Below are 57,671 nucleotides of genomic sequence, written 5' to 3'. Positions count from 1 at the left end.
CGGGCCGAAATGCGCCACCAGCGCGCTGAATGTCTGAACCACACCGGATGAAAGATTAATGTCATCCGCTGCAATGGTTGCCGCAACCGACAAACCACCGATGGAACTCAGAATGATCGCAGCCGCCATCAAAAGGAACATGGCCATCGGATAATCACGGCCCGGATTCTTCATTTCGTTGACGTGGGTCGCAGACGCTTCAACACCCATGTAGCTCAAAATAAATGCTACGAAGACAACAAGCGTGCCGATCTGGGTGAAGTCAGGGAAGAAAGTCTGCGCGGACATTTCAATCTGCAAAGGCGCGCCGCTCGAAAGATAAGCGATAGCCAATGCCGCAAGAATGATTGCTGGCAGCAAAATTCCGGCGAAGAAGCCAACTTTGGCGATAATTGCAGTATATTTGGTTCCGCCCAACTGTGTAAAAGCCAGCGCCCAAAGAATTATCAGTGCGGCTATGGTTTTGATAATCGGGTCGGAATTCAATGCGGGCCAACTCAGAATATAGGAGAGTGCGCCGAGTACAAAGTAAAGCATCGGGAGAAAACCGATAGCGATTTCGAGATAGCAGAACGAAATTGCAGCAAAGCCCCATCGTTCGCCGAGCGTATTGGAAACCCAGGCAAAAACACCCCCCTCTTCCCATCCTTCGACGGTGGCCATTTCTGCCGCACAAAGACCGACTGGAATGAACCACAAAATCCCACCGAGCAGCAGGAAGAACACCAGACTAAAACCTGACGTCGCAAATGTTGGATATTCGTAAACTGCCATCACCATTGAAGCGGTAATGGCAAAAAAGCCGATCATCGATAGTTGTTTAGCCGGACTTGCCGCCTTGGTATTCGCCATAGCAATTCTCCCGAGTATAGAGACGCTCACGAGACTGATTGAACATCAATCTCTTGAGTAAGTTGCGAATATTCAAATGAACGTAGGCCGTGTGAACGATTATTTTTCGGGCGTGGCGTGAGACGGATTTTGTTTCTGAACAGGAGAACAGACCGCCATGGAGTGGTTCTCCACAAGGGTTGTTCGACGCATTCAGAGAGAAAACCCGCCACGTCCCGGAGGGATATGGTGAAAATAACCCAGCTTTGCGTCGCAAAACCTTGATGGAGAACTACTCCACCTTCGGCTTTGCTCCTAAACCTGTGCTATTTTCATCCATACCACGCTCCAAAACATAATCGTCCACACGGCCTAGAGTAACTTAAGTATGGCTGAAGCCACCAGCCTCGTCTTCCGACAGTGGCTTGCTGACCGGATGCTTTTCGAAATAATCAAGGCTGCGCTTGAGATCGTCGATCAGAAGGCTACCCAGATCACGGCTCACGCCGTGGCGCACCAGAATACGCTGCACTACAAGATCTTCACGATCTGCCGGCATTGAATAGGCCGGCACCTGCCAACCCCGGCTACGCAAACGATCAGCCACATCATAAAGTGTGTAACCACCGATTGTCTGACCTTCTTTCAGCTTCCATGCCAGCGCGGGAATGCCCTTCTGGCTGTCGCCATCGAAGATCATCTCAAATGGTCCAAGCTTTGCGATCTCGGCTGACAGATACTGCGCCGTTTCATAGCAGGCATTGTGAATCTTCGCGTAGCCTTCATGTCCCAGACGCAAGAAGTTGTAATACTGCGCGATGATCTGACCGCCAGGACGTGAGAAATTCAATGCAAATGTCGGCATGTTGCCGCCAAGATAATTCACATTGAATATCAGTTCTTCCGGTAGATCAGAGGCCTCTCGCCAGACAATCCAGCCAGCGCCCAAAGGGGCAAGACCAAATTTATGGCCCGATGCATTAATAGATTTCACGCGCGGCAATCGGAAATCCCACTCAATGTCAGGCGCACAGAAAGGTGCCAGGAATCCACCGCTCGCACCGTCGACGTGAATAGGAACGTCCAGCCCGGTTTCTTTCTGAAGCTTATCCAATGCATCATGGACAGCCTTCACCGGCTCATACTGGCAGGTAAACGTAACCCCCATCGTCGGAATGACGCCGATTGTATTCTCATCGACGCGCTTGAGCACTTCTTCAGGGCTCATGATCAGACGATCACCTTCAAGCGGAATTTCGCGCAACTCAACATCGAAATAGCGGGCAAATTTATGCCAGCAAATCTGCACAGGACCGCAGATCATGTTCGGCTTGTCGGTTGACAGACCTGCGGCAGCGCGCTTCTTTCGCCATTGCCATTTGAGCGCAAGCCCGCCCAACATTGCAGCTTCCGATGAACCGGTCGTCGAACAGCCAAGCGTATTTTCTGCGTCTGGCGAATTCCACAAATCAGCGATCATATGCACACAACGCGCTTCAATCTCTGCTGTCTGCGGATATTCATCCTTGTCGATCATGTTCTTATCGATCGACAAATCCATTAGCTGGCGAATTTCATCATCGACCCATGTCTGACAAAATGTTGCAAGATTCTGACGCGAATTGCCATCCAGCATCAGTTCATCGCGAACGGCAGCAAACACATTACGCGGATCGCGCTCTTCTTTGGGAAATTTTGTCTTAGGCAAAGAAGCAGATAATTCTAATGACGCATATACATCGTCCAAGCTGTTGTATTTTGCGGAAATAGATTTCTTAGTCATGCCTCGCCCTCAATTTACGGATGATACCAAGATATATTACCATTCAATTCGTTGCTTATAGACAAGCATCCTGTCAACCATAATTATAGGATAATATTAAATTAGTTAATTGAATTAGAAAATAATTACATTAGCTATTGCCACAGCAAATTCATTATGCGTAATTTACTATCTGCATCTGAAAATATTGGTTTTTAGGGGGTGTAAGTTGTCATTAAATCTTCAAGATCAAGTTATCTCTGCTTATGAAATCGCGAAGCAGTCATCTGGTGGAAAAAATGCAGATTACATTCCTTTCCTGGCTAAGGTTCCCAGTGAACTGATTGGCGTCGCGATCGTGACGGCCGATGGTCAAGTCTTTAAACACGGCGATACCGACTATAAATTCGCACTGGAATCCATTTCTAAAGTTTTTACGCTGGCTCTGGTGATGGAAAAGATCGGTGCAAAAGCCGTCAAGGAAAAGCTGGGCGACAGCCCAACCGGCATGCCATTCAATTCCGTGCAGGCGCTGGAATTGCATGAAGGAAAGCCACTGTCACCGCTGGTAAATGCAGGCGCGATAGCTGCTGCAAGTCTGGTTCCGGGTGACGATGCGGAGCAATGCTGGTCGAATATTCTCGACATGCAAAGCCAGTTTGCAGGGCGTAAAATCCAGCTCAGCGATGAAGTCAATCAATCGGAACAAGACACGAATTTTCACAACCGGGCGATTGGCTGGCTGCTTTACAGCGCAGGCACTTGTTATAGTGACCCAATGCGGGCGGTCGACGTCTATACACGTCAATGCTCGACACTTGTCGATTGTGTTGATCTCGCAACCATGGGAGCAACGCTTGCTGGCGGTGGCGTCAATCCAATCACCAAGAAGCGCGTTGTGAAGCAAGAGCATGTCGCCCCGTTACTCGCAGAAATGATGATGGAAGGCCTATACACCTCCTCTGGCGATTGGGCCTATTCCGTTGGCTTGCCTGCAAAAAGTGGCGTCGGCGGTGGTCTTGTCGCGGTTATTCCGGGCAAACTAGCGATTGCTGCATTTTCGCCCCCGCTTGATGAAGCCGGCAATTCCGTCCGTGCGCAAGTAGCTGTTAGCGAAATTGAGCGGCAACTCGGTGGCAATATATTCAAAGCGCCGATCTGATTGTATCAAACCGGCGCCGAATTGGCTTAAACTGTGAATTCGAGAATTGTTCCATTCGCATCATCGGGCGAAACAATAATGCGGCCTGATGATTCAGTATAAGCAACATTGTTGGCTTTCAGAACTGCGCAGACCTTGTCGAGCGAAGCAACCCGGATGCGCAAGCCAGAAAACGCTTGAATCGAAGTTTTATTTAAAACAGCAGCTCCATAGAGTTGTTCTGCATGGCTGCGATCGTAAACAAGAATATCAGCAGAATCCGGCCCTGTATAAACACGCCATACGCCATCTGCGCCCGTCGCTTTTGCATCAGCAAAAAGCTTCGCAAAACGCTTTGCCGATACTTCCGCATCAACAGAAACTGCGACTATTGCCGAAAGTCCGATTGCACCGTTTTCGTGTTCGATCAGTTCCGGGAGCCAGACAGTCTCGCGGGTCTTATGCTGACACATAAAAACCATGCCTTGCGGCACTTCGCGCTCGGAGAATGAAGCCGTCTCAAAAGCAGCAACACCTTCCCCGCCATTCGGCAACTGAACCGGGCGCGAAAAGGAACCCACCTCACCCGTCTCAAGGCCCAGGGTAGCCAGTTCCGCTTTGGCCTGTGATGCGCTATCGATGCGGCAGGCGATGGCATGCAACCCCTCACCTTGTGCGGCAAGCTTCTCACGCTGATGCAGATTACCAGCTGTTTCCGCAACAATCCCCAGAAGCTCAAAATAATCCTTCGGGAACATAATCGTATAATTGCCGGTGCCTTTTTCCTTGCTGTGAAGGCCACGTGGGCTGAGCGTAAAGCCAAGGCGGCGATAGTGCTCCGCACTTTCTTCGAGATTGTTAACAAGCAAGAAGGTGTGATCAACACCTCTGACAGGATGGGACATGCAGGCTTTCCTTTTCTTTACGGACATCTTTCAGCAACAGCTATTCCATATTTTCAAAACGTACTCCTGATCTCTGTCAAGAATGAACGGGCACGAAATTTAAGTCGAACCTAACCCTTGCCAGAGAAAATTGAGACTTATTAACGCAGAAATTGCGATATAATTTTCCATTTTCAAAACAAATGTTAGTTTATATTGACATTATTTCTATAGATTCTAGCATAACAGTGCTTGCATAGAAGATTCAGGATGGATTCACTCATTTTCGAGTGTTTTCAGGGACTTGAACAATAATGGAACCTGCGGGAAAAGAGGCTGGAAAGCCCTCCCTCAACGTTCTTTAGGGGAACATAAAATGCATATCAGGAAAGCTGGCCTTGGCCTGTTTCTCGCTGCTTTTTCACTCGCAACGGCACCCTCCCATGCCGAAGAAGTAAAACGCGGCGGCACAGTCATCGTCCATATGAATACCGAGCAGGGTATCCTTAATCCGGCCTTGCGTGCCTCCACAGGCATTTATCAGATCACTGGCCGCATCATGGAACCATTGATCGACCGCACATATGAAGGCTATGTGCCTGTGCTGGCGACGAGCTGGACTTCATCGGAAGATGGCAAGGAAATCACCTTCAAGCTGCGCGAAAATGTACGCTGGCATGATGGAGAGCCATTCACTTGCGAAGACGTTTCGTTCAGCGCAATGAACCTGTGGAAGAAGCTGCTGAACTATTCGACAACGTTACAGGCCAACCTGGAGGCGGTCGATTGCACAGACCCACACACCGCTGTTTTCCGCTATTCAAAGCCGATGCCGCTCGATCTTCTGGTCGCTGCCATGCCTGATCTTGGCCATCCGGTAGCCAAGCATCTTTATGAAGGCACCGACATCCTCAAGAACAAGTATAACTCTGCACCTGTCGGCACTGGTCCGTTCAAATTCGTTGAATATGAGCGCGGACAGCACATCATTGCGCAGCGCAATGACGATTACTGGCGCGGCAAGGAATATCCATATCTTGATCGCGTAATCTGGCGTTTCATGCCTGATAAGGCAGCAGCAGCGGCAGCACTTGAATCCGGCGAAGTCATGGAAACCGCTTTCAACGGCATTTCCATGTCGGATACCGAGCGCCTTGCAAAAGACGGCCGTTTCGACACCGGAACCAAGGGCTTTGAAAACAACGTCGCTCACTCGACCGTTGAGTTCAATCTACGCAATCCGATCCTTGCAAATCTGAAAGTTCGTCAGGCGATCTACCATGCCCTCGACATCGATTTTGCGATCCAGTCGATCATGCGCGGCTATGCCAAGCCGGGCCGTGGCCCGATCCCAAGTTCGGGCGGCGCAAATTACACCGATCAGGTTCAGACCTATCCGTATGACGTCGAAAAGGCGAAGCAGCTTCTTGATGAAGCTGGCTATCCAGCAGGACCCGACGGCGTCCGTTTCAAGCTGCGCCATCGTCCAGCACCGTGGGGCGAATATACCCAGCTCTGGTCTGAATATTATGCGCAGGCCATGAAGGAAGTGGGCATTGATGTTCAGCTCATCACCAATGATGCGCCGGGCTTCCTCAATGGCGTCTATCGCGATCATGATTTCGATACCGCCAGCGGCTGGCACCAGTTCCGTTCAGATCCGGCTGTCTCGACCACTGTCTGGTTGCGCTCCGGCGCTCCTGTCGGAACTGCATGGTCGAACCAGTTCGATTACAAATCTGACGAAATGGATAGTCTGATCGATCAGGCTGCAACCGAGCTAGACCCTGCCAAGCGCGCTGAGCTTTACCATCAGATTCAGCAGCTTGAAATGAAGGACCTTCCGGTTATTTTCGCCATCGAGCATCCGTTCATCGGCGTAACCAACAAGGCTCTGAAGAACCACCACAACACACCGCGTTGGGATTCTTCAAGCTGGTACGATCTGTGGATTGATCAATAAACTGAGAAAACAATACCGTCGATGGGATTCCATCGGCGGTATTGCCTATAATATTCCATCGGATGCTCCGCCATGCCCTTGCCTCCCCTTTTGAGTTTTGCGCTGCGGCGCATTTTGCAGGCGATCCCCGTCATACTTCTGATCATGATCGGGTCGTTTCTGATTATAAAGCTCGCCCCTGGCGATACTGTTGACGCTCTTGTGGGCGATATGGGCGGTGCCGATCCACAGTTCGTTGCCAATCTGCGTGCTGAATACGGTCTGGATCAGCCGGTCTGGATGCAGTTACTTCTCTATATGAGCAAAATTTTACAACTCGATTTCGGCTGGTCCTATGTTTATGAGCTACCCGTATGGGATGTGCTGATGAACCGTCTGGTGCCAACGCTGCTGCTGATGGTTTCCTCTCTCTCGGTGGCATTTATTTTCGGCGTTGCATTGGGTGCGATTGCCGCTCGTCGCGCCTATACATTGACCGATAATGCAATCTCGACACTGGGCCTTATTTTCTATGCGATGCCGAGTTTTTTCTTCAGCCTGCTTCTGATGTTGGTGTTCTCCGTCAAGCTCGGATGGCTTCCTGTTGGCGGGTTGAAAACGCTGGGTGCTTTTTACTCCGGCTGGGATAATGTGGTCGATATTGCGATACACCTCATCATGCCAACTACGGCACTCGCACTGATTTATCTGGCATTTTATATGCGCCTGATGCGCACCAGCGTTCTGGAAGTCGAAGACCTTGATTATATACGGACCGCGCGCGCAAAGGGTGCCAGCGGCGCTCGCCTTATGTTCCACCATATCATACGCAATGCGCTGTTGCCGGTTGTTACACTGCTGGGACTTCAATTCTCGACAGTGCTCGGCGGTTCCGTAGTCATCGAGACAATCTTCTCCCTGCCGGGGCTTGGCCAGCTTGCCTATATGTCGGTGATAAAGCGCGACATCAATACATTGATGGGCATTATCTTTCTTTGCTCCGTCCTTGTGATAATCGTCAATTTCATCACCGATCTTATCTATGCGCGGCTTGATTCCAGGATCGAATTGTCATGACATCACAGGATTTGTCTCTCCCGCGCCCGCAAGCCTCTCGCGCAAGAGTTCTCTGGCGAAGATTTAAACGCAACCGCGCCGCTGTGCTTGGTCTTGCGCTTTTCATTCTCATTGTGCTGATTGCAGTTTTTGCTGACGTGATCACGCCCGGCGATCCGCTGCGCCGTGCCGGGGATCCGCTTGTCTGGCCGTTCGTGAATATGACAACGCCGCTTGGCACTGATCAGCTTGGTCGTGACATCATGTCCGGTATTTTTCACGGTGCGCGTATTTCATTGCTGATCGGTGTGGTGGCGACACTCATATCGATCTTCATCGGCGTGCTGATTGGCGCATTTGCCGGCTATTATGGCGGGTGGGTTGATGATGTGTTGATGCGCGTCACCGAAGCCTTCCAGACAGTTCCAAGCTTCGTGCTGTTGCTGGCGCTGGTCGCCATCTTCGGCTCATCCATCGAAAATATCATCATCTGCATCGGTATTGTTTCGTGGACTGCGCCTGCACGTATGGTGCGCGCCGAATTTCTGGCCCTTCGCAAACGTGAATTCGTCGATGCCGCACGTAATCTGGGCATCGGCAATGTGTCGATCATTTTCCGCGAAATTCTACCCAATGCATTGCCTCCAGTGATCGTATTTGCATCCGTTGTGATGGCAACCGCCATTCTGATGGAAAGCGCACTGGCATTTCTTGGTCTTGGTGATCCCAATTATGCAAGCTGGGGAAACATGATCGGCCAGGGCCGTGCCGTGCTGCGCACCGACTGGTTCTGCTCGGTCATTCCCGGCATTGCCATTCTGCTCACCGTTCTCTCTTTCAGCTTGCTTGGCGAGGGACTGAACGATGCGCTTAATCCGAGGCAGAAAAAATGACAGCCAGCCCGGTTCTTGAAATCAAAAATCTGCAAATAGCGCTTCCAGACGGTGCTGATCGTCCATTTGCCTTGCAGGATCTGACATTAACCGTCAATCCGGGTGAGATTGTCTGCCTCGTGGGCGAGAGCGGTTCTGGCAAGTCGCTGTCGGCAGGTGCGATCATGCGCCTTCTGCCCGAACCACATGTGCGCGTTACCAATGGCACTGTCCTGCTTGAAGGCACCGATCTTTATTCGCTTAGCGAAAAGGAAATGAAGGCCTTGCGCGGCAACCGCATCGGTATGATCTTTCAGGAGCCGATGACCGCACTTAATCCGCAGAAGACAGTCGGCTGGCAGATTGATGAAGTGCTGCGGCTACATACAAAGCTTGGCCGTAAAGAGCGCCGCGCATCGGTTATGGAAATTTTGCGCGAAGTAAAAATTCCTGATCCGCAATCGGCCTATAATGCCTATCCGCACCAGATTTCCGGCGGGCAGCGCCAGCGCGTGATGATCGCCATGGCGCTGATCCTCAAGCCGCGCCTTCTGATTGCAGACGAGCCGACAACTGCGCTTGATGTGACCACGCAGGCACAGATTCTCAAGCTTATCCGCGATCTGCAACGCGAACACAGCACCGGCATCTTGTTCATCACCCATGATTTTGGTGTAGTGGCAGAGATTGCCGATCGTGTTGCTGTGCTCAGGCTTGGCGAACTTGTTGAAGAAGGTCCGGCTAAGGACGTACTCAACAATCCGCAGCATCCCTATACAAAAGCGCTTATCGCAGCGGTTCCCGCACTCACCCCACCTGCAACCAGAATATCCGACAACATTCAGCCCATCGTGCTTAAAGCGGATGCCTTGTCAAAGACATTTAGGGCACGCGGAGGCATTCTTGGCGGTAAGCGCAGTGCAGTGCCTGCCGTGAAAGACCTGTCCTTTGAACTTCGACAAGGCGAAACGCTTGGTGTCGTTGGGGAAAGCGGTTCTGGCAAGACCACCGTCTCACGCATCGTCACACGGCTCCTCGAAGCGGACAGTGGGAAAGTCGATCTGAATGGCCGAGATTTCCTCAGTGCAAGCCCGCGCGAAGTCCGTGCCATGCGCAAGAATATTCAGATGGTGTTTCAGGATCCAATGGCATCACTCAATCCGCGCCGCCGCGTCATCGATCTGATTGCACAGGGACCAATCGTCCATGGCATGCCAAAGAAACAGGCGCATGCGAAAGCACGCGAACTGCTTGAATTGGTCGAGCTTTCGCCAGCGGCAGCTGATCGTTTCCCACATGAGTTCTCCGGCGGACAACGTCAGCGCATCGGCATCGCACGCGCATTGGCGCTGGAGCCACGCATTATCGTGGCTGACGAGCCGGTTTCCGCACTGGACGTCTCGGTTCAGGCTCAGGTCTTGCGGCTTCTCGCCGATCTGCGCGAACGGCTTAATCTGTCGCTGCTTTTCGTAACTCATGATCTGCGCGTTGCATCCCAATTATGCGACCGCATCATCGTGATGTCGAAAGGTGAAATCGCTGAAACCGGTCCGACAGCGGAAGTTTTCGCCAACCCGCAACATGAATATACACAGCGCCTTCTTGCCTCTATCCCCGGCAAAAGCTGGACGCCGCCGCGCTTTGACAGCGCAGAATGAAGGTGCAGGATACAATGGAAAATATCAGCTTCCCTCCCTCCATCTGGGCTGCAACCGCGCCTGAGCGCAAACCTTCTGCGCCACTCACTGCCGATACTGAGACGGATTTTGTCATTGTAGGTGGTGGCTTCACGGGATTATCGGCAGCACTCCAACTTGCCAAACGCGGCAAGCGCGTGATCCTTCTGGAAGCCAAAGCTGTTGGCTGGGGCGCATCGGGGCGCAACAATGGACAGGTCATCCCGACAATGACTGCGGCAGAACCGGACGCCATTGCAGCCCGTTATGGCGATGCGGGCACACGTTTTGCAAAGCTCATCGGTAACAGCGCCGACATTCTTTTTTCTATCGTTCGCGACGAGAAAATAGATGCGGAAGCCGAGCAGACCGGATGGTTCCAGCCTGCGCATTCACCGGGCCGTATAAAACTGTCGCAATCGCGCGTCGATGCGTGGAAGCGTTTTGGCTTTCCGGCGGAATATTTCGATAGCGCCTCGACATCAAAGCTTTTGGGCAGCGATTTCTGGTATGGTGGCATGTTCAACCCGACGGGGGGGCATATCAATCCGCTTGCTCTCGCACGCGGTCTTGCCAAAGCCGCGGAAACACATGGCGCAATCATCCATGAACAAAGCCCGGTCACATCTTTTGAACGAAAAGGCGATCATTGGGAAGTACGCGCTGGCAATGCAACAGTTCGCGCCAAAGGCTTTCTTCTCGCCACCAATGCCTATACGGGCGAGTTGCGTGAAAGCCTCGCGCCGCGTCTTGCACGCTCCATCGTGCCGGTTCTGGCATGGCAGATGTCGACAGCTCCCCTGAGCGATAATCTGCGTGCAACGATCCTACCGGGACGTCAGGCTGTGTCCGACACGCGCGGCGATCTTCGCTTTTTCCGCTATGATGCGCGAAACCGGCTCATCACCGGCGGCGTTGTCATGGGCGACTATAATGTTGCTGAACGCGTTAAGCAAAAGGCCGCCCGCAACATGGCCGAAGCTTTTCCTGCCATGGGTGAGCCCGAAATCACCCATGTCTGGAGCGGCTATATCGGCATGACTTGGGATCGCTTCCCGCGCATGCATCAGCTTGGCAACAATGGCTGGGCATGGATCGGATGTAATGGGCGCGGCGTGGCACTTGGAACGGCACTGGGACGTGAATTTGCACGTGCGCTGGAGGGAGAGCCATTGCAGGAACTCGCACTGCCGATTTCCGAGCCTGCCCCTTTGCCCTTCCACAAAATAGCGCGGAAGATTGCGCCATTTTATCTTGCCTGGTTGCGGCGTAAGGATATGGCAGAGCCAAATTTATAAGCGAAACTATATAACATTCATGCGAAAGGTAGATCCATGAATCAGATGCCAATTCTCGAACGTCGCCGCATTGAGGCGCTTGTTCTCAAAAATGTCTATGAGGTTCTTCGCGAGCGGTCAGGCGAGGAAGAAGCTCAGGCAGCCATCGGCGAAGCGGTAACGCGCTCTGCGATTGAACAGGGGCGCAATTTTGCGGAAGAACTGGGCCGCACACCGGACCTTCAAGACTTTGCCGATATTCTGCCGCTCTGGACCAAAGACAATGCGCTGGAAATCGAAGTTCTGTCGCAAGGCAGTGATCATTTCGATTTCAATGTAAAGCGCTGCCGCTATTCGGAAATGTATCGCGACATGGGATTGGGACATATCGGCCATTTGCTTTCTTGCAATCGAGATGGCGATTTCTGCATTGGCTACAACCCGGAAATGAAACTCGAACGCACACAAACCATCATGAAGGGCGCAAGCCATTGCGACTTCCGGTACAAACTCGAAGCTCAAGAAAAAGGAGCCTGATATGCCGGTTGAAAACTGGACCTCAAACCAGCTCGACGAACTGATTGCCTTCCGCCGTGATCTGCATGAAAACCCGGAACTGCTCTATGAGGTGCATCGTACAGCGGAAAAGGTCGCTGAAGCTCTGCGCGCCGCAGGTCTTGATGACGTCGTAACGGGCATTGGCCGCACAGGTGTTGTCGGCGTCATTCGTGGACAAACCAACAAATCCGGTCGCGCTATTGCTCTTCGCTCGGACATGGACGCGTTGCCGATCCTTGAGGAAACTGGCGCTCAATGGGCTTCAAGAATTCCAGGCAAGATGCATGCCTGCGGCCATGACGGCCATACCACGATGCTTTTAGGTGCGGCACGTGAACTCGCACAAAGCCGGGCTTTTGACGGCACCGTCATCGTGATCTTCCAGCCGGCAGAAGAAGGCGGTGCGGGTGCCAAGGCGATGATTGATGACGGTCTGTTCAAGCGCTGGCCGGTCAACGAAGTTTACGGCATGCATAACCGTCCGAACCTGCCGGTGGGTGAATTCATCATCAATTCCGGCCCGATTATGGGCTCGGTTGATGTGCTTGATATTACTATCGAAGGCGTTGGCGGTCATGCCGCCACCCCGCATCACACCATCGACCCTATTCCTGTAACGGCAGCGCTGATTCAGGCAATTCAGACTTTGAGCGCACGCACCATCGATCCGCTCGATTCCGCTGTCATCTCAATCACCACCATTCATGGTGGTGACGCGTTTAATGTCATTCCGCAAAAGATTAAGCTGACGGGCACGGTACGCACGTTGCGCGAAGAAGTACGCAATCACATCGAAGAACGACTGGCCCGCGCGGTCGCGGGTATTGCAGATGCTTTTGGTGCCAAGGCAACGCTCGATTATCAGCGCAATTATCCTGTGACCGTCAATCACGAACGCGAAACGGAACTGGCAGCGCTTGCGGCTGAAGCTGTTTCGGGTTCAGATCGCGTTGCCCGCGATATGCCCGCCACACTTGGCGGCGAAGATTTTGCCTTCATGCTCAATGAAGTGCCGGGCGCAATGATCAATATCGGCAACGGCCCAAGTGCCAATCTGCATCACCCGAAATATGACTTCAACGATGATGTGATTGCATGGGGTTCTTCTTACTGGACGACATTGGTCAGGCAGAGATTACCTGTTTGATGACGCAATAAACAAAGCCGGGGTAATTTCCCGGCTTTGTGTTTGGTTTCTCTATACACCCAATCTGAAATGATTGTTTGCTGCACCAATTCTCGAAAGCAAACTCTCATCATGGCTGATGGCAACAATTCCAAGACTATACTTCTCGGTAAGCTTTATCAAAAGTTGCCATATTTGAGCTTGCGCCACCGGATCGAGTGCAGAAGTAATTTCATCTGCAATTAAGAATCGAGGTTTTGCGCCGAGCGCCCGCAAAATGGAAACGCGCTGTAGCTGCCCGCCAGAGAGTTCGTGCGGATAGCGGGTTTCCCACTCTGTTTCAATGCCAAGTGTGCGTGATATTTCTGTATCCACTGGACCCGATTCAGCAATGATTTTTCTGATCTGCCAGCGTGGGTTCATGGCCATTAGCGGTGACTGGTAGAGGTACTGAACAGGCCATGTTTCGGTTGAAGTTATATTGCGCTTGTTGAAGGTAACTTCACCGGCTTTCGGACGATTCAGCCCAGCGAGAATACGGCCCAATGTGGTTTTACCGCAGCCAGATGGGCCGGAAATACAATAGACCGAAGCTGTGTTCAGGCTCAGCGAAACGTCTGAAAAGACAATACGCTTGCCAAAGGCAGCACTGACATTCTTGGCTTCAAGCATAGGCATGGAAGTCATTTTGCGGCAGCGCACGCCATAGAGACTTTGCATAGTGAGAAGCAAGCGCATCCCCTGCCCCGCTAAAGGCAGATGTCGGCGCTAAACAACACATTTTTCCGTCTTTCAAAATCGCAATGTGATCCGCATAGGAAAGCACGGGGATCAGATCATGCGTGATCAGCAAAACAGCACCGCCTTCGTCAGCGTGTTTACGCAATTTTTCCAGAATAATGTCGCGATTGGTGGGGTCAAGCCCTGCTGTCGGCTCATCAGCGATCAGCAGTTTTGCTCCGCCTGAAATTGCCTGCGCCATCAGAACGCGCCGCGCCATGCCGCCGGAAAGCTGATGCGGATAAAGGCGGGCCACGTCAGCGCTCAATCCCACTTCAGTCAGGCGGCTTTCGATTGCTGGCGGCTTTCCAGCCCGGTTTGCGGCCCAGCCAATAAGCGCGCCGACGTTGGCAGTTGGATCGAGATACGTTGTTTGTTGCGGCAAAAGCGCTATGTCGCGGCCCCGTTTTTCGCTCAGGCTCTTTTTGCAAAGGGGGTTGCCTTGAAAAGAAATATCCCCTTTAGCGATGGCATTATTGGGAAGAAGCCCCAGAATGGCATGGGCGAGCAAGCTTTTGCCTGCGCCCGAATGACCGACCAGCGCGACAATCTCGCCCGGTGCAATATTGAGTTCAATATCCGACAGGCGGGTTATCGTATCCTGACTGAAAAAGCCGTTATACCGACGAAACGAAACGCTAAGATTATTGATTTCAAGCATCAGGTCTGAGCCTCTCTCGGACTGGTCAGGCGGCGTAATCCATTAGCGAGCACGTCAAAGCACAGCACCATGATCAACAACGCGAGACCTGGAAAAACGGCGAGCCACCACCGGCCACCGCTGATATGACGCATCGCTTCTGAAAGCATAATGCCGATGGCTGGTCGCGATGGTTCAAGGCCAAATCCTAAAAAGGTAAGACCTGCTTCATGCAAAATTGCATGCGGAAACATCAGCAGAAAGCCAACAAGCATCTGGGGCAGAAGATGCGGAAGAATGTGGTTCAACAAGATAAAGCTGCGCGATTTTCCAAAACTGCGCGACGCTTCGACAAAAGGTGCTGCGCGCACCTGTATGAGTTCAGCGCGCAAAATACGCGCAAAACGTGGCCAGTGCGAAATCGCAACGGCAATAATAACCGCACCTGTTCCACCGCCCAGCGCAAAGCTGATAAGAATAAGCAGAACAAAATGCGGCATTGCCAGCATACCATCGGTGACAAAACTGCCAATCGCATCGGCAGTTTTGCCAAGCCCCGACAGAAGAACGATCACAAGGGCGATGACCACCGAAAAGCCAGCAGCAAAAATTCCGACACGCAGGCTGAGCGTGAGACCGTGCAATGTCCGGGCAAACATATCACGCCCCATCTGATCGGTTCCGAACCAGTGCGAAAAAGACGGCTCCATATTGCGTATCGAAAAATTGGAGCGGATGCCGGTTTCGCCATAACCCCATGCGGCAACAGAAATCGCAACGATGATTGCCAGTGAAAACAAAGCACTGAAGAAGGCGCGTATGCGTCCGTTGAGAGGGATGATCGTCATGCTCCCTCTCTCAATCTTGGGTCAACGACGCGGTAAAGAAGATCGGCGATCATGTTTCCGGTCGAAACGATCACCGTCATAAGCATTGCAATGGCCAGCAGCAGAGCCACATCGCCGCGAATACCTGCCTCAACCGTTGCACGGCCCAATCCCGGCCATGCAAAGACCTGTTCGGCAAGAATTGCCCCGCCAAATATCTCGCCAATTGAAGCAAACAAGACCGTCAGGGCGGGCAAAGCTGCATTACGAACGCCGTGACGAAGGATAATGTCGCCCTGACGCGCGCCTTGTGCACGCGCAAAGGTAATGTAATCCGATTGTAGAACTTCAATAAGCTTGGCGCGTGAGTGCAGAGCGATCTGCGCGACACCAAAAAGTGTCAATGCAGATAATGGCAAGATCAGATGTTGAATGCGTTCAAGTAAACTCACCTGATCGGAAGGAACACCAATCGGACCCGCACAGCAGTTTGGCGTCCAGCCAAGTTTAACCGAGAACAGCGCCAGCATCAGCATGGCCAGCCAGAAGGTCGGCATTGCCGCAAGAAGATAGCAATAGAGACGAATAACGCGATCGATCCAGCGCCCTTCATAGGCGGCTGAAACCAATCCAAGCGCAAAGCCAAGAAGACCGGATAGCAGCCAAGCAAGACCCGTCAATGTCAGTGACGCGCCAATGCGACCGCTCATCACTTCACTGACCGGCGCGTTGTAAGTGATACTGAAACCGAGATCACCCGTCAAAATGTTGCCGGCCCAACGCAGGAACTGCTCATAAACAGGACGGTCCAGCCCCCAGATTGCAGCAATCTGCATTTTCTGTTCAGGGCCGACATAGGCCATAGCCGGTCCAAGATAAGCATCAACCGGATCAATCGGCGAGGCTTTCATCAGTAAAAACACCGCGAAAGCGACGCACAAAACCAATGCGCAAAGACGCAGAAAGCGAATTGCAATCAGATTGATGATTTCAACATTCACTCGCAGGTCCACCGCCAGTTTGCAATTGTTGCTGTTACCGGCCATCCATGGCCATGCGGCTCAATCTGGGTTTTGCCAATATCAAGGCATTTGTTTGTGAGATAAACATGATCGAGATTGACCAGCCATGCCCATGAGTTATCACCCTTCAGACCGTAATACTCGGCGGCTTCAGCCCAATAAGGCAGCGAGGCTTCAAGGCTTTCAGCGCCCTGTGCTTTTTCAAACAATGCTTCAACATGGGCGTTGGCATAGTAACTGGGATTCATATATTCGACGCCGCCAAGCTTTTGTGCAAAGAGGCTATAAAGCTGATATGGCGAGTGACTGCCAAAGCCAAAAACCACCGGCTCGGAATGCATAACGCGCCCAATCGCGTCCCAGCTTCCGCCTTGCGCCGTTGCTTCGATACCCAGTGGGCGCAGCAGTTCGGCAGCCGTTTCGGCCAATGCCTGCCGGGTTCCATCGCTGGCAGGATAGTTGATCGGAAATGCGGCTCGAACGCCTTCCCTGACGCGAATTCCGTCATCACCAGCGACCCAGCCTGCCTCATCAAGGAGTGCTTTTGCAGCATCCAGATTGAAGTCGACCTGATCGGCTTTACCCGCCCACGGCAAGCCATCTGCAGGACCGAATGCTGGCGTGCCATGACTATTCAGCGCTACATCGACAATCAACTTACGATCAAGCCCCATATTGATTGCTTTGCGGATTGCAGGATCAGACGTCACCGCATTGCCGACTTTGCGGCCATCCACGTCATGCGGCTTTGCGAAAGGCAGACTTAACCCTCTGTTATCGACCGTCTGAACGGATATTGCCTTAAATCCACTTGGAACAGCGTCGGCAAGTTGGGCCGGAACTGCGACCATATCCACTGCACCAGCATTTGCAGCCGCAAGCCCTGGCGCTTCGCCAGTAAAGAGGAATGTTATTTTCTTAAACGGTCCTTTGTCACCGTAATAAGCGTCATTGCGCTCGACGATGAGCTGTTCGCCTTCATTCCAGGCAACAAATTTATAAGGCCCGGAACCTATCGGCTTACGCGCATAATTTGGCCCATAAGTCGCAGCAGGCACAATACCGAGCGTATAAAACGCCTCAACAAAGGTGATCCATGGCCTGTTCAGCGAAATGCGAAGCGTGCTTTTATCAACCCCTTCTGCCTTTTCCATCACACTCAGATCAATCGCATTGGCTGATGCTTTGGCCGTATTGAAGGTGAATGCAACATCTTCTGCTGTGAGTGGTGATCCATCGGAAAAACGCACATCATCACGCAGCTTAATCGTCCAGACTTTGCGGTCGTCAGAGAGTTTCCATTCGGTTGCAAGATCAGGGACCGTTCCGAGATCGACATCACGACGCAAAAGGGTCGATTGGAACAAGGGATTGCCGTAGCCACCCCAGCCAGCCAATGGATCAAATCCATTATCCGGCTCACCACCGATTGCCAGCGCGAGGCTGTCTTTGGGAGCAGCATAAACTTGTGTCACAGCACTCCATGCAACAATTGCTGCAACCGAAACCGATACCCACTTCATCCCGCCCTCCGCAGTATGATCTTTTTGCAAAATCATCTTACTGAAGGTATTTGATGGACGCAATATACTTAAATATAAACTTCAAATTTTATTCGCACTCAACTCTACCACAAGTCGAAAGGGCCCGCAGAATCTCTTAAGCGGGCCCAATTATGCTTTTTTGAATAAATAATACTCGATTACTTATCCATCTGCTTTTTCATACCCCAAAGGCTGAATGCATTTTCTCCATAGAGTTGATCATCGAGGCCCTCACGCTGAATATCATCAGAAACCCGCAAATGGCCGAATGCATCCAAAACCTTAAGAAGAATCATTGTGATGATCCATGCATAGCCCGCGACGATAACCACGGCCAGAACCTGAACGCCAAGCTGATAGGCACTTGCCGAAACAGCATTGATATTCGAGCTTGCTAACACACCGATCAGGATTGCACCTGTCATGCCGCCAACACCATGAGCACGCCAGACTTCCAGCGTGTCATCAATCTTGAGCCATTTCTGCACATATTTGGCATTAAAGCAGACCGAAGCGCCGATAGCACCGATAAGAAGCGCTGTGATCGGTTCAACATAGCCGGCAGCAGGCGTAATCGTTGCAAGGCCTGTTACCGCCCCCACCAAAACACCGGAGAAAGACGGACGACCAGATTCTTTCCATTCCCAGAACATCCAGACCAGCATGGCAATGGAGCCTGCAAGCATGGTGTTGGTGAAAGCATAGGCTGCCAGCGCATCGGCTGCATAAGCACCACCCGCATTAAAGCCGAACCAGCCAAACCACAGCAGACCGGCACCGATTGCAACAAGTGGCAAACTTGCAGGCTGCGATTCCGTTTCGCCAGGTGCGAGTTTGCGCTTTCCAAGATATTTTGCTGCGGCAAGCGCTGAAAAGCCAGCGGAGGCATGAATGACGATGCCGCCTGCAAAATCAACAACGCCAAGTTTAGCTAAGAAGCCACCGCCCCAAACCCAATGCGCTGCTGGAAGATAAACGAGGATCGTCCAGAAGGCGATGAAGAACAGATAGGCACCGAACTTGAAGCGTCCGACAAATGCACCTGTCATCAGCGCAGGCGTGATGATCGCAAACATCATCTGGTAAGCAAATACCATGATGAACGGAACATTCGCTGCATAAGTCGGATTTGGCTCGATACCCACATGATACATGCCAAAATAGGTTGTGATGTTACCAATGACGCCGCCAATAGACGGGCCAAAAGCCAGACTGAACCCACCAAAAACCCAGATGAGGCCGACCACGCCCATGCAGACGAAGTTCTGTATCATGATGGAAAGAACATCACGTTGGCGAACGAGTCCGCCATAGAACAAGGCCAGTGCCGGGGTCATCATACACACAAGTGCCGTGCAGATTAGGATAAAGGCTGTATCGCCTGCGCTGATAGATTGCATGTTGCCCTCTTTCGAAAACGAAATTCAGAATAAATCATTGAGACGTGCATCTTGCCCGAAAACCGTTTCACACTTTTCGGGATGCGCTCTAATCCTTGACCAGATGTTGCGCAACTGGCTTATGCGGATGCGGCGCAAGCAGCTTCTTCGGTGCAATAAACAAATAGAGTGTAAGCACGTAAGGAGCAGTGAAGGATGGCAAGCCCATTGGAGACATGATCACATCATAAGCGCCTTGGATAAACACGGTAGCGATGGTCGCAATTACTGCATAGACAATCACTTTCCCATCTGTTTTGAGGAAGACAACACCGACAGCGATCGCCGTCAAAACCGAACTGAAACCATAAAGCCCCTGAATTACAACGGCTGGATCAGCGCGCATGCCAATGGCTGTTACCATAGCGATCAGCGATCCAAGCGCTGCGGCAATACCCGCCTGTCTTGAAGCCACAAAAATACCGATCAGAATCAATGCACCGCTGACTTCGTTGCCGAGCAGGAAGACCTGCGCAATATTGCGGAAGAATATCTGCACCAGCTCTATATTCGCCGGAATGCTTGCAGCACCCTGTACATAATCCGACACAAGTTTGGGGCTGTCGCCGGTCACATCAAGAGCGCCAAAAGAATAAGCACCAGCGACCATGAGCCAGCCAGTCAGAACGAAGGGCCCTGTCGAACCCGGAACACCCCAGCTTTTGGTAAGCGTCGCACTGAATGCAGCCGTGATAACGGTGCTGAGCGCCGATCCTATGATGATATAGAACCACAATTGCGGCGTGGCTGCGATAAATGTCGGCAAAGCAACGCCAACAAGAATGCCGTTGAAACCAAAAAGGCCAGAGTGAATCGAGGGCTTGTCGCAATCAAGCAGTTGCGCGGTCAGTGTCGCAACGATGAGACCGATCATGGCGCCAATTGTCGTTGCCCAAATGCCGGTTGCATAGGATGCATAGGCAATTGCAGCTACAAACAGCAATCCGGTAAAGGCGTTCTCCATGAAGAAAACCTGTCCCGCCCCACGCAGGCAAGCTATTGGAAAACTAACTTTCTTCTCTGCCATTTCGATAACCCCTCTCAATCCAAATCGAAACACGTTTCGATCTTTCATACGCATCCCGAAACCAGTTCCCACCTTTCGGGTTGCGCCTCAACGCCAGAGAAACTCCTCAGGCAAAGTGCGGTCCCGCGCCTCTTCACGAACAATCTTCCAGAAATTCCGCACTTCGGCGCGAACATCATAGCTCTCAATACCCACCGCTCGCAGCATTAAACCCGCATTGTTTGGCAGCATCGACACCCCGGAGATTGCGCGTGGCGCGTCGGTGCTGAAATTGACCTCTACCCGTTCCTTAATGCGCGCAGCCACATCGGGCGGCGTTATGCAGATAATATTTGCAAAAGCATCGAAACCGCGCATGACGCCCGCAAAATCAATAGTTGGATTGCCCTTTTCAATGAGCACCTTGTCCGTGAACAGACGCTTGCCGTCGGGACGCTTCGCCGAAACCATCATGGAAAGCAGATCGAAACCAAAACGCTCGCTTTCATGATGATGCTTGCGTCCCGTCATCATCATCTCGCCATAGATGAGCGTTGCACTCTCATCAATCACAATGTCAGTCTGGTTGATAAAGCGCGAATTGCGATAAGGTATTGTAAAGTCCGGAAGATATTCCAGATATGCCCCTGCTTCCACTGTTACGGTCTGATATTGCGAGGCGTAATTCGCATCCATCTGATGAACACGGTTTGCGCCCTGCGACGTCACTTGAGCACAAGCATTTTCACCAACGTGAATATCGATCTTGTAGCGATCACCTTGCAAAATGCCGCCGCCAATCGAAATGATTGAGCAGATCGGCAATTCCGGCATTGCCTCATCCCAGTAAAGCGCCTGCTGAACCAGAAGTGGGGCCACGCGATAAAGATCGTGCAGCACCGAGCGACCATTGCGTACGGAAAAGCCCAGACGCAATTCGCCGATTTTGCCCGGCCCGGCAGCACGCATCTGCGCGGGCTGCGTGTGAAAGCCAGTCAGTTCACGGGCTGCATCAAGTCGGCTTAGTCGCTCGTGTAGGCTCATGACATTATCCAGCTGTTTGAGAAGCCGGAACCGGCTTCACGTCGAACAGAGCCATATCAAGAATGAGCTGCATCAGATCATCAATGCCTTCACCCGTTTTGCAATTGGTGAAAACGAAAGGCTTCTTGCCGCGCATTAGCTTGGAATCGCGATCCATAACCTCAAGGCTTGCACCGACATAAGGTGCCAGATCCTTCTTGTTGATGACCAGAATATCGGATTGGCAGACGCCAGCGCCATTCTTGCGCGGAATCTTGTCCCCGGCAGCAACGTCGATCACGTAGATATAAAAATCCGCAAGTGCCGGACTGAATGTCAGCGTCAGGTTGTCACCGCCCGATTCAATCAGGATCACGTCACTGTCCGGGTATTTTTCTTCAAGCTCTTCAACCGCCGCAATATTCATAGACGGATCTTCACGCACCGCAGTATGCGGACATGCGCCGGTCTCAACGCCAACAATTTTTTCTTCGATCAGAATGCCATTCAGCGTGCGGCGGACCTGCTTGGCATCTTCGGTCGTAACAACGTCGTTGGTAATAATGAGCGGCTTGATACCCATTTCAATCAGCCGTGGCGTGATCGTTTCAATAACGGCCGTCTTGCCCGAACCAACAGGTCCACCAATACCAATACGTGTGATCTTTTTCATGGTTCATTCCTGCTTCAATAAGCTATTCAGTTCATAAACAGTCGGACATGCGCCTTTGTGTGATGCGCAACGAGAACATCAAAGATCGGCGCAAAGCTGGACATCTCATCAAGTTCGAGACCACGCACATCATCGTAGTCGCTCGAAACACGGCTTTGCGAAGCAAATAATATGCGCTGCGTGTCAAGATGATCAATCCGCATGAGGCGGACAGCTGCACTCAGAACCATCGACGCAACGCCATATTGATGCACCACAAAGGCCTGCTTCTCATCCGCGCCCATATGCGCCAGCGCCAAGGCCTGACCAATTGGGAAACACCCCGGCGTTGCCCCTGACTTGATGTCTTTCAGCCAGCGCTCTAGCGGTGGAAAATCACTGATCTTGAGAGACAATTCAGCGAATTTCTTGCCCATTCTCGCAAGCATCATCTGCTGTTCTTCACCAACCCGGCGGTTCCATATCTCGTGATCTGCGGCAAGAACCCCATCATAATCACCCGCCAGAATGGCGCGATGCGCATGGAGAAAGGCAATACCATCCATATGCGCTGCCTGACGCACGACAAGCTCGACAAACTGATGCAGGCTTGCCGGATTGGTAACAACTTCAGTTTGCAATGCGGATTCAAGCCCGTTTGAAAATGCGAATGCACCAACCGGCAAGGTTGAATCCGAAAATTGCAGCAATCTCGCCAGAAGAACCATATCCTCAACGGAGCCCGGTTCTTTTATCTTTATGCCTGACATTACTTACCTGTGATGATGGCCGTGCCCATGGTGATGTTCATGCGAATGATCGTGATCCTGGGAATGGTCATGACTATGTTCGTGCGTATGTGCTTCTGAGCCATGATTGTGCTCATGCGAATGCTTGTTCAAGTCATGGTGGTGATGCGGGGTCGCATCTGCGCCGGCAAAGAGCATACGAACTTCCTTCGCATCAAGCTTTGCAGCGATCTCCTCGCCCGGAGCAAAATAGGTCTTCACTCTTTCAAAAGCGTGCGTGCGCATCACCGATGCCATCACCTTCTGATCAACAGACAATGGCACATAAACCGTCGAGCCTTTGATCACCGCTGGCCAGTGCTGATTACCCAAACCATGGCCAAGTTCGAAACAAATACGCAGGATGTCCTGTGGGGCGAGCTCTTCCAATCCTTCAAGCTCGATAACCATCACTTCTTTAAGAGCGATGCGCGCGACAACGATGATCTTCTTGTCTTCATCATAATAGAGAACATCGCCATCATGCAGATGCTCGGAGCGCGGCAGAGAAATGGCTAGCTCAACGCCACCCTCGCTCGCTTTGCGCAGACGACTTTTCGGTGCTTCCCATTGCTCAAGGGCCAAGTGATCAACTTGCGCGTGATGAGAACGATCGTGCCACACGGAATCCTTGATGTTACCGAGTGTTTTCTCAACGAGAATCATAATTCCTCCGGAAGCTTATGCTTCATATCCGGCAACCAAACATGCAGATAGGATCAGCAGCATTTGGCCATGCACTCAAAATAAAACAGGAGGAAACGCGGTTGTTCCCTCCTGCAAGCCTCACATCAACTGAAGAAGTAAAGCTGGGTCAATGGAACGGTGGTTGCAGGTTCGACAGTGGCGTGCTTGCCATCGACGGTAACTGCAAATGTTTCCGGATTAACTTCAATCGTCGGCAAAGCATTGTTACGAACCATTGAGCCCTTGCTGATCGCTCGGGTACCATACACAGGGATAACCTGCGACTTGAGTTCATAACGATTGACGATACCGGCATCAAAACCAGCGAGCGACGTGAATGTTGCGCGGGTCTTCGGCAGAGCCGATCCAAACGCGCCATACATCGGACGATAAATAACAGGCTGCGGTGTTGGCAGCGATGCATTCGGATCGCCCATCAGCGCCCATGAAATCATGCCGCCCTTGATGACCATTTTCGGCTTTGCACCAAAGAATGCTGGCTCCCAGAGTACCAAATCGGCCATCTTGCCAATTTCAACTGACCCCACGACATGCGAAACGCCCTGTGCAATTGCTGGATTGATTGTCACCTTAGAAACGAAACGCAGCACGCGCTGGTTGTCGTTGCCAGACTTGTCACCTTCATAGGCACCAAAACGCGTCTTCATCAGATGTGCGGTTTGAATGGTACGCATCCAGTTTTCGCCCACGCGGCCCATAGCCTGGCTGTCACTGGAGAGAATGGAAATCGCACCAATATCGTGCAGAACGTTTTCGGCAGCGATGGTTTCCGGGCGTACACGGCTTTCAGCAAAGGCCACGTCTGTCGGAATTTTCGGGCTCAAATTGTGACAGATCATCGTCATGTCAAACAATTCGGCCTGCGAATTGATGCCATACGGGAGTGTCGGATTGGTCGAGCTCGGAATAACGTTCGACTGACCTGCAACGCGGATAATGTCTGGCGCATGTCCGCCGCCAGCACCTTCCGTGTGATAGGTGTGAATCGTGCGGCCTTCGAAAGCGGCAATCGTGTTTTCAACAAAACCAGCTTCGTTCAGTGTATCGGTGTGGATACAGACCTGGACGTCATATTCGTCGGCAACCGTCAGCGATGTACGGATAGCCTCTGGTGTGCTGCCCCAGTCTTCATGGATTTTAAGACCCATGGCACCGGCGCGGATTTGTTCTTCAATCGACGCTGTGGATGACGAATTGCCCTTACCAAGAACGCCTGCATTGACTGGCCATGAATCAAACGAGCGCAACATCATTTCGATGTTCCACGTTCCAGGCGTGATGGTTGTGCCGTTGGTGCCGTCAGTTGGTCCAATGCCGCCGCCAAACAACGTCGTCACACCATTGCTCAGAGCCGCTTCGGCCTGCTGCGGCGAAATGAAGTGCACGTGCGCATCGATACCGCCGGCGGTCAGGATCAGGTGTTCGCCAGAAATTGCATCGGTACCCGGTCCAAGGGGCAGTGTCACACCCGACATGGTGGATGGGTTTCCAGCTTTACCGATCCCGTAAATAAGACCATTCTTGATGCCGACATCGGCTTTGATGACGCCCTGAATGGCATCGACAATGGTAACGTTTGTAATGACAAGATCGGGCGCTCCGGCAGCGCTCGTCAGCTCATTGTCATAGCCCATGCCGTCACGCAGCGTTTTGCCGCCGCCATAAACAGCTTCTTCGCCGTAAACGCGAAGGTCTTTTTCAATTTCAATATAGAGGTCAGTATCGCCCAGGCGGATCTTGTCGCCGGTCGTCGGACCGTAGAGATCCGAATATTGCTGCCTTGAAATCTTAGCCATATCAGTATCCTGTTCGCTGAAATTTAAGAGCACATCCCGAAAAGTATGAAACGATTTCCGAATAGATGCGCGTCAAACAAACGGTTGGAGCGCCGATCTGATTAATCAGTTCGTGATGCGCCCTCAGACGGGCAATTACGGCTTGTTCTTGAAACCGTATTTCGCAACCCGCTCCATTGCATCTTTAAGGCGCGGACGGGAATCGTTGTAGCTTTCATCGCCGACCCAACCATTGACCAAGCCGTTGAAACCAAGCACGCGCTGCTTTCCCTGATACGGAACAAGAACGACCTGCTTCTCATCGCCCGGCTCAAAACGAAGAGCGGTCGTTGCAGGAATGTTCAGGCGTTTTCCGAAGGCTTGCTCACGATCAAATTCAAGGTCAGCATTCACTTCAAAGAAGTGATAGTGCGAACCCACCTGAATAGGACGATCGCCAGTATTGCGTACTTTCAAAGTCGTCGTCGGATATCCGGCATTGATTTCAATATCGCCCTTGCCGAGAACCAGGCCTCCAACAGGAGTCTTTACTTTATCTGCAGCCATAGCTGAGCCTCCATACTGGATTTACTGGATAGGATCGTGGACGGTAACCAAGCGACTGCCATCGGTGAAAACGGCTTCAACCTGCACATAAGGAATCATCTCGACGACGCCTTCCATCACATCATCTTTGGTGATGGTTTTGCGCGCCAACTCCATGACTTCTTCAAGCGTCTTACCGGCACGAGCCCCATCAAGCGCCGCCACAGCAATCAGAGATACCGTTTCAGGATGATTGAGCTTCAAACCCTGATCTTTACGACGCTGGGCGACGATCGCCAGCGTGTGAATCATAAGCTTGTCGATTTCTCGGGGCGTGAAATGCATACGTAACCTCCGTACCAAGAAAGGGGAGATCGGCATACAATAAGCCCACCAAATTCACCCCCAAATAAAGCCACCAAAGATATGCTAGCAATCTATTTTGCGCGGGGCAATAATTATTTTACACACCGCTCAAATAAATAATCAACACATCCGCTAAAGGTAAGAATTTATAGTTAATACATATAAATTAAATGACAAATAAGAACTATAAAAATAATAAATCTATTAATTCAGAAAATTTTACATTCTGGTTAAGAATATTATCCAGATAGCAGCCATTAACATACAAAGAAACATAACAATTATACCTGTTCGCGAAAACTCGGCGAAAGATATTTTGATACCGCGTGCGGCGGCCTGTTCTACGACAATAATCCCCGCCAAGCTTCCAAAAACGATCATATTACTTGAAAAGCCTGTTCCCAGCGCCAGCGCTGCACCAAGCGCATCCGATCCATGCCCCGACTGAAGATAGGGCACCAGCAACATCACAGCAGGATTGTTGCCGACAAGATTACTCAAAACACCGCCAACAAAAAACAATGAAATAGGCTCATTGAGATCCAGTCCCGCTTCGCGGAAATGATTGAGAAGATTTTGCGGCAAACCTGTCGATGCAATCGCAGCATTGACGACAAACAGGCCCATGATCAAAAGCAGCAGATCGCCATCGACATGTTTAAGCATATTTTGGGAAGAGATTTTGCGGCTGACCAGCAGTACACCCGCACCCGCCATAGCAATCAGCTCCCGTGGCAGGTCGCTGAAAATAAACATCCCAATGACAACCACAGCAACAAGAGCAGTCTTTGCCGTTTCAAGCAGGTCAATCGTACCGTCCTGCGCAGTATCGCTCATGGAAGATGGCTGCTGCGTCAGCTTCCAACGATTGCGGTAGGCCAGAACAATCACACCCCAAACGATTGGCAAAGAAAGAAGGGCGGGAACAGCGGCAGCGCTCAGAAAACCATTGAAGGATAGCCCGAGTTCCTGCGCAATAATCATATTCTGCGGACTGCCGATCAGTGTGGCGGTAGAGCCCGTATTAACGGCAAAACAGAAAGCAAGCAGAAATGGAACCGGATTTAATCCTCTCGCAAGGGTTACGGAAACGAGCAAAGGCGTCATCGCCACCGCAACAACATCTTTGGTCAGGAATGCCGAGAATGCCGCGCCCATAACAACCAGCACACCAACCAACAACGGTGGCGATAATGGCAATTCGGTTACGCGCCTTGCCGCCCAGCCATAAAAGCCTGACACTGAAAATCCGGCTGATACAACCATCAACCCGAAAAGCATCCCCAGTGTGCGGTAATCGATAGCATTCCATGCCGCCTGCGGCGTAATACTGCCCACAACCAGCATAGCGAGAGCGCCAATAATGGCTGCACCCGTGCGGTCGACTTTAAATCCGGGAAGAGTTCCACAGCCCATCGCAAGATATACGAGTATAAATACGATGACTGTCAGGTCCATGATAACTCACTGTTTAAAAACACGACTCTTCGCAAGCCCGAACCTAGACCGATAGAACGGTCTAAAGCAATGATTTTAATATGAATATTTTTCCGGCACTAGTTAATCATGATGGCTATGGCTGTCGTGAGGGATAATTGAAACATCGCCATAAACAACTGCACGTTGTGAAATAATGGAATTTGCAAATTCCTTGACGGCTTTCGCTTCTCCGCGAAGCAGGCTTACCTCGAGGCACAGATCTTCATTGAGATGAACATGCAGGGAGGCCAGCGACATGTGATGATGCTCGTGATGCGATGTCGTCAGCTTTTTCGCCAGATCACGCGCCTCATGCTGGTAGACATAGCTTAACACGCCAACGCATTCGCTCATCGCGTCAGACGCGATGGCCGTGTCTTTTATACTTGCGCGAACAAGATCGCGTACAGCCTCGGAGCGGTTAGCATAGCCTTTTACAGCAATCAAAGCATCCAGTTCTGTCATAAGATCATCGTCGACAGTGATGGTTATTCTTTGCATCGCTTAACACTCCATCGATTTTAGATTCGGGCTCATCAATATTGTGCAGATAATCATGAAAATTGCGATGCCCCGAACTGAAATGACCAGCCAGACCTTGAATGTCAGCAACGGATAGGTGATGGATTGATCATGGGAATTGCATTGGAGGAATGCGTGAAAAAGCTTTATCTGGCAGTCGGTTCACTCAATCGCGAAGCGCCTTATTTTCAGGGTGCACGCGGAGAAGGTCTTTCGATTTACGCATTCGATACAAAGACTGCAGAAACGCAGCGCATCTGCAGCACGTCCTCGGTGGATAATCCGACATTTCTGAGCGTCGATCCCGCGTCAGGCACAATTTACGCCAATTCCGAAGTGTTCGGCTGGCATGAAGGAACAGTCAGCGCCTATCGTTTCGATGCTGAAAAACGCGAACTTATCTATCTCAACAAGCAAAGCAGTCAGGGCAGCATCACGGCGCACAATACAATCACGCGTAACGGAAAATTTGTTCTGGTTGCCAACTATGCCATGGGAGGCGGCGGGCCGGACCAGTCTCTCGTAGCCCTTCCCATTCATGGTGATGGCACTCTCGGTTTGGTCACAGGGTCTGTACGTCATAAAGGTGAACTTGGTCCGATAGACGACCGGCAGGAACGCAGTCATCCGCATTGCATTGTTGAAACGCCAGAAGGCGGAACCTTTCTATCTACCGACCTCGGTCTTGATGAAGTCATCACCTATCGTCTTGATGATAGAGGCGAATTTGAACGTCTTGGAAGTGTAGCTGTTGCAGCAGGCGCCGGACCACGCCATATTGCACAGCATCCGAATGGCCACTTTGTCTATGTTTCAAATGAACTCAATTCCACCGTGTCGCTCATTCATCGCAATGGCAGTGACATGACGCTCACTGAGAGCTGGGCCACCATTCCGTCAGGTGTCGAGTCTCATGGCGCGGATATCCACCTCTCGCCAGACGGCCATTTTTTATACTGTTCCAACCGTGGCCATGACAGCATTGCCGCTTTTCGTATTGATCAGGAAACAGGAAAACTGACCGATATTGGTCACACGCTTACGGGTGGCAAAACACCGCGCAATTTTGCTTTAACACCCGATGGAGATTGGCTGCTGGTTGCAAATCAGAACAGCGATTGCATCACAATTTTTGCCAGAGATAAGTCCACGGGGAAACTGACCGATACAGGCAAGCGCATTGAAATCGGCACGCCTGTCTGTATCAGGCCTTTTACTCTATAGAGAGCTGATGCTCGAAATCGGTTAGCACGTCGCAGCCATTGTCTGTGACGTGCAGCATGAACTCGAGCCTTACACCGCCAATATGCGGGTCAAAGGCGGTTGGCTCGACCATCACCACCATATCCTTTTTGAAACTCTCGGTTTCATAACCAACAATTCGCGGCCACTCATGCACCGATGTGCCGATAGAATGGCCGGAATGATGCGCATAGCCGTAACCCGCGGCTGCGATATGCGCCTGCAAATGCTGATCCAGTTCACCAATGCCAAGGCCCGGACGAATAATTTCAATCGCCAGATCAAGCGCAGATTTTACAGCCGCAAATTGCTTTTTAAATCCAGCACTTGGATGTCCCAACATAGACGATGCGCAACTATCGCCCCAATAGCCATTGACGCGCGGAGCCAAGTCACAAATCAGCGGATTGCCAGTCTCGACAATCCGGTTTGATGGCCAGCCCATGAAAGCGGAAGTACGGGTTTTGCCGGAGATAAAATCACCAGTCAGCGGCAAGCGTTCACCCACCCGGCTTTCCATGGCGAGCCTTATATCCGCAAAGATTTCAAGCTCGCTGCGGCCTGCTTTGGTCTTTTCAAGAAATGCCCGCTGCCCGGCGGATGCGGTCAGTGCCGCCTCACGCAACAAAGTGATTTCTTTCGCGGTCTTGACCATGCGTTCACGCTTGAAAGCATCGTCAACCGGCACTCGCTTGCATGTTTCAACGAGTGGCAACAGCGAGAGCGGAAAGCTTGTCTCCTCGATGGCCACTACTCCACCAACGCCTAGTTTTGCAAAAAGCTGGGCGGCAGTTTCGAGATAGTTGGAAAAAATATCGGTCGGCTCTTTGTACGAAAAACCCTCGTAAGTCAGAACCAGATCGGCCCAGCTTTGTGTGCCGGATTCAAGATTGGTAATGAGCAGACCACATTCGCCATTTTTCCCAACCACAGCAACGGCAGGGCCCCCGGCAAAAGGCGATGGTCCCGCTTCAATGGAAACCACATGGCCTGTTGCATAGGCGACACCATCGGGGCTGGTGAAAATACCCCAATCGGCACCCGATGCCTTGATCGCTGCAATGGTTTTTGCAAGCCTCTCATCCATCTGCATTTCCTTCAGATCAGATTACGAATATGCCGGTCCCTACCATAGGCTGCGACCAGAAGCAGGATAAGCACACCAAGCGCAGATTGCACCATGGCATCGGAAAACCCCATACCGATCAGGAAGGTACGCAGTTCCATCAGCATGATCGCACCCGCAACCGTGCCGACAAAGCCACCGCGTCCGCCAATAAGTGCCGTACCCCCGATAACCACTGCCGACACGGTCTGGAAGAGATAGGGTGTACCAACGGTAGCACTCGACGAGCCGGTGAAACCGAGCAACAAAATACCGGCAAGGGCTGCAAACATTGCGCTAAGGCCGAAGGTGATAGCCCAGATCGCAACCGGCCGGATGAGTGCCAGCTCAGCCGCTTTGATATTGGAACCAAGCGCATAAAGCTTGCGGCCATAAATCGTGCGTTTCAACACGAACACGGTGCCTATCGTCAGAAAGAGCGTGAACGGGATAAGCCATGGAAACGGCAATGGGCCGATGCTGCCACCCAGCGAAACGAAGTCATTGATAAACGCAGGAGCCGATCCTGTCGGCAATCCACGCGTCCATATCTGAACGCCTGCCTGCACCATCGTGCCAACGCCAAGTGTAACGATCAGTGGATGAATGGAAAGTGCCGCCGACAACGCGCCTGAAAATGCGCCGATCAAACCGGCAGATACCAGCACGATCAGGCCTGCCATGAGCGGCGACATGCCATCGCCATAGAGGCTCGCAAACACCACATTGGCAAAGCCAATGACAAAGGGGATCGAGAGATCAATCCCACCAAGGATCATCACCAGCGTCTGGCCAAGGGCTGCGATTGCCAGCAGTGCCGCCAGAACCAGCATGGCTCGGATGGAAAAGAGACTTGCAAAGCCGGGGATCAATGCCGCTCCGAGAAGGAAGACAAAAATAACCCCGATGAAAGCGACCAGCGCGCGATTTTGAGCGAGAGTTTTAATCATGGCTGCGCGACTTTGCGACGAAAATAGAGTTTCAGTTTTTCTGAGTTAAGGCAGACCGCCAGAACAAGCACAGCGCCATAGACGGCCTGCAGCACGAAGGTCGATACATTGAAGGCCGTGAGCATGCTTTGCAGAAGGAAAATATCGGCAGCACCCAGAAATGCAGCTTTCAATCCACCGACGCCGCCAGCAAGACTGACGCCGCCAAGGGCAACCGCTGCAATAGCTATCAGCGTGTAGCCGGGACCAATGATCGGATCACCCGAACCAATCAGTGCGGTCAGCGAAAGTGCTGCAAGCCCTGCAAAAAGTCCGGCCAGGACATAAGCAATGAAGCGCACAAGCGGAACATTGACGCCAGATGTATAGGCGGCTCTGTCTTCACTGCCGACTGCCATAAGTGTCTCGTAAAATGGCAATTGCTTGATGCCAAGCCAGATAAGAACGGCAGCACCAACCGGCAGAATGGACCATGGTCCGGCAAGGGCTGCAAGCCATGCGGGAACCGAGCCGGAAGGCGATGGCAGAATGGTCAATGCCAGTCCGCCAAAGATCAGATAAGTTCCAAGCGTTGCGACAATTGGCTGAATGCGGATGATTGCTGCCAGAAGGCCATTTAGCGAACCCGCAATTATGCCAATCGCAATGGCTGCAGGAACAATGATGAAAGGCGAAGTGATGCCGCCCTTGCTAATGAGCAATTGCACTACAATGACATTGATCAGTCCAACAAGCGGACCAACCGATATGTCAATCGAGCCACGCCCGGCCAGAAAGGGTATGGTGATCGCAAGCGATGTCAGCAGCAGCGGTGCAGCAAGTCCCAGCACAGCACCCCAGTTCGACGGCGCAAAACGAACCGGATTGAGCACGATGTTGATGACGAGCAGGATAATGAACAGGATTGCTGCGAGCCGCGTTTCCTGACCGCCGGAGAACAGACGCTGCAAAATATTGGGCTTGTTTGATGTGCTCATAGCGTCACTTCTTCCTGTCCGAACATGGCGGCAAGAACGCCCGACATCGACATTTCAGATTTACCAATCGTCTTAGAGCATTCAAAATCGCGGAACACCGAAACGCTGTCACAGATTTGCAGGATTTCTTCGATTTCGCTCGACAGAATGACCAGCGCAATCCCTTCTTCACGAGCAAGCTTGCGGAATGCTTCATAAAATTTCATGCGCGTGTTGAGATCAACACCGCGGGTCGGATCATTGAGCAGCATCACGCGCGGCTTGAGCGCCAGAAGCCGTGCAAGCAGAACCTTCTGCTGGTTGCCACCACTGAGCGCTGTAATTGGTGCGTCCATTTCCGGATAGCGGATCGACAAAAACTCAGTGTAACGCTGCAATTCCTGTTTTTGCTTGCCACGATTAAGGATGCCGGCCCACGAGAACCGCGACATGGAAGGCATCCCGAAATTATCAAGGACCGACAGAACCGGGAAAATGCCGGTCGCACGGCGGTCGCGCGGCAGATAAACCACGCCGCGTTTTGCTGCATCATGATGATTGCGATAGGCCTCACATTCGCCCGACTTGGATACGACTTCGACCCTGGACTGGCGCGGCTGGTCAAAGCCTGCAAGTGCGAGCAGAAATTGTTCCTGCCCATGCCCCTCAAGCCCTGCAAGGCCGGTGATCTCACCAGCGCGGATCGCGCCGGACAGTGCTTTACGCCCCGGTGCCAGAACGAGATTTTCATAGCGAAGAATGGTGTGATCACTCGACATGGAGCTGGGCCTCCGGCGCCATGAGTTCCAGAAGGATCTGGCTGTTGATCTGTTGTCTGTCAAGCGTATCGACAATTTGGCCGCTGCGCAGAACTGTGACCTGATCGGAAAGGCGCTTCACCTCTTCAAGCCGATGCGAAATAAAGATCACGATGTTGCCGGAAGATGCATAATCCTCAATTGTTTCAAACACGAGATCACGATCCGCATAATCAAGAGCAGCCGTGGCTTCATCAAGAAGCAGGATCGACGGGCGGCTTATGAAAGCGCGTGCGATGACCACCAATTGTTGCGCTGCGAGCGACAGACTGCCAGCGGGCGCATCAAGGTCGATTGGAAAGCGCGCAATCTTAGAGAGAACGGCTTGAGCGGCCTTTGCGCGCATGGCTTTGCTGACTTTGCGCGTGAGCAATCCATCAAAGCCCAGAAAAATGTTTTCAACCACCGAACGGTGCGGCGCGATGAGTACTTCCTGAAAAACGGTAGCGAGGCCAAGCGCTTTCATATCTGCGGGAGACTTGGCAGCGATTGTCTTATCGTTGAGAACCACCCGCCCCTGCGTAGGCGAAACCACGCCGGACAGAATCTTGAGCATCGTGCTTTTGCCGGAACCGTTCTCGCCAAGAATGGTGTGAACGCCGTAGCGAAAATCGACATTGGCCCCGGTCAGCGCAACGGTTTCACCATAACGCTTTTCTAGGTTTTCGATGCGTAATGATTTTACTGGCGCATGCGTTATGGGGGGCAAACCTGCCTCCGCAAGCAGCCTGTGCATAGTGGATGTGCCGACTAGGTTCAGATCAGGCTCGGGCATGATGGCATGGCTTTCCGCAGGCGAAAAATAAGAGCCATTGCCAGAAAAGCTGGCAATGGCTGTATTTGCACAAGGTTTACTTAGCGCAGGAGGCCGGTACTTTTGCGAAATCATAAAGTGCAGTTGCACTCCCATTCGTGAAGTAGCCATTGAGCAGTTCTTCCGGGAATGGATCCTGAGGTGGGATCGGGAAGATGGCCGCAGAGTCCGGTTTCATGCAGTCCTTATACCAGTTTGGCAGGTCAGCCTGCGTCACAAGCGGCATCGGCGCGATGATCGTGTTGACGAGTGGCTTTTGACCTTCAAGAACACGCAGCGCAACGCGGAAAGCATTCTGGGCTGCGACATGCGGTGAAACTTCACCGCCATAGAACTTGAATGTGTCCTGATTGGCATTCCAATAGCCAAGCGCATCGCCCGAAATGGAGCCTGCAATCAGCGGCAGCGGACGGCCTGCCTGCTGGAAAGCTTCCGCGATGAAGCGCGCTTCACTGCCCGTCGACCAGACCGCATCAATCGGCTGCGGGGTGGTTGCAAGCGCCTGCAGAACCGCTGACTTGGTTGTCGTGCCGGTCCATTCGCCGCTTACCTTGCGTGCGATCTTGAGATTGCCAGCTTCTTCAACGGCCTTTTCAAGACCGGCATTTTCCTGCTGGACGAGCGGATGGCCGGAAATGCCTTCGACCTGCAGGATTGTGCCGCCATCTTTGAGCGTTTCTGCAATGCCCTTGCCCATCTGATAGCCCCAGAGGTTCTGGTTATGCATGACATTGATGGCATTTGGCGTGGTGACGGAACCCGCCGAAGTGATGACCGGAATGCCTGCTTTATAAGCATCGTCGATCACTGCATTGAGCGCTGTAGAAGAACCAGCTATCGTGGTGATGACGTTACAGCCCTGCTCAATAAAGGCGCGGATCTGTGAAATCTGCTGTGTCGCATCGCCGTTGGAATCGGACACAACATATTCCGACACATCACCTGCGGCGATTGCACCATCGACAAGACGTTTGAGCTCATCATTGAAGGTCACGCGCCACGGATTGCCCATGTAGGACTCCGAATGGCACCAGCGCCATGGCTTGGCAGGCGCTTTGAAGTCAGCATAGGCCGACGGGCCAACTTCAACTGCATCCGTATAGAGCGCCTGAATTTCGGTGGGAAGGCTACCAAGCAATGCCGTACGGTCCTGACTTTGCGCAGGCGCGCTCAGCGCAGAAGCGGACAAAATCGCCAGCGTTAATGCCTTCAGACCACGGCCTGAGTGAATTCCGATCATCTGTATTCCTCCAGCGTGAACCCCTCCGTTCACTTGTAAAGACATTATTCACATACGTCAGCTAACGTCAAATGAAAAATGTGAGCGCTCACTATGGATCGATCATAAATGATGGATAATGTTAAGCGTATGAAAAAATGAACCTGAAAATGAAGCGAAAGCGCTTTATCAGGCCACGACACGCGGCGCGTTCCCGTCGCATCAGCTACTCAAATATCACGAATTTTGACGGAATCGCGCTCTGGTGCGCATGCCGAAAAGTGTGAAACTATTTTCGGGATGCGCGTTTAGACAAACATTTAGATCGGCGCTCTAACCCGTTTTATCTTAAGCATAATCTTATCGATCCTCGTTTCACTCCGGTCGGATTATGCTCTAAACGTCGCTGTAAAGTCGTCCCTCACCTTGCATCTGATGGAGAGGAGCGCTCATTTTCGCGCGCAATCCAGATGGGGCGTAATCGGTCTCTACGTTGCCTGTTCCCATAAGACCCATGCGGATCAGTCTCGACCCGAAGCCAAGACTGTCAGGCTTTGATATTTCAGGGCCACCGGCTTCACACCAGTTGAGAAAAAGTGTGGCCTTTCCATCTTGATCGCAGGTGTTCCAGCTAATCGAAATACGCCCCGTATCATTGGATAATGCACCATATTTGATGGCATTTGTCGTGAGTTCATGGATCAAGAGCGATGCCGAACTCGCAGCTTTCGGCCCGATAAATATATCAGCACCCTCAATATCAATACGCTGATCGACACCAAGTGCAGCAGTAATTTCATCGATTATCTGCGCCAATGATCCGCTTGAGCTTTTACCAAATTGCAAAACTTTGTGCGCACTGCTTAACGCAAACAATCGCCTCGAAAAAGAACGGAGTTCCTCTTCATTGTCCTGGCTTTTAAAGGTCTGACTTGCGATAGCACCCACGATACTGAATGTATTCTTTATGCGATGGGCAAGCTCTGCATTCATAATCTGCGCGTTCTTCTCGGCTTCGACTTTTCCTGTCGTTTCAATGACAGTGTCCATCATACCGCCAACACTGCCGTCTTCATCCAAAATCGGACTGTAGCAGAAGGTGAAATAACACTGTTCGTCAAAGCCGGAACGATTAATGAGCAACGGAAAGTCTTCAATGAAAGTAGCTTCGCCCCGCATAGCCTTTTCGGCAATCGGTCCAATATCGGCCCACACTTCCGACCAGATTTCATTGAACGGCTTACCCATACAATTCTGCTTATCACCCAGAATTTGTTTGAAAGCATCGTTGTAAAGCGTGATGAATTTTGGTCCCCAAGCAATCGCTTTTGGAAAATGTGATGCCAGCATCATCTGAGCTGCAGTTTTAAGCGGACGCGGCCAATTTTCGGGAACACCCAAAGGATTTTTTGACCAGTCAATGTTTTTGATTAGTTCAACCGCTTCACCCGTTGTCGGGATGAAGAAAACCCTGTCGTTCAATTTGAGGCACCCTTCTCGATTACCAAACGTGCTCGAAAGCGCCAAAGAGCGAAGGTTGTGCCTTGGGAAAGTGGCGAAGCAAAAGACCAATAGCACATCATTGTTCTACTGATAACTAATAAATCACTATAGAGCGTGTCCTGAAAACTGCGACGCGGTTTTCAGAAAAAGATACGCGTAAAAACAGATGATTAGAGCGTTTTTTATGATTCAATCAAAACAGGAAACGCTCTAATTTCCTCTTAGACCTTATTTTCTGACGTCAGAAGCCAGCTCTTCAACAGGCTTCTTTTCCGCAGTTTTATCTGGCTGAATATAAAGCGTTTCAGACGAAAACGCGAAGTCGGCACCATGCGCATGCACGATTTCGATAATCTTGAGATACACTTCCTGTTGTGCCTCAAGCCAATCCGCCCAGACGGTCGTCTTGGTAAAACAATAGACCATAATGTTGAGTGATGAGTCTGCGAAGGCATCGAAATAGACCAGCAGACTTTGTGTCTGATCGATTTTCGCATTGGCTTTGAGCATTGACCTTATATCGTCAACCACCCCGGAAACTTTATCACCGTCTTCGTAGCGCAAGCCAATCGTCGTGGTGATACGCCTGTTGGTCATACGGCCCGGATTTTCAACGCTGATGGTCGAAAAGGCAGCATTGGGTACATAGAGCGGACGATTATCGAAGGTCTTGATTTTAGTAAGCCGCCAACCAATTTCCAGGACCGTGCCTTCAATATTACGATCAGGCGAGCTAATCCAGTCGCCAATACTGAACGGCCGGTCGAAATAGAGCATCACGCCAGAGAAAAGATTGCTCAGCATATCTTTTCCGGCAACGCCAATAGCGATGCCACCAATGCCGCCAAAAGCCAACAAGCCGGAAAGACCGATCCCGAAATGCTCGCCAAACAGCAGCACAATGATAAGAAATATTGTCAGCTTCAATATGCGCGCAACCATACGCGCAGACGTTGGGTCATTACCACGATCAATCTGGCTGTGTGTCAGACGATTGATGAGCTGAAACAGTTGCTGCATAGCAAGTAGCGCCATGACCAGCGCGGAAATTGTATTGATAAGGTCAGGTGTGATTGCGGTAATCTTATAATCATCAAGCAGCATATAGGCGACCTGCCTGAAGGTCATAACCAGCCCATACATTGCGGCGATAAATACGAGATGGGCGATGATGCTTCTTGACCAGCCCCGCTTGTGGCGGATCATCAACCAGATTGCAAAGGCAGCAACTGTCAAAAGCAGAATTATGCCGGCTGCGATCCAGTATTTTGCCATTTCACTCCGCCTTAAAAACTTTTACTTCCGCTTATTTCCCAGTCGCCACTCCAGGCAGATGAGCATTTGAACTCGACGTCAAAGCGCCTGTAAAAAACGCGAGATTGGCTGCGGCGATGAGAGATGCCGCATGGGCATCGGTTTGCGCCAGCTTTGCATCCAACAAGGAGTTGTTCGTCTCGTTCACCACCGTAACTGTACCCAATCCATTTTTATAGGATTCAAGTGCAGCGTCAAAAGCTGTTCCAGAGGTTTGAACCAGAACATTTGCAGCTTTGTTCGCCGCCAAAGCGGTTTTCAAACTATTGGATGCAAGAACGATTTCTGCAACCGCATCAAGCTGCACCCGACGAAAGGTTTCAGTTGCTGCATTATGCATGGATTGGGCATTTTTGAGCTGTGCCGCACGCAGTCCGCTATCATAAAGCGGCATTGTAGCGCCCACCAGAATACCCATGCCCGATGATTGCGTCCCGATTGTCGGCAAGCTTCCGGCATTGAAACTGTTTGATGTGGAAGCGAGCGCACCCGCGACAAAGACCTTTGGCATAAATTCAGCCTGAGCAACCTTGATATTGGACTTGCTGGCCTGCAGCGCCGCATAACTCGCAATCAAATCGGGACGCCGCGACAGAGCTGTTTCGACAACCGATTGGGTCACGCCTTCAAATTTTGCTGGCAATGGCCTGTTCATCGAACTTTCGACATTGATGTTGAGCATGGCATTGACGCCCATTGAAGCCAGAAGCGCCTGATAAAGCGTCTGCTGCTGACCTTCTGCTTTCACCAGTCGCAATTCAGATTGCGCGACCTGCTGTTTAGCCAGTGCAAGCTCAACCGTCGTTGCGCGTCCTTCATTCAGCTTTGCCTGAACAGCCGTCAGAACCGCCTTGCTGTTGCGCAAAGTCTGTTGCGCAATGCGATGACCGGCAACGGAAGCACTATACTCATAATAAGTGCGGGTGACATCGAAGATCACCTTCTGATGCATTGCATTGAACGTGACATTGGCCGCAAACGAGACCTGTTTTGCGGCTTCCGCCAATGCTGTCCGCTGTCCAAAGTCGAACACCAGCCATTGAAGCGCAATAGAGGGCGAAACGCCTTTCAGTGTCGTATTAACGTCACGCTCACCGATAAGCGGCACATCAACCGGCGTGGAGGTCTTTTGCACGCCGCCAATGACATTTGCAGAGATGATCGGCAGCATTGTTGCCTCGACCATACCCACAGCAAGTGCCGCCTGCCGCGCCTTTTCCCACGCATTGCGCGTGGCCGGATTGCTGCGCTGCGCCAGATCAATCAACTGCGCCAGATCATAAGAAGGCCGTGTATCGACGGCAACGGGACTTGAAATCAAAGCCAGTTCAGGATTGGACGGAACACTGAAATCTTTTGTCTGCGACGTGCTGCTGGCTGACGCATCTTTACTCTGGTCTGGCTTCCACGGCTGATCAGATGCTGTAGGCGCAAGTTTCAGCGCATCTGTGGCACAGCCACTCAGCACCAAAGCGAAAATCGAAATCAGCGCAAAGGAGGTATGCGTCGAAGGCTGTTTCATGCCTTGCCGCCTGCCAAAAGTGCTTCCATATGCGCAAGATGCTTACCGATTTTATCCGCCCCCTCATTTTCTGCTTCTTCAGCAGAGCACGCCTTTTCTTCCAATCCAATACCGCTTTGCGCATCGTCCGACTTTATATGCAATGAGAGCGCATTCAATCTTTCAACAGCATCAGGCATCACCTGAGCGGAAAAGTAGACTTCCTTGTTGAGTGAAGCAAGCTGATCGGCAAGGCCATCAAAGGTTTTTTCAAGTTTTGCAGATGGACGGAGAGCTGTTGGCTCAAAGGGCAGAAGATAAAAACAATAACGCACTTCATCCAGAAGACGCTCAGTTTCAGCGGCAGTGTTGATCATCTCTGGCCGTTGATCCGGCGCGGCGGACGCAATTTCAGCTATTTTGCGCGCGGCATCTGAAAGACGCTGGCGAATAACCGTGACGACAGGCGCTGGCCAAATCAGTGTCGAAACAAGATAGACCGCGAAATTGCCCACCAGAATACCGATAATACGATCGCGCGCCGTATCCATATCAGTCGTTGGGCCAAAGCCCTGCAATACTGTCAAAGTGAATGCCAGACCAATCTGAACGCCGCCATAAGACACTTTTTCACTGCCCGCCGATACCCATGCCGCAAGAAGTGCCACCGCAAAGACCAGAATCATGAGGCTGCCTACGGATTCCAACTGCGGCATAAGAAATATTAGCGACGCAATGCCAATCGCCGCCCCAATAAGGCATCCGGTGATACGCAAAGTGAGCTTATGAATTGTATCGCCAGCTGTGCCGAGCGATGCGACATAGCAAGTCACCATGGCAGTATGAATGCCCTGCCAGTTGATCGCCGCATAAAACACATAGCAGAGGATCGCAGCTAAAGTCGTTTTCAGGGCAAACCGCTGATAAACAGGATTGGTAAAAGCGTCTGCGGCAAAGAAACTATCGCCCGAGCCTTTTTTATAATCGGTCTTTTCACTCCCCGCGATATTTCTGAGCGCCTGTAAAATTCCCGCCTCCTGCCTTGGAGCGGCAGCTTCTGTTAAGGTTTCAGGGGCGGGAAGCGATGCGCCTTTATTCAGCGCATCAACCATTTTATCGATCTGACCGGCATAATGCTGGCGGTTCTCATTCGGCGTATCGGCAGGAAGAGAGGCTGCTGCAAAAAGCAACTGATAAGAGGCAGTAATATCGCTTTGAATGCGCGAAAGTCTGTTTTTGGTAGTCTGATGCAATATTTTAACGAGCATCGAACGCTTGTTTTCGTCTTCGTTGGCCGCCCCAAGCTTTTCCCGCAACAATGGGTCCGTCACGGGGGATAAATTTAACAGCGCATGGCGCGCCACCAGCAGGCGTTCACGCAATTCCTCACGCAATAGCGCCAGACTCCAGCGTCCGAAAAACAAGCTGAACCCTGCAATGACAAACATCGGCAAGATGGCCATTTCCCATGCATATCGCAGAGCAACAGAAATCACACCATTGATCGGAACTTCATTCACAAGGCTGAGAATGAAGGCGATGATCAATGCGACGATGCTGCCACCTTCGCCAAGCTTGCTGGCCGCTCCAAGGAAAATGAAAATAAATGATACGATGATCATAACCAGAATGCGCAGCAATGCGGATTCAACCGTCCATGCGAGCACCGGGACCATCAGGGCCACAAGCAATGTAATTGCGATGATGGCAGCCGTCGCTACCACGGTATTTTCCGCACCATCAGCTTTCATCAGGAAAATAACGAGGTAGCAACTGATCGCCGATTCCGGGATGTGGAACATCATGGCTATGCCCGCAACAAGCGCGCAGACGGCTGCAACGCGCCATGCTGTGGCCATTCGCCCAGGAAAAGGTGCCAGATCCGCTAGGGTTTCGCGGATTGCGTCCCAGAGCCTGTAATTAGCACTCGTTGCCATTATGCACTGTCACAACGGCTGATGCCCCGGAGCGTGTCAGCTCGGCTGGCGGATTAATCAGTTTTACACGCACCGGAAAGCGTTGCGCTATTCTCACCCAGTTCAGGTTTTTCGGCACATAGGGCAGATTGCGTGGGATATTGATCAGATCTTCAGACGAAACACCCCATCCGATCCCCTCGACGCGACCTTTGACGACAATGGAACTGTCAGCCAAAATTCTGACATGCGCACAACTCCCGACTTTTATACCGCCAAGCTCGGTTTCGGGAAAAGTCGCAGATGCATACCAGCTAGACGTGTCGATCAATGTGAAAAGAGACTGCCCTGGCGCGACGATCTGCCCCGTGCCATTCAAAACGCCCACAACCCTGCCGTCATGCGGTGCCGTAACGACAGCATTATCCAGATTATGCTGTGCCAGCGCGAGCGCGGCCTGCCTTGCACGCACCAAAGCCTGCGCGCTATCAACCGTTCCCACTATCGTGGTTGCTGCCTCAGCTTGCTTGATGGCCTGCGCCAGACTGATCTGCGCATCATTGCGCAAGGTCTTTGCATCATCGACCTGCTGGCGCGTGACATAGCCTTTGGGGCTAAGCGCCTCAAGCCGCTTGAGCGTTGCTTCCGCAAGATCGAGATTCGTCCGTGCACGCACCACTTGCTGGTCAGCTATTTGTGCATTTTGGGATTCCGCATTGACTGCACGCCTTTGCGAATCGAGCGCCGCTTCTGCCATTACAAGATCAGCGGACGTCTGTTCTACGAGCAGCTTCAGCGGCACAGGATCAATCGAAAAAAGCATATCGCCTTTTTTGACGGCCTGATTTTCCTGAACATTGATGGAGATAATTTTTCCGGGAACCGTCGCGGCAATATTCACAATATTAGCACCAATGACGGCATCGTTTGAGAGTGGGTTTTGATGAGCTTCGCGCAGATAAAGCCACGCCATCACAAAGGCCACGATGATTAAAATACCGGTGAGCAGAACGCCGACTGTGCTGAATTCTCTTTTGCTATAAGCATTATTTTCCATGCTATCGACCATACACAAAAAGCGCGAGGCCGCAGGCGATCGCGATAACGATTGCAGTATAGGCGGTCAGGCGAAACGGTAGAATATCATCAAGCCCAATGCGGATCATTATAACCCGCACTAAAATAGTGATCACTATTGCGATGAAAAGACACAGCATCCACGATGGAAAATATGCCCCCAACAAAGAAAATGACGGACCTGACACCGATTATAGGTCTCCGCTAAATATGCTGAACACGCCTGAGCGTTACAGATTCTTATTTCTATTCCATAGTTACGGTAAGCCTATAACGGCTGCAAGAAGCAATTCGATTTTTACTGATTCATATTCAGATTATCATGACAATATGCATATGAAGCCCCTACTTAACAGAGGAATAAAGTGTCGACCTGCATATTTTCGATTGCCTTAAAAAGCTTTCACAAAATTATTCTAGAGAGAAAATTTACTTGATCATGATTATTTGACTGGCAAAGAATTATATTGGAATGGCGGGCTGACAATGATGCGTTTTGATCGGAACAAGCTGAACTTCGGCGCAAAATACGAACACTTACACAATGGTGTGCCGTGTCAGTGTCATAGTCCGGAAGCACGCAGCATTAATCATCGCCTGACGACCGCTATGTCTCGCCGCTCTTTCATAACCGGCGCGGGTGCGATCCTGGCTGCTGCAGGCTCTGGCTTTGCAACTCCCGCTCTCGCGCAGTCGCCCGATAAGCCATTATTACTCAAGAATATTTCTATTTTCGACGGAATGCTCGATAAGCTGATCGTTGGTAAAAGCATCCTGATCCGAGACGGGAAAATTGAGGCATTTGTGGATGACGGAGAAACCATCACTGATGCAACCGTAATTGATGGTGCAGGCATGACAGCCATGCCGGGTCTTATTGACGTTCATTGGCACTCCATGCTTGCAGCCATGCCAATGAACGTCGCAATGACCGCAGATATTGGGTATCTCTACCTAATCGCTGCACAGGAAGCGGAAAAGACATTGATGCGCGGCTTCACTACTGTTCGCGATGTCGGCGGCCCGTCATTCGCGCTCAAGCGTGCAATAGATGAAGAACGCTTTATGGGACCACGCATTTATCCCGCCGGCGCGATGATTTCGCAGACCTCGGGGCATGGCGATTTCCGCATGCGCACCGATATTCCGCGAACAGGTCAGTCCGATTTGAGTGCTGCTGAAAAAGCAGGCATATCGGTGATCGCGGACGGCAGCGACGAAGTTTTACGCCGCACGCGCGAACAACTTATGCTGGGCGCTAGCCAGATCAAGATCATGGTTGGAGGCGGCGTATCGTCTTTCTATGATCCGCTCGATTCCATCCAGTTCACCAGTGCCGAAATTCAGGCATCAGTAAACGCAGCCTCTGATTGGGGAACTTACGTTTGCGCCCATGTTTACACATCCGCTGGCATTAAACGTGCGCTCGATAACGGCGTACAGTGTATCGAACATGGCCAGCTTGCTGACGACGACACTATTCGCCGTATAGCGGATGAAGGTGTGTGGTGGAGCATTCAGCCGTTTCTAGCGGATTCAGATTCCAATCCGCAAAGCGTCCCCGAAGCGCGTGCGCAGCAAATCCGTATTGCAGAAGGAACAATACGTTGCTTCGAACTTGGTCAAAAATACAATGCAAAGTTAGCCTGGGGAACCGATATACTTTTCAATCCAAAAGGAACGCAATCACAAACACGCCAACTGGCAAAGACTGCGCAGTGGTTCGGCAATTTCGGCGTTTTGAAAATGGCGACGTCTACAAATGCAGAACTGCTCAGAATGAGCGGCGATCGCAATCCATACAAAGCAGCACTCGGCGTTCTGGAGCCAAAGGCCTATGCGGATATTCTGCTGGTCGATGGCAATCCATTGGATGATATTTCGCTGATCGCCGACCCGGAGAAAAATTTCCGGTTGATCATGAAAAACGGCATTGTGTGTAAAAATACTTTAAGTTCATAACACAATGCCTAGTATTCGGAGCGATCCGTGCTGAGCCGATTTTGCTCATATCGGTGCTTGACCGGAAATGGCGGCAACCACGCATCGCGACGGGTGGTCCAGAGTTCATAGGTCGGGATCAATTGATCTGTTTCATCAAGAGATCCAAGGTTGATTTCTATTTCATCATCCGACTTTGAAAAGACGGACGAGCCGCAACGCGGACAGAAGGCACGCCCTTCGTAACTATGCGTTTGCCCCTCAATTGTGACTGCTGTTTGGGGAAATATTGCAGAGGCATGGAACAAGGCACCATGATGCTTGCGGCAATCGATGCAATGGCAGATGCCCACACGATATGGACGCCCCGAGGCGACAAGCCGAACAGCACCGCACAGACAACCACCCGTGAAACGATCCATCTTGGTCTCCTGCGTTAAGGCCGAGCACTTCTCATACTAAAAGATAATAAACGGATCAAACGATTCAGTTCATCATGCTCGTGTGAGAAAGTGTGCGGAAGTTGGAGGAGAACGACCGCATACGTCAGCAAAAATGCTGTTGGGAGGACTCTTAATGTCAATTTCATCGGGTGCCAAAGCAGGCACATCAAAAATGACGCGCGAAGAAAAGAAGGTCATTTTCGCTTCTTCGCTCGGTACAGTTTTTGAATGGTATGATTTTTATCTTTACGGAACACTGGCCGCCTTTATCGGTGCCGCGTTCTTCAATGAATATCCGGAAACAACCCGAAATATCTTCGTTCTGCTCGCCTTTGCAGCAGGCTTCCTTGTGCGCCCTTTCGGCGCGTTGGTTTTTGGACGCATCGGTGATCTCGTCGGTCGTAAGTATACGTTTCTTGTCACCATCGTCATCATGGGCGCATCAACCTTTCTGGTCGGTATTCTGCCCGGATCGGCTACGATTGGTATTATCGCACCAGCGATCCTGATCATCCTGCGAATGTTGCAGGGTCTGGCGCTGGGCGGGGAATATGGTGGCGCTGCAACCTATGTTGCCGAACATGCGCCGAATGGCCGTCGTGGGTTCTATACGTCATGGATTCAGACGACTGCAACATTGGGCTTGTTCCTTTCGCTCATGGTCATTCTGGGCATTCAGAATGTCATGACAACGGAATCCTTCGCTGCGTGGGGCTGGCGTATTCCTTTCCTCGTTTCAATCGTTCTTTTGGGTATCTCGGTCTGGATTCGCTTGCAGATGAGTGAATCCCCTGCCTTCAAGAAAATGAAGGAAGAAGGAAAAACCTCCAAAGCACCTTTGACTGAAGCATTCGGTCAGTGGAAAAATGCGAAGATCGCTCTTATCGCTCTGTTTGGCCTGACAATGGGACAAGCTGTTGTCTGGTATAGCGGGCAATTCTACGCGCTGTTCTTCCTTCAGAACGTGCTCAAAGTTGAAAACCAATCGGCGAATATCATGGTCGCCACGGCACTTGTGCTTGGCACCGGTTTCTTCGTCGTGTTTGGCTGGCTTTCAGATAAAATTGGTCGCAAGCCAATTATCATGGCGGGTCTGGCTCTTGCGGCCGTAACCTATTTCCCGCTGTTCAAAGCATTGACCCAAGCTGCCAATCCAGCCTTGGCACATGCTGAACAGACAATCCGTGCAACGGTCACGGCAGCACCTGGCGATTGTAATTTCCAGTTCAATGCGACCGGAACGGCCAAGTTCACAAGCTCCTGCGACATTGCAACAAGCTTCCTGTCGCGTAGTGCGGTGCCATATGATGTCGTGACCGGCCCTGCCGGACAGCCTGCAACCGTCAAAATCGGCGATTCAACTGTCACTTCATTCGATGCGAACGCAACCGGTGTAGATGCAAAAGCCAGCCAGGCCAAGCTCACACATGACATTAATCTCGCTCTGCAAAAAGCAGGTTGGCCATTGGTACGTAGCCCGGCAAAGGTTGCAGACTCTAAGCTTGAGGCTTTCGTTGCAGCTAATCCGGAACTGGCACTCAATGCTGGAGCCGTTCGTGCGGGTGAAAGTGCCACAATGACCAATGCGGAATTGGTCAAGGCTAACATCGTTACGCAAATCGAAGCAGATGCCGCCGGTGAGCCAAGTCAGGCTGTTTACACCATCCCGAATGCTGGTGCGTTCAAGATGGTGGCCGATCCGGCACAGATCAACTGGACAATGACAATCTTAATCCTCACCGTTCTCGTGATCTATGTCACGATGGTGTACGGCCCGATTGCCGCTATCCTCGTTGAAATGTTCCCGACCCGCATTCGCTACACCGGCATGTCGCTGCCATATCATATTGGTAACGGCTGGTTCGGTGGTCTTCTGCCAGCAACCGTCTTCGCGATGAGTGCTGCAAAGGGCGATATTTACTATGGTCTCTGGTATCCGATCATTATCGCAACGATCACGCTCGTTATCGGTGTGCTCTTTGTGAAGGAAACCAAGGACGTCGACCTCAATAAAGTAGAATAGTCCGAGGCTCCTGAAACGGAAACGCCGCCTCATTGAGGCGGCGTTTTCATTTGTACAACACTATTACCAATACTGCGCTTCGATTTCGATCAGTTTCTGTTTGCGCCAAAGACCCCCGCCATAGCCGGTCAGTGATCCATCTGCGCCAATCACACGATGGCAAGGAATGATGATCGCAATCTGATTGGCACCATTAGCTCGCGCAACCGCTCGCACAGCAAGCGGCTTTTCGACAGCCCTTGCAATCTCGCTATAGCTTCGGGTTTCGCCCGCGCGGATAGTCTGCAATTCACGCCAGACATCACGGGTAAATACGCTTCCATGCAACACGAGCGGCATATCGAAACCGGCAGATTTTCCGCCAAAAAATGCTTCAAGCTGTGCTTCAAGCACCTCATGGGTCGAAAAACGTCCGATACCGATTGCACCATGACAGGCTTTGTGCAGCTTTTTAAGCTCCTGCGGCAAGGCTCTACGATCAGCAAATTCCAGAAGGTGTAAAGCCGAAGCATCACACACCGCAATCATGGTACCGAGCGGGGTTTTGATCCAATCGGCACGCAGCATACCGCCTTTTGGCAACTTCGCGGGTGGCAATCCAAGAATACGAGCAAAAGCGGTTCGAAAAGCATCGGGCGATTCAAAACCTGCATCCACTTGTGCATCAATAACCCGATCGCCTTGGGCCAAGGCCTGAAACCCTTGCCGCAAACGCTCCTGTCTTGCCATTTCCAGAAATGTAATCCCAAAATGTCGCCTGAAACTGCGCCGCACGGTGGAGGGATCAAAGCCCATTCCCGCCACGTCATCCTCGCTCCAGCGCCGTTGAGGTTGTGCATCAAGCGCATTCAGCAAACGCTTTACAGAGGCATCTGCCTCAGCTGCTGGCTGCAATGGATGGCATCGCTTGCACGGCCGGAAACCATCCGCAATACATTCGGGAATAGAAGCAAAGAACCTGCAATTTTCTTTCAGCGGCTTTCTCGCCGGACAAGTCAATCGGCAAAAAATGCCCGTTGAAAGTACACCAACATAGGCTTTGCCCTCATAAGCGGTGTCGCGAGCAAGCAATGCGTCATACAAGACGTTCATATCAGGGAGTGTGTTCAACATACTTACCATTCTTAAGCGATTAGCATGAAAATACAGCCGGAAATCGGGCGTCTATTTTCCATCGCATCTTTGTCTGAAAAGTGACAAAACAGCTTTACCATATAAAACAATGCTATTCATTTTGGCGGAACATCGCGCTATTCATTCAAAATATTAAAATTTATTGTGTGCCCGTGACAACCCAACGATCAGGTGAAATTTGGCTTCCGGTATAGATACAGCCATCAGCGCGGCTGATGCTTTTTCTCACATGAGAATTATCAACGGCATGGGCATCAGCTTATGCCTGTCGCGATTGCTTATCTTCGCTTCAAAATTCGTACAACACCCCGATAAGCATAAAGTTTCCTATATGCATATCGGATGGATAACCGTCGTACTGCTTTGGATAATTCAGTTCTGGTGGGATTATCTTTTCGAAAGCGGATCCAAGACATATAACGTCTACACATATGTTTTAGACTTACTCTATGTCTTCGGACTTTTCTTTGTATGCGTAACTCTGACGCCCGATGACATCAAAGAATATGGAGACTACGAAAATTATTTCATATCTCGAAAGATATGGCTTTTCTCGCTGTTCATATTCCTTAATCTCGTGCAGTTTTTGAGTGACGCTGGCCCAAGTTTTGTTATCAACGATCATGTTTCTTATGTCGTTGACTTCATTTTCTTTGCCATCCAAACCATCGCAATACTTTTTGCCATGCGTATAAAGCGCAAAGGGTTTCAATACTTGTTTATCGCTCTGCTAATTGGTGCCATCTTTGCAGACTTCACAATTCAAATTGATTAAAAAAGCCGCCGTATGAATTTCACACGGCGGCTTTTTACAAAGATATGCTCAAAATTAGGCAGAGAGCGCCTTGAACTTTGCAAGGATCGCATCGCCCATTTCCACCGTGCCGATCTTGGTTGTGCCTTCCGACCAGATGTCGGCAGTACGCAGACCATCATCAAGAACACCAGCAATCGCAGCTTCCAGACGATCAGCTTCATCAATCAGATTGAACGAGTAGCGCAGGCACATGGCAAGCGATGCAATCATTGCAATTGGATTGGCAATGCCCTTGCCTGCAATGTCAGGTGCCGAACCATGCACAGGTTCATAAAGCGCCTTGCGCTTACCGGTCACACCGTCAGCAGCACCGAGCGACGCCGACGGCAACATGCCAAGCGATCCGGTCAGCATGGCGGCAACGTCGGAAAGCATATCGCCAAACAGATTGTCGGTGACGATCACGTCAAACTGCTTTGGCCAGCGCACAAGCTGCATACCGCCAGCATCGGCCAGCATATGTTCAAGCTCTACGTCAGAATGCTTTTCCTTATGGCGAGCGGTGACGACCTGATTCCACAAGACGCCCGACTTCATCACATTGCGCTTTTCCATCGACGTGACTTTGTTGCGGCGGGTGCGCGCAAGTTCAAAAGCCACATCGGTGATGCGTTCGATTTCATAGGTATCATAAACCTGCGTATCAATACCGCGCTTCTGGCCATTGCCGAGATCAATGATTTCCTTCGGCTCACCGAAATAGACACCGCCCGTCAGTTCGCGCAGGATCAGAATGTCGAGGCCTTCGATCACTTCTGGCTTCAGCGACGATGAATGTGCAAGCGCCGGGTAGCAGATGGCCGGACGCAAGTTGGCATAAAGTGCCAAATCCTTGCGAAGACGCAGAAGGCCTGCTTCCGGGCGCACTTCATAAGGAACGCTATCCCACTTAGGCCCACCGACCGCACCAAAGAGCACGGCATCGGCAGCAAGCGCCTTTTCCATGTCCGCATCGGAAATCGCCTGACCGTGCGCATCATATGCCGAACCACCAACAAGTCCTTCGTCGGTTTCAAAACCGAGATTCAGACCCGAATTGAGGAAATCGATTATCTTGCGGACCTCAGCCATTGCTTCAGGACCGATACCGTCACCGGGCAGGAGAAGGAGTTTTCTGGATGCCATAATGCCAAGCCTCTGTTTTTTCTCAGATAATAGCGGCAAGGAAATGAGTTTCCGCTACTTCATCTTAAAGCGCATTTCGATCGGATTTTAGCAGATCGTTGCGTCTCAACCATTTGTTTAAAAACACATGTTGTCTGAAAACTGCTTCACAGTTTTCGGGATGTGCTTTGAAGTTCCGGGGGGGGTTATAGAACCCCCTCGCCCGGCAAGCAATAATGACGTCACGAAATTTATGAAAAAGAACTGATGATATGTAGAAATTATATAACAGGCAAAATCCACATGCTTAGAAGGGCTAAGCCTCCTATTCCAATGCGCGCGCTTCCGATGGGAGCATAATTGGAATGCCGCCCCGAACAGGGTAAGCAAGCTTGGCTTTTTCAGAAATAAGCTCGCTGTGTTCCGCATCATACAGAAGCGATCCCTTGGTCAGCGGACATACAAGCAATTCAAGCAGCTTCACGTCGAGATTGCCGGTATTTTCGTTCTCAGCCATTGGTCTATCCTCAATATTTATTGCAATCGCGAGCCATAATCATCCTTGATCTTGGCAAGCACCATTTCAGTGATTGCGATCAGGGTTGCGGCGCGTGTTTTCAAATCAGGCGCCTCCAGAAGCGCTTGTTTTTCGGCAGGTCCAAAAGGCGACATCATCGATAACGCGTTGACCAGCGTATCATTTCCGGCACGCGAAATACTTTCCCAATCAGCTTCCAGATTATGCACTTCAAGATAGTCCTTGAATGCAGCCAGAAGCGCATCACGGTCAATCTCGCCGAGATCACGCGGGTCTTCCAGATCAGCTAAAAAAGGTGCGATGCGGCATTGGCGATAAGGCCTGCGGCTATGGACCTCTTCCAGAACGCGAAATCTGCAAATACCCTGAAGTGTAATAAGCACTCGCCCGTCGCCGGTTTCAGAGTATGTGGTAATACGTCCGAGGCATCCAACCTGGCTCAATGGTGGGCGTAGAGTTTCATCGAACTTTTCGTTGTCGTCCTCATCGCTATCGTCAATTTGCGGTTGGATCATCGCGATAATGCGCTTTCCGGCCAGCGCATCTTCCACCATTTCCAGATAACGCGGCTCGAAAATATTGAGCGGCAACTGTCCACCAGGTAAAAGCAGCGCACCCGTTAACGGAAACACCGGCACAAGCTCTGGTATATCAGCGCCCGTCCGATAACGGGCATTGCCCACTTGCATCACACTCTCCCTATATTGATGGCTTCCCGATTCAGAGCGGTTCCCGTTTAAATGGAATCGTAAGAACCGCTCTATCTATTTGTTTTATCGCGCTATCCTACACAAAACCGCTTCGCTTTGTTGCTAGACGTGCTCTAGGAAAACAGGAGCGATGAAAGCTTGCGACGCGCGCCGAGCGTTGCCGGATCCATATTGCCCCAAGCTTCAAAAAATTGCAGAAGCTGCATGCGCGCACCGTCTTCGTTCCAGCTACGATCCGCTTTCATGATTGCCAGCAATTCATCGGCCGCATCTTCACGGCGTCCTTGCGCATTGCGCACCTGCGCAAGTTCAAACCGCGCCTGATAGTCCTTCGGATCGGCCAGTACCCGCCGCTCCAGCTCGACCGGATCGCCAATAAGCTTCACCTGATCCGCAAGTGCAAGGCGTGCTTCGATTGCGCGCACAGCGGGCGCATCCTGCTTGTCTTCCGGCAGGCTTGCAAGAACCTCACGCGCTTGATCCACATCACCCGATTCAAGCACACAAGTCGCAAGACCAACAACGGCATCCACATTGTCGGGAGCAACTTGCAATATCGATGAGAATATCTGTGCTGCCTGCGCGAAATCACCGGCTTCAACAAGCTCTTTGGCTGCGTTGACCGCTTCGGTGATCGCCGCTTCCTGATCATTTGGACCGCTGATCTTGGCGATGAATTCCTTGACCTTCGAGTCCGGCAAAGCACCCATGAAGCCATCGGCAGGCTGACCATTCACGAAGGCAATGACTGCCGGGATGGACTGAATGCCAAGCTGTCCGGCGATTGACGGGTGATCGTCAATATTCATCTTCACCAGCTTCACCGCACCGCCCGCTTCGCGAACAGCATTTTCAATAATTGGCGTCAGTTGCTTGCATGGCCCGCACCACGGCGCCCAGAAATCGACAAGAACCGGCTGATTACGCGATTCCGCCAGAACATCCGCCTGAAAACCGGCAGTGGTCGTGTCTTTGATAAGATCATTACCGCCTGCGGATGCCGTTGTGGATCCAAAGGACACATTACCAGTCATTTGACCGCTTGCATTTGAATAAGGATTGTTCTGGCTCGTCATTGGATATTCCTTATGTCTTCCCGCTTACATATAGGGCAGCAGCAAGCGGGTTTCGATGTTTCAGTTCGTATTGGCGCTAACCAATTTCAAGCAGCAGTCGCCGAAAAACCAATAAGCAGTCTATACCGAAGATGCGGCCTTGGCATCCTCCGAAACAGCAAGAATGCGCGGCTCATGCCCCGTCGCTACAAGAAAACGGATCAGATCATCGCGCTTGATGGATGTCGTCGCCTCATTGGTCAGAGGATGGCCATTAATGATGTCATTTTGCATCAAAGCAGCGTCCAGAATGATTTGAACATTGTGGTCTGTGTCATTCACCGCACCAAACACGGTGACACCGCCTGGAACCACACCAAGATATTCCATCAGCTTCTCAGCCTTGCCGAACGACACACGGCTGGAAGCGCCGATGATCTGATGGATCGATTTAAGATCGACCAGTGCATCTTCATCAACGCTCACCAGGAAGAAATTATCTTTCTTGTCTTTGAGAAACAGGTTTTTGGTGTGACCACCTGCGATTTCACCCCGCAGACTTTGAGAATCGGCAACGGTAAACAATGGCGGATGCTCGACCGTCTTAACCTCAATATCGAGGTTCTTCAGATAGTCATGAAGTTCATGCGATGTCAGAGGCATGCTTATCCCTATTCCCAAAATGAGCAGACAGTCTCAAGGTGTTTTATCCGAGCTTTTCTATACTCTTAGAGCATAATCCGCGCGGAGTGAAAGCCGAAGATTCGTCTCCAGTTGCAAATGAATCGCTTCATGCAGGCATTTTCTGCCCGCAGAAGTGGCAACCCACAGGATACAGATGCAAAAGCTGCATATCTTGCGTGGTCATTGCCTCGATCAACAGTCGGGACAATAGAATTTAATCGAATTATTTCAATAATTTAAAAGAAATACCACCTTATCTTTCATCGAAAGCGCATTTTCCTTGAATTTCCCTGTTGCAATCTCAAATGCGTTGGTCCATATAGCGCCTGCCTGACGGAAATGACTGGCGCGAGCGGGTGTAGCTCAGGGGTAGAGCACAACCTTGCCAAGGTTGGGGTCGAGGGTTCGAATCCCTTCGCCCGCTCCAGTTTTTCCGATTAGCTTAGGCATCAAGATCCCGGCTTTGACCGGGATTTTTGCTTTTCAGGACTATCAAAATTACCATTCGCGGAACAGCCTGAAATATTCGCGGTTACCGCTCGGTTACGCCTTCGCATAATTGATAGAGAGTGAAGTCGCGGTGTTGCTGGGGTGCGAGGAAATTCGCGACAGCAGCAAAGAGTAGTATACTCGTTGCAGCTAAATTCGGAGTGAGCAGGAAACGGACTGGCAGATGTAGAGCGACTGCGCTGGAAAAGTTGCCCTCCGCGCGTCTAAGAGGTTTTGACGACAGTGCGCGCCCACTCAGCCGTTCACAGTGCACCCTCTTCGTTCCATAAGCGCGCATGTCGCTATACTCGCCTTAAAACACTCTTTGGGACACCGAGAATGACCATGACAGATCATCATCTTGCGTCCCATCGGCGTCTTAATGAAATTAGTCTATCATCAATATTTAGCGCGCTGTTGGCTTCTCCAATTCGTTGCAGTATGCCTTCCATCCCGTAGGGCCACGCAAGCGCGTTGCCGGGCAGAACGGCAAAGAGGAGTGCTAACGCCTGTTCTGGATACCGGTCTACTATGTTGTCTCCAGACCGACGCAGTTCTGGCAGCATTAGATGGTCTCGCTCAATTTTGCTCAAGAGAGGTAAAACCAATGCAGCTATCTCAGGGAATTGATCTTCACTGGAGAACGCCAATTCGCAAAGCCTAGCCGATGTATTGGGCGATCTGGCTGATAATTGGCGCGGCCAAATCTGAAGCAGTTCGGAAAGAAGCCCTCTCCATCGCTTGTGCGAATTTTCGTTCTTCTCGTCAGACCACCTTTGAGCTTGCCACAGAACTCGTGATCGAAATTCATCATCGACCGTTAAAAGCAAACTACGCATCTCGTCATTAGAAATGCAACGCTCACCGGACGCATCGTCGACACTCCCCCAACCGGCTAAGATCATCCCTGCAATAATTTCACCATGTGAGCGGCGCGACGGAAGAGAATTAGCTGCAAAATCCAGCATATCGGTCTTAAGCCGCATATAGAGTTCTCTATCTGGAGTTCTCGCTCCCCACAAAAATCCCGACCAAGCCGCATCGCGGTCATCCGTGTCATCGCCCTGTAAGAGAGGCAATAAATGTTGCTCTGTCCAATTCGGATCAACAGCAAAAAACCAATTGAGACTGTGAAAGAAGATCACCAATGTATGTCTGCGCAAGTCGTGTGGAAGTTTCAACAGGGCTTCAGCGTGAGCAAGCCATTCTGAAGGAAAGCCTTGGTTTTGATGCAAATCATCCTTGCGGGGATCCTTAAAAAGTGCCTCCGCGATCTTCCCTGTAGGTGAATTGATCGCTTCCATAGTCCAGTCTGGCTCCTTCGAACCACGTACAATACCCGAACGGCCCTCGTTCGGCGATGTACGAAGTATTCCGACTAGCTTCCTCAAAATGCTGTCAAAAACAGGAATGCACTCTATGTTCAGTTTCGAACTGGCATCCCGAAGCCAATCGGTCGCAGGACGGAGGATTGTCGCAAGTTGCTCATTTGGATAGCGCGCTAGTCGGTTCGCAATCAACCAGACCAATCTGGACTTGTCATTCTTCCGCGCCTGTGAGTTGAGGAACCGTCGCCACGCCCACTCTGGAAAATCCCCTCGTTCAGCTGCGTAGTTAAGTGCAGCGAAAGCGCGGACAGGGCGCTGGGAGGCAAGCCCTGCAAAAGGATCATTCTCGACCAGAAAATCGTCTGATCGTCCGCTACTTTCTTTGGCTTGCAGCAGCACCTGTGAAAGAGGCTTGTCTCTCAGTTCCTCATGACTGGTGTTGGTCCTGACAAATCCTGATCTACCTTCCAGCGAATCGGCAGCCTTAACGCCATATTCCTCCTTCCAATCGGGTACCGCAGTGCGAAGTAGCTTCGCTTGCTCACGAGCGGTGGAGGAAAGCTTGCATCCTGATTGTTCAAGCCATTTTACGCGATTCAGAACCGACCAAGCTCGCCTATATTCAAACTCAGTAACTTTCTCTCGTCGCCATCGTTTTGGACCACTAAACAATTTTTGTTCGATTAACTTGCGTGATGTTATGCCGAGTTTATTCCATCTTCGCGCAAGGACCAGTAATAGGTCCCTTTGATGATAATTATCCCAGAATGCAGCATCGCTTAAAGAAGCTATTGCATGCCCAAAATCTTTATCCGAGATAACGTTAGTTTTGCCCGAAGCCCATATTCGCAATCGTGCGAAGACAGTGTCATCGTCGGTTGGCCATGATAAAAATTCTCGCTTACCAGCCAATTTACTGGTTTTAACCAGCTGCGAGAAGAAAGTCGCAAATTGGATAACCGCAGCAGAGAGCCCATATGTCCGATGATAATCGGAGTCCTCAGTAGCGTCCTCAACGATTGGGCTTATATAGCTTAGGCCGTATCCTCCAATTTCACGCTCCAACGAAACCGCTACTTCAAGATTCTTTCGTAAGACCTTAACAACATCGGCACACCATTCGTCTGGAACAGCAAATACTTCGTGAGTTTCAGGATATTCGACGTCGATACGTAGTAAGCGGCCTACATCTGCACCATCGTCCTCAGAAACTGGGGGCTTGGGACCACCCCAAAAATTCGGTTCTACAGAAAAGCGCGGACGAAGCACTTCCCCTAATCTTCTAACAACCGCGCTACTCCAACCATCTTTATTAATAGTCGTCTTTAATGCATACCAACCTTTATCGACATCTCGCGCATAATTCCAAGTTTCAAATAGTGACTGCCAAGCTTTACATATGTCTTGAGGAATTGGTCTATTGCTTCGCTCTAGCTCCCAAGAGATAGACTTACGAATATCACAATGAAGTGAAAGCTGATGGGCGGCCCACCATACCGCAGCAGGCTGATCACAGACTTTTGCAAGCCATACTCCCAGTTGCCCTATTCGCGGAACTAGGCGTGGTGAATGAGCAGCCCAATATCCGCGGAGTGCCGGAAGATTTTCCTCCCGGATCGGTGATCGGTCAAGCCGATTAAGTTCAAAAGCATCCCATGCATCGGATGGCGTTTCACGCTTGGCGTAATAATCCTCTGGGTCAAGTTTCGTCGGCGGAACGTCTGAATCAATGCCGTACAGATCAAATGGATCAATATAAGGGCCTTTGCTACTACGCGAACCTGTACTACCTGGCTTAGCAAATCGGCGATGTTTATCGAACACACAAAGCCATTCTGCAGATGGAACAAACTCACCGAGGCAGAATTTTTTCACGCCCTCATAAGTTGAGACTACATGTGCAACCTGACCGCGCTCATGGGGCTTAAGTACTGCCGGCCCCATCTTGGATCCTTCAATAACTTTCGCATGCCAAGCGTCAGGATCACGAGCACGCTCTGCCCAGGCCTCGAGAGATTGCCATAAAGCAGCGTGTTCATTGTCCGGACTGTATGGAATGGCCTCAACACCCTTGTGCCGCCACCGTGCAGCAGCATCGTCGTGATCACCGGATTGAAAAGCATAAGCATTTTCAAGCTTCCCGGAGGCTCTGCGCAGAGCTTCAAGGAGAAATTGAACAGGCGGATCGTCAGCAGTATACCCAACAAATACGACGACATATTTGCCAAGTATCTCTCTAATGAATGTTGTTGCCCACCCGTCCGATAAGTATGCCCGTCCAAATTCGGAGCTTGAAAGAACAAAACCGTCTCCTTCAGCACCAGTATAAGTCGGTGTAGATCGGCCGTGCAGGTATACTATTCCGTTGATGTCATTCGGGCGCAAAGGGTCAGGCAACTTCGGTGGTTGCCATGTTTGAAGATTGCGTCCGCAATCGTCAAATAATCTATCGAAGTTCGTCGTGACCAATTGAACCGCCCCTTCGGGTGTGGTTGCCAAGTCAAGCAAAACCCTATGTGCAGTGAGATCACACCTCACTTGTGGCTTTAACGCTGACGCCACCGCCTCCTCAATGTCCTGCGAGGAGAAGTCTCTTTCCAAAAGTCCGAAAACACGGTCGGCCGATATAACGCCGGGAACGCCAACGCGTCGGTCAATTTCCTGTGCTTCTTGAATAAGCTTATACGCGGGACTGTCTTGATCGACCCCGAGCTTAGAGCCTGTTCCAAAATGTGTTGAGCGATTTCA

Annotated in this window: 51 protein-coding genes and 1 tRNA gene (1 of these 52 running past the window's edge); 13 read left to right on the top strand and 39 right to left on the bottom strand. The window is 51.1% G+C overall.

What is annotated here, in order from left to right; genetic code table 11:
* Both gadC and CEV31_RS14340 read right to left on the bottom strand, forming a co-directional pair.
* Window positions 1-852, bottom strand: partial view of a glutamate:gamma-aminobutyrate antiporter gene (gadC, locus tag CEV31_RS14345; protein WP_094507742.1) — the 5' portion only. Its footprint begins 696 nt before the window's first position; only the first 852 of its 1,548 coding nucleotides appear in the window; the start codon lies at window positions 850-852; the stop codon falls past the left edge of the window.
* Window positions 853-1,213: 361 nt separating this feature from the next.
* Window positions 1,214-2,614 carry a glutamate decarboxylase gene (locus tag CEV31_RS14340; protein ID WP_094507741.1) on the bottom strand — a complete coding sequence of 467 codons (1,401 nt, stop codon included), beginning with the start codon at window positions 2,612-2,614 and terminating at the stop codon, window positions 1,214-1,216.
* A 208-nt stretch (window positions 2,615-2,822) separates the two neighbouring features.
* On the opposite strand from CEV31_RS14340, the gene glsA reads away from it, so the two are divergent.
* Complete coding sequence (gene glsA / locus CEV31_RS14335; protein WP_094507740.1) at window positions 2,823-3,755, top strand: glutaminase A; 933 nt, start codon at window positions 2,823-2,825, stop codon at window positions 3,753-3,755.
* A 26-nt stretch (window positions 3,756-3,781) separates the two neighbouring features.
* On the opposite strand, the gene CEV31_RS14330 is transcribed toward glsA, so the two are convergent.
* Complete coding sequence (locus CEV31_RS14330) at window positions 3,782-4,639, bottom strand: VOC family protein (RefSeq protein WP_094508528.1); 858 nt, start codon at window positions 4,637-4,639, stop codon at window positions 3,782-3,784.
* 355 nt (window positions 4,640-4,994) lie between these two features.
* On the opposite strand from CEV31_RS14330, the gene CEV31_RS14325 reads away from it, so the two are divergent.
* The 7 genes from CEV31_RS14325 to CEV31_RS14295 all read left to right on the top strand — a co-directional run bounded on the left by CEV31_RS14325 (window position 4,995) and on the right by CEV31_RS14295 (window position 13,146).
* On the top strand, window positions 4,995-6,581 hold the full coding sequence (locus CEV31_RS14325) for an ABC transporter substrate-binding protein (RefSeq protein ID WP_094507739.1): 1,587 nt from the start codon (window positions 4,995-4,997) through the stop codon (window positions 6,579-6,581).
* Window positions 6,582-6,653: 72 nt separating this feature from the next.
* Window positions 6,654-7,637 (top strand): ABC transporter permease, encoded by a 984-nt coding sequence (locus CEV31_RS14320; protein ID WP_094507738.1) that lies wholly within the window; start codon window positions 6,654-6,656, stop codon window positions 7,635-7,637.
* Complete coding sequence (locus tag CEV31_RS14315) at window positions 7,634-8,509, top strand: ABC transporter permease (protein WP_094507737.1); 876 nt, start codon at window positions 7,634-7,636, stop codon at window positions 8,507-8,509. Before CEV31_RS14320 ends, CEV31_RS14315 begins: the two co-directional genes overlap by 4 nt.
* The gene (locus tag CEV31_RS14310) at window positions 8,506-10,146 is read left to right on the top strand and encodes an ABC transporter ATP-binding protein (RefSeq protein WP_094507736.1); all 1,641 of its coding nucleotides are present in this window, start codon (window positions 8,506-8,508) and stop codon (window positions 10,144-10,146) included. The genes CEV31_RS14315 and CEV31_RS14310 overlap by 4 nt, the downstream gene beginning before the upstream one ends.
* Before the next feature lie 14 nt (window positions 10,147-10,160).
* The gene (locus tag CEV31_RS14305) at window positions 10,161-11,462 is read left to right on the top strand and encodes an NAD(P)/FAD-dependent oxidoreductase (RefSeq protein WP_094508526.1); all 1,302 of its coding nucleotides are present in this window, start codon (window positions 10,161-10,163) and stop codon (window positions 11,460-11,462) included.
* A gap of 36 nt (window positions 11,463-11,498) precedes the next feature.
* A complete protein-coding gene (locus tag CEV31_RS14300) occupies window positions 11,499-11,978 on the top strand; it encodes an L-2-amino-thiazoline-4-carboxylic acid hydrolase (RefSeq protein WP_094507735.1) in 480 nt (159 codons plus the stop codon).
* Window position 11,979: 1 nt separating this feature from the next.
* Window positions 11,980-13,146: a M20 aminoacylase family protein gene (locus CEV31_RS14295; protein WP_094507734.1), complete on the top strand. Its 1,167-nt coding sequence runs from the start codon at window positions 11,980-11,982 to the stop codon at window positions 13,144-13,146.
* A 51-nt stretch (window positions 13,147-13,197) separates the two neighbouring features.
* Here the strand turns inward: CEV31_RS14295 and CEV31_RS14290 are convergent, their stop codons facing one another.
* The 16 genes from CEV31_RS14290 to nikR form a co-directional block, all read right to left on the bottom strand.
* Window positions 13,198-13,812, bottom strand: coding sequence for an ABC transporter ATP-binding protein (locus tag CEV31_RS14290; protein WP_169717368.1), 615 nt, complete (start codon window positions 13,810-13,812; stop codon window positions 13,198-13,200).
* Entirely contained in the window at window positions 13,790-14,566 is a 777-nt protein-coding gene (locus CEV31_RS14285; protein ID WP_094507732.1) for an ATP-binding cassette domain-containing protein, read from the bottom strand. Before CEV31_RS14285 ends, CEV31_RS14290 begins: the two co-directional genes overlap by 23 nt.
* Complete coding sequence (locus CEV31_RS14280) at window positions 14,566-15,393, bottom strand: ABC transporter permease (RefSeq protein WP_094507731.1); 828 nt, start codon at window positions 15,391-15,393, stop codon at window positions 14,566-14,568. The genes CEV31_RS14285 and CEV31_RS14280 overlap by 1 nt, the downstream gene beginning before the upstream one ends.
* A complete protein-coding gene (locus CEV31_RS14275; RefSeq protein ID WP_235818114.1) occupies window positions 15,390-16,373 on the bottom strand; it encodes an ABC transporter permease in 984 nt (327 codons plus the stop codon). The genes CEV31_RS14280 and CEV31_RS14275 overlap by 4 nt, the downstream gene beginning before the upstream one ends.
* Entirely contained in the window at window positions 16,370-17,917 is a 1,548-nt protein-coding gene (locus CEV31_RS14270) for an ABC transporter substrate-binding protein (RefSeq protein WP_094508522.1), read from the bottom strand. Before CEV31_RS14270 ends, CEV31_RS14275 begins: the two co-directional genes overlap by 4 nt.
* Window positions 17,918-18,096: 179 nt before the next feature.
* The gene (locus CEV31_RS14265; protein WP_094507730.1) at window positions 18,097-19,338 is read right to left on the bottom strand and encodes an ammonium transporter; all 1,242 of its coding nucleotides are present in this window, start codon (window positions 19,336-19,338) and stop codon (window positions 18,097-18,099) included.
* 88 nt (window positions 19,339-19,426) lie between these two features.
* Window positions 19,427-20,404 carry an urea transporter gene (gene yut, locus CEV31_RS14260; RefSeq protein ID WP_094507729.1) on the bottom strand — a complete coding sequence of 326 codons (978 nt, stop codon included), beginning with the start codon at window positions 20,402-20,404 and terminating at the stop codon, window positions 19,427-19,429.
* 87 nt (window positions 20,405-20,491) lie between these two features.
* Window positions 20,492-21,427 carry an urease accessory protein UreD gene (locus tag CEV31_RS14255; RefSeq protein ID WP_094507728.1) on the bottom strand — a complete coding sequence of 312 codons (936 nt, stop codon included), beginning with the start codon at window positions 21,425-21,427 and terminating at the stop codon, window positions 20,492-20,494.
* A 4-nt stretch (window positions 21,428-21,431) separates the two neighbouring features.
* A complete protein-coding gene (ureG, locus tag CEV31_RS14250; protein WP_094507727.1) occupies window positions 21,432-22,079 on the bottom strand; it encodes an urease accessory protein UreG in 648 nt (215 codons plus the stop codon).
* A 26-nt stretch (window positions 22,080-22,105) separates the two neighbouring features.
* Window positions 22,106-22,828 (bottom strand): urease accessory protein UreF, encoded by a 723-nt coding sequence (locus CEV31_RS14245; protein WP_235818113.1) that lies wholly within the window; start codon window positions 22,826-22,828, stop codon window positions 22,106-22,108.
* A 3-nt stretch (window positions 22,829-22,831) separates the two neighbouring features.
* Window positions 22,832-23,512 (bottom strand): urease accessory protein UreE, encoded by a 681-nt coding sequence (ureE, locus tag CEV31_RS14240; protein WP_094507726.1) that lies wholly within the window; start codon window positions 23,510-23,512, stop codon window positions 22,832-22,834.
* Window positions 23,513-23,637: 125 nt separating this feature from the next.
* Window positions 23,638-25,350, bottom strand: a complete 1,713-nt coding sequence (locus CEV31_RS14235; protein ID WP_094507725.1) for an urease subunit alpha — start codon at window positions 25,348-25,350, stop codon at window positions 23,638-23,640.
* Between the two features lie 135 nt (window positions 25,351-25,485).
* Entirely contained in the window at window positions 25,486-25,896 is a 411-nt protein-coding gene (locus CEV31_RS14230) for an urease subunit beta (protein ID WP_094507724.1), read from the bottom strand.
* Window positions 25,897-25,917: 21 nt separating this feature from the next.
* Window positions 25,918-26,220: an urease subunit gamma gene (locus CEV31_RS14225; RefSeq protein WP_094507723.1), complete on the bottom strand. Its 303-nt coding sequence runs from the start codon at window positions 26,218-26,220 to the stop codon at window positions 25,918-25,920.
* Between the two features lie 240 nt (window positions 26,221-26,460).
* The gene (locus CEV31_RS14220; protein WP_094507722.1) at window positions 26,461-27,699 is read right to left on the bottom strand and encodes an ArsB/NhaD family transporter; all 1,239 of its coding nucleotides are present in this window, start codon (window positions 27,697-27,699) and stop codon (window positions 26,461-26,463) included.
* Between the two features lie 102 nt (window positions 27,700-27,801).
* Complete coding sequence (gene nikR / locus CEV31_RS14215; protein ID WP_094507721.1) at window positions 27,802-28,221, bottom strand: nickel-responsive transcriptional regulator NikR; 420 nt, start codon at window positions 28,219-28,221, stop codon at window positions 27,802-27,804.
* A gap of 132 nt (window positions 28,222-28,353) precedes the next feature.
* Between nikR and CEV31_RS14210 the strand changes: the two genes are divergently transcribed.
* On the top strand, window positions 28,354-29,466 hold the full coding sequence (locus CEV31_RS14210) for a lactonase family protein (RefSeq protein ID WP_235818112.1): 1,113 nt from the start codon (window positions 28,354-28,356) through the stop codon (window positions 29,464-29,466).
* Here the strand turns inward: CEV31_RS14210 and CEV31_RS14205 are convergent.
* From CEV31_RS14205 to CEV31_RS14150, 12 genes are all read right to left on the bottom strand, one after another.
* The gene (locus CEV31_RS14205) at window positions 29,456-30,571 is read right to left on the bottom strand and encodes a M24 family metallopeptidase (protein WP_169717366.1); all 1,116 of its coding nucleotides are present in this window, start codon (window positions 30,569-30,571) and stop codon (window positions 29,456-29,458) included. The two genes, CEV31_RS14210 and CEV31_RS14205, sit on opposite strands and share 11 nt — an antisense overlap.
* 11 nt (window positions 30,572-30,582) lie before the next feature.
* Window positions 30,583-31,539 carry an ABC transporter permease gene (locus CEV31_RS14200; RefSeq protein WP_094507719.1) on the bottom strand — a complete coding sequence of 319 codons (957 nt, stop codon included), beginning with the start codon at window positions 31,537-31,539 and terminating at the stop codon, window positions 30,583-30,585.
* Window positions 31,536-32,516 carry an ABC transporter permease gene (locus tag CEV31_RS14195; protein WP_094507718.1) on the bottom strand — a complete coding sequence of 327 codons (981 nt, stop codon included), beginning with the start codon at window positions 32,514-32,516 and terminating at the stop codon, window positions 31,536-31,538. Before CEV31_RS14195 ends, CEV31_RS14200 begins: the two co-directional genes overlap by 4 nt.
* Window positions 32,513-33,274 (bottom strand): ATP-binding cassette domain-containing protein, encoded by a 762-nt coding sequence (locus tag CEV31_RS14190; protein ID WP_094507717.1) that lies wholly within the window; start codon window positions 33,272-33,274, stop codon window positions 32,513-32,515. The genes CEV31_RS14195 and CEV31_RS14190 overlap by 4 nt, the downstream gene beginning before the upstream one ends.
* A complete protein-coding gene (locus CEV31_RS14185; RefSeq protein WP_094508516.1) occupies window positions 33,264-34,088 on the bottom strand; it encodes an ATP-binding cassette domain-containing protein in 825 nt (274 codons plus the stop codon). Before CEV31_RS14185 ends, CEV31_RS14190 begins: the two co-directional genes overlap by 11 nt.
* 76 nt (window positions 34,089-34,164) lie before the next feature.
* Window positions 34,165-35,367: a substrate-binding domain-containing protein gene (locus CEV31_RS14180; protein WP_094507716.1), complete on the bottom strand. Its 1,203-nt coding sequence runs from the start codon at window positions 35,365-35,367 to the stop codon at window positions 34,165-34,167.
* Window positions 35,368-35,742: 375 nt separating this feature from the next.
* Complete coding sequence (locus tag CEV31_RS14175; protein ID WP_094507715.1) at window positions 35,743-36,828, bottom strand: HWE histidine kinase domain-containing protein; 1,086 nt, start codon at window positions 36,826-36,828, stop codon at window positions 35,743-35,745.
* A gap of 249 nt (window positions 36,829-37,077) precedes the next feature.
* The gene (locus tag CEV31_RS14170) at window positions 37,078-38,124 is read right to left on the bottom strand and encodes a mechanosensitive ion channel family protein (protein WP_094507714.1); all 1,047 of its coding nucleotides are present in this window, start codon (window positions 38,122-38,124) and stop codon (window positions 37,078-37,080) included.
* Between the two features lie 31 nt (window positions 38,125-38,155).
* Entirely contained in the window at window positions 38,156-39,685 is a 1,530-nt protein-coding gene (locus CEV31_RS14165; RefSeq protein WP_094507713.1) for a TolC family protein, read from the bottom strand.
* Window positions 39,682-41,601, bottom strand: coding sequence for an FUSC family protein (locus CEV31_RS14160; protein WP_094507712.1), 1,920 nt, complete (start codon window positions 41,599-41,601; stop codon window positions 39,682-39,684). The genes CEV31_RS14165 and CEV31_RS14160 overlap by 4 nt, the downstream gene beginning before the upstream one ends.
* Window positions 41,585-42,637, bottom strand: coding sequence for a multidrug transporter subunit MdtN (gene mdtN, locus CEV31_RS14155; RefSeq protein WP_094507711.1), 1,053 nt, complete (start codon window positions 42,635-42,637; stop codon window positions 41,585-41,587). Before mdtN ends, CEV31_RS14160 begins: the two co-directional genes overlap by 17 nt.
* A 1-nt stretch (window position 42,638) precedes the next feature.
* Window positions 42,639-42,845: a YtcA family lipoprotein gene (locus CEV31_RS14150; RefSeq protein ID WP_094507710.1), complete on the bottom strand. Its 207-nt coding sequence runs from the start codon at window positions 42,843-42,845 to the stop codon at window positions 42,639-42,641.
* 298 nt (window positions 42,846-43,143) lie between these two features.
* Between CEV31_RS14150 and CEV31_RS14145 the strand changes: the two genes are divergently transcribed.
* Window positions 43,144-44,619: a metal-dependent hydrolase family protein gene (locus CEV31_RS14145; protein ID WP_235818111.1), complete on the top strand. Its 1,476-nt coding sequence runs from the start codon at window positions 43,144-43,146 to the stop codon at window positions 44,617-44,619.
* 8 nt (window positions 44,620-44,627) lie between these two features.
* On the opposite strand, the gene CEV31_RS14140 is transcribed toward CEV31_RS14145, so the two are convergent.
* Window positions 44,628-45,020, bottom strand: coding sequence for a GFA family protein (locus CEV31_RS14140; protein WP_094507709.1), 393 nt, complete (start codon window positions 45,018-45,020; stop codon window positions 44,628-44,630).
* 154 nt (window positions 45,021-45,174) lie between these two features.
* On the opposite strand from CEV31_RS14140, the gene CEV31_RS14135 reads away from it, so the two are divergent.
* A complete protein-coding gene (locus tag CEV31_RS14135; protein ID WP_094507708.1) occupies window positions 45,175-47,064 on the top strand; it encodes an MFS transporter in 1,890 nt (629 codons plus the stop codon).
* 63 nt (window positions 47,065-47,127) lie between these two features.
* On the opposite strand, the gene CEV31_RS14130 is transcribed toward CEV31_RS14135, so the two are convergent.
* Window positions 47,128-48,177, bottom strand: coding sequence for a bifunctional transcriptional activator/DNA repair enzyme AdaA (locus tag CEV31_RS14130; protein WP_094507707.1), 1,050 nt, complete (start codon window positions 48,175-48,177; stop codon window positions 47,128-47,130).
* A gap of 199 nt (window positions 48,178-48,376) precedes the next feature.
* Between CEV31_RS14130 and CEV31_RS14125 the strand changes: the two genes are divergently transcribed.
* Complete coding sequence (locus CEV31_RS14125) at window positions 48,377-48,973, top strand: hypothetical protein (RefSeq protein WP_143850954.1); 597 nt, start codon at window positions 48,377-48,379, stop codon at window positions 48,971-48,973.
* A 54-nt stretch (window positions 48,974-49,027) separates the two neighbouring features.
* On the opposite strand, the gene leuB is transcribed toward CEV31_RS14125, so the two are convergent.
* From leuB to CEV31_RS14100, 5 genes are all read right to left on the bottom strand, one after another.
* Entirely contained in the window at window positions 49,028-50,140 is a 1,113-nt protein-coding gene (gene leuB / locus CEV31_RS14120) for a 3-isopropylmalate dehydrogenase (protein ID WP_094507705.1), read from the bottom strand.
* 304 nt (window positions 50,141-50,444) lie between these two features.
* Entirely contained in the window at window positions 50,445-50,636 is a 192-nt protein-coding gene (locus tag CEV31_RS14115) for a Trm112 family protein (RefSeq protein WP_094507704.1), read from the bottom strand.
* Window positions 50,637-50,653: 17 nt separating this feature from the next.
* Window positions 50,654-51,346, bottom strand: a complete 693-nt coding sequence (locus CEV31_RS14110; protein ID WP_094507703.1) for an LON peptidase substrate-binding domain-containing protein — start codon at window positions 51,344-51,346, stop codon at window positions 50,654-50,656.
* Between the two features lie 134 nt (window positions 51,347-51,480).
* Complete coding sequence (gene trxA / locus CEV31_RS14105) at window positions 51,481-52,443, bottom strand: thioredoxin (RefSeq protein ID WP_094507702.1); 963 nt, start codon at window positions 52,441-52,443, stop codon at window positions 51,481-51,483.
* 120 nt (window positions 52,444-52,563) lie between these two features.
* Window positions 52,564-53,085, bottom strand: coding sequence for a prolyl-tRNA synthetase associated domain-containing protein (locus tag CEV31_RS14100; RefSeq protein ID WP_094507701.1), 522 nt, complete (start codon window positions 53,083-53,085; stop codon window positions 52,564-52,566).
* Window positions 53,086-53,458: 373 nt separating this feature from the next.
* Between CEV31_RS14100 and CEV31_RS14095 the strand changes: the two genes are divergently transcribed.
* Window positions 53,459-53,533 (top strand) — tRNA-Gly (locus CEV31_RS14095).
* Between the two features lie 418 nt (window positions 53,534-53,951).
* On the opposite strand, the gene CEV31_RS14090 is transcribed toward CEV31_RS14095, so the two are convergent.
* Window positions 53,952-57,422, bottom strand: coding sequence for an SIR2 family protein (locus tag CEV31_RS14090; protein ID WP_169717365.1), 3,471 nt, complete (start codon window positions 57,420-57,422; stop codon window positions 53,952-53,954).
* Window positions 57,423-57,671 lie beyond the last annotated feature (249 nt).

The organism is Brucella thiophenivorans (assembly GCF_002252445.1).
Classification (GTDB): Bacteria; Pseudomonadota; Alphaproteobacteria; order Rhizobiales; family Rhizobiaceae; genus Brucella; species Brucella thiophenivorans.
The sequence above is the reverse complement of the archived record's forward strand: the minus strand, read 5'-3'. Positions and strand labels throughout refer to the sequence as shown.

Bases quoted from the DNA above. Each gene is read 5' to 3' on its own strand.
- CEV31_RS14340 (WP_094507741.1), bottom strand. From the start codon at position 2,614: ATGACTAAGAAATCTATTTCCGCAAAATACAACAGCTTGGACGATGTA.
- CEV31_RS14330 (WP_094508528.1), bottom strand. From the start codon at position 4,639: ATGTCCCATCCTGTCAGAGGTGTTGATCACACCTTCTTGCTTGTTAAC.
- CEV31_RS14325 (WP_094507739.1), top strand. From the start codon at position 4,995: ATGCATATCAGGAAAGCTGGCCTTGGCCTGTTTCTCGCTGCTTTTTCA.
- CEV31_RS14320 (WP_094507738.1), top strand. From the start codon at position 6,654: ATGCCCTTGCCTCCCCTTTTGAGTTTTGCGCTGCGGCGCATTTTGCAG.
- CEV31_RS14315 (WP_094507737.1), top strand. From the start codon at position 7,634: ATGACATCACAGGATTTGTCTCTCCCGCGCCCGCAAGCCTCTCGCGCA.
- CEV31_RS14310 (WP_094507736.1), top strand. From the start codon at position 8,506: ATGACAGCCAGCCCGGTTCTTGAAATCAAAAATCTGCAAATAGCGCTT.
- CEV31_RS14305 (WP_094508526.1), top strand. From the start codon at position 10,161: ATGGAAAATATCAGCTTCCCTCCCTCCATCTGGGCTGCAACCGCGCCT.
- CEV31_RS14300 (WP_094507735.1), top strand. From the start codon at position 11,499: ATGAATCAGATGCCAATTCTCGAACGTCGCCGCATTGAGGCGCTTGTT.
- CEV31_RS14295 (WP_094507734.1), top strand. From the start codon at position 11,980: ATGCCGGTTGAAAACTGGACCTCAAACCAGCTCGACGAACTGATTGCC.
- CEV31_RS14290 (WP_169717368.1), bottom strand. From the start codon at position 13,812: ATGACTTCCATGCCTATGCTTGAAGCCAAGAATGTCAGTGCTGCCTTT.
- CEV31_RS14285 (WP_094507732.1), bottom strand. From the start codon at position 14,566: ATGCTTGAAATCAATAATCTTAGCGTTTCGTTTCGTCGGTATAACGGC.
- CEV31_RS14280 (WP_094507731.1), bottom strand. From the start codon at position 15,393: ATGACGATCATCCCTCTCAACGGACGCATACGCGCCTTCTTCAGTGCT.
- CEV31_RS14270 (WP_094508522.1), bottom strand. From the start codon at position 17,917: ATGAAGTGGGTATCGGTTTCGGTTGCAGCAATTGTTGCATGGAGTGCT.
- CEV31_RS14265 (WP_094507730.1), bottom strand. From the start codon at position 19,338: ATGCAATCTATCAGCGCAGGCGATACAGCCTTTATCCTAATCTGCACG.
- yut (WP_094507729.1), bottom strand. From the start codon at position 20,404: ATGGCAGAGAAGAAAGTTAGTTTTCCAATAGCTTGCCTGCGTGGGGCG.
- CEV31_RS14255 (WP_094507728.1), bottom strand. From the start codon at position 21,427: ATGAGCCTACACGAGCGACTAAGCCGACTTGATGCAGCCCGTGAACTG.
- ureG (WP_094507727.1), bottom strand. From the start codon at position 22,079: ATGAAAAAGATCACACGTATTGGTATTGGTGGACCTGTTGGTTCGGGC.
- CEV31_RS14245 (WP_235818113.1), bottom strand. From the start codon at position 22,828: ATGTCAGGCATAAAGATAAAAGAACCGGGCTCCGTTGAGGATATGGTT.
- ureE (WP_094507726.1), bottom strand. From the start codon at position 23,512: ATGATTCTCGTTGAGAAAACACTCGGTAACATCAAGGATTCCGTGTGG.
- CEV31_RS14235 (WP_094507725.1), bottom strand. From the start codon at position 25,350: ATGGCTAAGATTTCAAGGCAGCAATATTCGGATCTCTACGGTCCGACG.
- CEV31_RS14230 (WP_094507724.1), bottom strand. From the start codon at position 25,896: ATGGCTGCAGATAAAGTAAAGACTCCTGTTGGAGGCCTGGTTCTCGGC.
- CEV31_RS14225 (WP_094507723.1), bottom strand. From the start codon at position 26,220: ATGCATTTCACGCCCCGAGAAATCGACAAGCTTATGATTCACACGCTG.
- CEV31_RS14220 (WP_094507722.1), bottom strand. From the start codon at position 27,699: ATGGACCTGACAGTCATCGTATTTATACTCGTATATCTTGCGATGGGC.
- nikR (WP_094507721.1), bottom strand. From the start codon at position 28,221: ATGCAAAGAATAACCATCACTGTCGACGATGATCTTATGACAGAACTG.
- CEV31_RS14210 (WP_235818112.1), top strand. From the start codon at position 28,354: ATGGGAATTGCATTGGAGGAATGCGTGAAAAAGCTTTATCTGGCAGTC.
- CEV31_RS14205 (WP_169717366.1), bottom strand. From the start codon at position 30,571: ATGGATGAGAGGCTTGCAAAAACCATTGCAGCGATCAAGGCATCGGGT.
- CEV31_RS14200 (WP_094507719.1), bottom strand. From the start codon at position 31,539: ATGATTAAAACTCTCGCTCAAAATCGCGCGCTGGTCGCTTTCATCGGG.
- CEV31_RS14195 (WP_094507718.1), bottom strand. From the start codon at position 32,516: ATGAGCACATCAAACAAGCCCAATATTTTGCAGCGTCTGTTCTCCGGC.
- CEV31_RS14190 (WP_094507717.1), bottom strand. From the start codon at position 33,274: ATGTCGAGTGATCACACCATTCTTCGCTATGAAAATCTCGTTCTGGCA.
- CEV31_RS14185 (WP_094508516.1), bottom strand. From the start codon at position 34,088: ATGCCCGAGCCTGATCTGAACCTAGTCGGCACATCCACTATGCACAGG.
- CEV31_RS14180 (WP_094507716.1), bottom strand. From the start codon at position 35,367: ATGATCGGAATTCACTCAGGCCGTGGTCTGAAGGCATTAACGCTGGCG.
- CEV31_RS14170 (WP_094507714.1), bottom strand. From the start codon at position 38,124: ATGGCAAAATACTGGATCGCAGCCGGCATAATTCTGCTTTTGACAGTT.
- CEV31_RS14165 (WP_094507713.1), bottom strand. From the start codon at position 39,685: ATGAAACAGCCTTCGACGCATACCTCCTTTGCGCTGATTTCGATTTTC.
- CEV31_RS14160 (WP_094507712.1), bottom strand. From the start codon at position 41,601: ATGGCAACGAGTGCTAATTACAGGCTCTGGGACGCAATCCGCGAAACC.
- mdtN (WP_094507711.1), bottom strand. From the start codon at position 42,637: ATGGAAAATAATGCTTATAGCAAAAGAGAATTCAGCACAGTCGGCGTT.
- CEV31_RS14145 (WP_235818111.1), top strand. From the start codon at position 43,144: ATGATGCGTTTTGATCGGAACAAGCTGAACTTCGGCGCAAAATACGAA.
- CEV31_RS14140 (WP_094507709.1), bottom strand. From the start codon at position 45,020: ATGGATCGTTTCACGGGTGGTTGTCTGTGCGGTGCTGTTCGGCTTGTC.
- CEV31_RS14135 (WP_094507708.1), top strand. From the start codon at position 45,175: ATGTCAATTTCATCGGGTGCCAAAGCAGGCACATCAAAAATGACGCGC.
- CEV31_RS14130 (WP_094507707.1), bottom strand. From the start codon at position 48,177: ATGTTGAACACACTCCCTGATATGAACGTCTTGTATGACGCATTGCTT.
- leuB (WP_094507705.1), bottom strand. From the start codon at position 50,140: ATGGCATCCAGAAAACTCCTTCTCCTGCCCGGTGACGGTATCGGTCCT.
- CEV31_RS14115 (WP_094507704.1), bottom strand. From the start codon at position 50,636: ATGGCTGAGAACGAAAATACCGGCAATCTCGACGTGAAGCTGCTTGAA.
- CEV31_RS14110 (WP_094507703.1), bottom strand. From the start codon at position 51,346: ATGCAAGTGGGCAATGCCCGTTATCGGACGGGCGCTGATATACCAGAG.
- trxA (WP_094507702.1), bottom strand. From the start codon at position 52,443: ATGACGAGCCAGAACAATCCTTATTCAAATGCAAGCGGTCAAATGACT.
- CEV31_RS14100 (WP_094507701.1), bottom strand. From the start codon at position 53,085: ATGCCTCTGACATCGCATGAACTTCATGACTATCTGAAGAACCTCGAT.